Origin of the sequence: Janibacter sp. LM (genome assembly GCF_039631275.1) — a bacterium.
GTDB classification, from domain to species: Bacteria; Actinomycetota; Actinomycetes; order Actinomycetales; family Dermatophilaceae; genus Janibacter; species Janibacter terrae.
The window spans coordinates 54,098-109,907 of record NZ_JBDIVG010000010.1 but is presented as its reverse complement, the minus strand read 5'-3'; the positions used below and the strand labels follow the sequence as shown (position 1 = coordinate 109,907).

Annotated in this window: 54 protein-coding genes, 1 pseudogene and 1 riboswitch (1 of these 56 only partly in view); of the genes and pseudogenes, 23 read left to right on the top strand and 32 right to left on the bottom strand. The window is 70.7% G+C overall.

Annotated elements, in window-relative coordinates; genetic code table 11:
* Positions 1-1,237, bottom strand: partial view of a translational GTPase TypA gene (typA, locus tag ABC138_RS06775; RefSeq protein ID WP_068325797.1) — the 5' portion only. 659 nt of this gene lie to the left of the window's left edge; only the first 1,237 of its 1,896 coding nucleotides appear in the window; it begins with the start codon at positions 1,235-1,237; its stop codon lies off the left edge, out of view.
* A gap of 267 nt (positions 1,238-1,504) precedes the next feature.
* On the opposite strand from typA, the gene ABC138_RS06770 reads away from it, so the two are divergent.
* The 5 genes from ABC138_RS06770 (at position 1,505) to ABC138_RS06750 (ending at position 7,452) form a co-directional block, all read left to right on the top strand.
* Positions 1,505-3,175, top strand: a complete 1,671-nt coding sequence (locus tag ABC138_RS06770) for an ABC transporter substrate-binding protein (RefSeq protein WP_345913094.1) — start codon at positions 1,505-1,507, stop codon at positions 3,173-3,175.
* An 89-nt stretch (positions 3,176-3,264) separates the two neighbouring features.
* Positions 3,265-4,269 carry an ABC transporter permease gene (locus ABC138_RS06765; RefSeq protein WP_345913093.1) on the top strand — a complete coding sequence of 335 codons (1,005 nt, stop codon included), beginning with the start codon at positions 3,265-3,267 and terminating at the stop codon, positions 4,267-4,269.
* Complete coding sequence (locus ABC138_RS06760; protein ID WP_068325801.1) at positions 4,266-5,228, top strand: ABC transporter permease; 963 nt, start codon at positions 4,266-4,268, stop codon at positions 5,226-5,228. Before ABC138_RS06765 ends, ABC138_RS06760 begins: the two co-directional genes overlap by 4 nt.
* Positions 5,229-5,233: 5 nt before the next feature.
* Positions 5,234-6,283 carry an ABC transporter ATP-binding protein gene (locus ABC138_RS06755; RefSeq protein WP_338538597.1) on the top strand — a complete coding sequence of 350 codons (1,050 nt, stop codon included), beginning with the start codon at positions 5,234-5,236 and terminating at the stop codon, positions 6,281-6,283.
* On the top strand, positions 6,280-7,452 hold the full coding sequence (locus ABC138_RS06750; RefSeq protein ID WP_068325807.1) for an oligopeptide/dipeptide ABC transporter ATP-binding protein: 1,173 nt from the start codon (positions 6,280-6,282) through the stop codon (positions 7,450-7,452). The genes ABC138_RS06755 and ABC138_RS06750 overlap by 4 nt, the downstream gene beginning before the upstream one ends.
* An 84-nt stretch (positions 7,453-7,536) precedes the next feature.
* Here ABC138_RS06750 and ABC138_RS06745 read toward each other — a convergent pair whose 3' ends face one another.
* The 6 genes from ABC138_RS06745 to malQ all read right to left on the bottom strand — a co-directional run bounded on the left by ABC138_RS06745 (position 7,537) and on the right by malQ (position 15,741).
* The gene (locus tag ABC138_RS06745) at positions 7,537-8,679 is read right to left on the bottom strand and encodes a dipeptide ABC transporter ATP-binding protein (protein WP_338538598.1); all 1,143 of its coding nucleotides are present in this window, start codon (positions 8,677-8,679) and stop codon (positions 7,537-7,539) included.
* Entirely contained in the window at positions 8,672-9,673 is a 1,002-nt protein-coding gene (locus ABC138_RS06740) for an ABC transporter ATP-binding protein (RefSeq protein ID WP_068329025.1), read from the bottom strand. Before ABC138_RS06740 ends, ABC138_RS06745 begins: the two co-directional genes overlap by 8 nt.
* 19 nt (positions 9,674-9,692) lie before the next feature.
* Positions 9,693-10,697, bottom strand: a complete 1,005-nt coding sequence (locus tag ABC138_RS06735) for an ABC transporter permease (protein WP_338538599.1) — start codon at positions 10,695-10,697, stop codon at positions 9,693-9,695.
* Positions 10,690-11,619, bottom strand: a complete 930-nt coding sequence (locus tag ABC138_RS06730; protein ID WP_068325836.1) for an ABC transporter permease — start codon at positions 11,617-11,619, stop codon at positions 10,690-10,692. The genes ABC138_RS06735 and ABC138_RS06730 overlap by 8 nt, the downstream gene beginning before the upstream one ends.
* A 173-nt stretch (positions 11,620-11,792) precedes the next feature.
* Positions 11,793-13,424 (bottom strand): ABC transporter substrate-binding protein, encoded by a 1,632-nt coding sequence (locus ABC138_RS06725; RefSeq protein WP_245634728.1) that lies wholly within the window; start codon positions 13,422-13,424, stop codon positions 11,793-11,795.
* A gap of 226 nt (positions 13,425-13,650) precedes the next feature.
* A complete protein-coding gene (gene malQ / locus ABC138_RS06720; RefSeq protein WP_345913092.1) occupies positions 13,651-15,741 on the bottom strand; it encodes a 4-alpha-glucanotransferase in 2,091 nt (696 codons plus the stop codon).
* A 60-nt stretch (positions 15,742-15,801) separates the two neighbouring features.
* Here malQ and ABC138_RS06715 point away from each other — a divergent pair, with 60 nt between their 5' ends.
* On the top strand, positions 15,802-16,719 hold the full coding sequence (locus ABC138_RS06715) for a pirin family protein (RefSeq protein WP_338538601.1): 918 nt from the start codon (positions 15,802-15,804) through the stop codon (positions 16,717-16,719).
* A gap of 1 nt (position 16,720) precedes the next feature.
* Positions 16,721-17,419 carry an alpha/beta hydrolase gene (locus tag ABC138_RS06710; protein ID WP_338538602.1) on the top strand — a complete coding sequence of 233 codons (699 nt, stop codon included), beginning with the start codon at positions 16,721-16,723 and terminating at the stop codon, positions 17,417-17,419.
* Between the two features lie 30 nt (positions 17,420-17,449).
* On the opposite strand, the gene ABC138_RS06705 is transcribed toward ABC138_RS06710, so the two are convergent.
* On the bottom strand, positions 17,450-18,361 hold the full coding sequence (locus ABC138_RS06705) for a universal stress protein (protein ID WP_068422973.1): 912 nt from the start codon (positions 18,359-18,361) through the stop codon (positions 17,450-17,452).
* Between the two features lie 40 nt (positions 18,362-18,401).
* A complete protein-coding gene (locus ABC138_RS06700; RefSeq protein WP_068325843.1) occupies positions 18,402-18,857 on the bottom strand; it encodes a deaminase in 456 nt (151 codons plus the stop codon).
* A gap of 73 nt (positions 18,858-18,930) precedes the next feature.
* Between ABC138_RS06700 and ABC138_RS06695 the strand changes: the two genes are divergently transcribed.
* Positions 18,931-20,160 carry an MFS transporter gene (locus ABC138_RS06695; RefSeq protein ID WP_345913091.1) on the top strand — a complete coding sequence of 410 codons (1,230 nt, stop codon included), beginning with the start codon at positions 18,931-18,933 and terminating at the stop codon, positions 20,158-20,160.
* 1 nt (position 20,161) lies between these two features.
* Here the strand turns inward: ABC138_RS06695 and ABC138_RS06690 are convergent, their stop codons facing one another.
* From ABC138_RS06690 to thiC, 4 genes are all read right to left on the bottom strand, one after another.
* Complete coding sequence (locus tag ABC138_RS06690) at positions 20,162-20,809, bottom strand: thiamine phosphate synthase (protein ID WP_338538603.1); 648 nt, start codon at positions 20,807-20,809, stop codon at positions 20,162-20,164.
* Positions 20,800-21,603, bottom strand: coding sequence for a hydroxyethylthiazole kinase (gene thiM, locus ABC138_RS06685; RefSeq protein ID WP_345913090.1), 804 nt, complete (start codon positions 21,601-21,603; stop codon positions 20,800-20,802). The genes ABC138_RS06690 and thiM overlap by 10 nt, the downstream gene beginning before the upstream one ends.
* Entirely contained in the window at positions 21,600-22,955 is a 1,356-nt protein-coding gene (locus tag ABC138_RS06680; protein ID WP_082807611.1) for an MFS transporter, read from the bottom strand. Before ABC138_RS06680 ends, thiM begins: the two co-directional genes overlap by 4 nt.
* Entirely contained in the window at positions 22,952-24,703 is a 1,752-nt protein-coding gene (thiC, locus tag ABC138_RS06675; protein ID WP_345913089.1) for a phosphomethylpyrimidine synthase ThiC, read from the bottom strand. The genes ABC138_RS06680 and thiC overlap by 4 nt, the downstream gene beginning before the upstream one ends.
* Positions 24,698-24,807: riboswitch (TPP riboswitch) on the bottom strand. It overlaps the preceding gene by 6 nt.
* Before the next feature lie 30 nt (positions 24,808-24,837).
* Here thiC and thiD point away from each other — a divergent pair.
* Positions 24,838-25,680, top strand: a complete 843-nt coding sequence (gene thiD, locus ABC138_RS06670) for a bifunctional hydroxymethylpyrimidine kinase/phosphomethylpyrimidine kinase (RefSeq protein ID WP_345913088.1) — start codon at positions 24,838-24,840, stop codon at positions 25,678-25,680.
* Positions 25,681-25,701: 21 nt separating this feature from the next.
* On the opposite strand, the gene ABC138_RS06665 is transcribed toward thiD, so the two are convergent.
* Genes ABC138_RS06665 through ABC138_RS06655 form a run of 3 tightly spaced genes read right to left on the bottom strand, consistent with a single transcriptional unit; the run spans position 25,702 to position 27,849 of the window.
* A complete protein-coding gene (locus tag ABC138_RS06665) occupies positions 25,702-26,727 on the bottom strand; it encodes a tellurite resistance/C4-dicarboxylate transporter family protein (RefSeq protein ID WP_345913087.1) in 1,026 nt (341 codons plus the stop codon).
* Position 26,728: 1 nt separating this feature from the next.
* Complete coding sequence (locus tag ABC138_RS06660) at positions 26,729-27,256, bottom strand: DinB family protein (RefSeq protein ID WP_068423239.1); 528 nt, start codon at positions 27,254-27,256, stop codon at positions 26,729-26,731.
* 26 nt (positions 27,257-27,282) lie between these two features.
* Positions 27,283-27,849, bottom strand: a complete 567-nt coding sequence (locus ABC138_RS06655) for a hypothetical protein (RefSeq protein ID WP_345913086.1) — start codon at positions 27,847-27,849, stop codon at positions 27,283-27,285.
* Between the two features lie 34 nt (positions 27,850-27,883).
* Between ABC138_RS06655 and ABC138_RS06650 the strand changes: the two are divergent.
* Positions 27,884-28,111 (top strand): annotated as a pseudogene (locus ABC138_RS06650) (helix-turn-helix transcriptional regulator); the annotation flags it as partial.
* Positions 28,112-28,230: 119 nt separating this feature from the next.
* Positions 28,231-28,659: a hypothetical protein gene (locus tag ABC138_RS06645; RefSeq protein WP_345913085.1), complete on the top strand. Its 429-nt coding sequence runs from the start codon at positions 28,231-28,233 to the stop codon at positions 28,657-28,659.
* A gap of 27 nt (positions 28,660-28,686) precedes the next feature.
* On the opposite strand, the gene ABC138_RS06640 is transcribed toward ABC138_RS06645, so the two are convergent.
* Genes ABC138_RS06640 through ABC138_RS06625 form a run of 4 tightly spaced genes read right to left on the bottom strand, consistent with a single transcriptional unit; the run spans position 28,687 to position 31,093 of the window.
* Positions 28,687-29,259: a methyltransferase domain-containing protein gene (locus tag ABC138_RS06640; protein WP_345913084.1), complete on the bottom strand. Its 573-nt coding sequence runs from the start codon at positions 29,257-29,259 to the stop codon at positions 28,687-28,689.
* Positions 29,260-29,291: 32 nt separating this feature from the next.
* Positions 29,292-29,735, bottom strand: coding sequence for an SRPBCC family protein (locus ABC138_RS06635; protein WP_068325874.1), 444 nt, complete (start codon positions 29,733-29,735; stop codon positions 29,292-29,294).
* A gap of 23 nt (positions 29,736-29,758) precedes the next feature.
* Entirely contained in the window at positions 29,759-30,682 is a 924-nt protein-coding gene (locus ABC138_RS06630; RefSeq protein ID WP_068422998.1) for an NADP-dependent oxidoreductase, read from the bottom strand.
* A 45-nt stretch (positions 30,683-30,727) separates the two neighbouring features.
* A complete protein-coding gene (locus ABC138_RS06625) occupies positions 30,728-31,093 on the bottom strand; it encodes a zinc ribbon domain-containing protein YjdM (protein WP_345913083.1) in 366 nt (121 codons plus the stop codon).
* A gap of 24 nt (positions 31,094-31,117) precedes the next feature.
* Between ABC138_RS06625 and ABC138_RS06620 the strand changes: the two genes are divergently transcribed.
* Positions 31,118-31,552: a VOC family protein gene (locus tag ABC138_RS06620; RefSeq protein ID WP_345913082.1), complete on the top strand. Its 435-nt coding sequence runs from the start codon at positions 31,118-31,120 to the stop codon at positions 31,550-31,552.
* A 20-nt stretch (positions 31,553-31,572) separates the two neighbouring features.
* Here ABC138_RS06620 and ABC138_RS06615 read toward each other — a convergent pair whose 3' ends face one another.
* Complete coding sequence (locus ABC138_RS06615; RefSeq protein ID WP_068423008.1) at positions 31,573-32,247, bottom strand: hypothetical protein; 675 nt, start codon at positions 32,245-32,247, stop codon at positions 31,573-31,575.
* Between the two features lie 83 nt (positions 32,248-32,330).
* Between ABC138_RS06615 and ABC138_RS06610 the strand changes: the two genes are divergently transcribed.
* Positions 32,331-32,540 (top strand): dodecin, encoded by a 210-nt coding sequence (locus tag ABC138_RS06610; RefSeq protein ID WP_068329033.1) that lies wholly within the window; start codon positions 32,331-32,333, stop codon positions 32,538-32,540.
* On the top strand, positions 32,537-33,841 hold the full coding sequence (locus ABC138_RS06605) for an amidase (RefSeq protein WP_068423013.1): 1,305 nt from the start codon (positions 32,537-32,539) through the stop codon (positions 33,839-33,841). Before ABC138_RS06610 ends, ABC138_RS06605 begins: the two co-directional genes overlap by 4 nt.
* A gap of 185 nt (positions 33,842-34,026) precedes the next feature.
* Here ABC138_RS06605 and ABC138_RS06600 read toward each other — a convergent pair whose 3' ends face one another.
* From ABC138_RS06600 to ABC138_RS06590, 3 genes are all read right to left on the bottom strand, one after another.
* Entirely contained in the window at positions 34,027-34,806 is a 780-nt protein-coding gene (locus tag ABC138_RS06600) for a hypothetical protein (RefSeq protein WP_068423018.1), read from the bottom strand.
* A 52-nt stretch (positions 34,807-34,858) separates the two neighbouring features.
* Positions 34,859-35,119: a hypothetical protein gene (locus ABC138_RS06595; protein ID WP_068423023.1), complete on the bottom strand. Its 261-nt coding sequence runs from the start codon at positions 35,117-35,119 to the stop codon at positions 34,859-34,861.
* A 110-nt stretch (positions 35,120-35,229) separates the two neighbouring features.
* Positions 35,230-35,562: a DUF3024 domain-containing protein gene (locus ABC138_RS06590; RefSeq protein WP_068423025.1), complete on the bottom strand. Its 333-nt coding sequence runs from the start codon at positions 35,560-35,562 to the stop codon at positions 35,230-35,232.
* 35 nt (positions 35,563-35,597) lie between these two features.
* Between ABC138_RS06590 and ABC138_RS06585 the strand changes: the two genes are divergently transcribed.
* The 4 genes from ABC138_RS06585 (at position 35,598) to ABC138_RS06570 (ending at position 40,142) form a co-directional block, all read left to right on the top strand.
* Entirely contained in the window at positions 35,598-36,200 is a 603-nt protein-coding gene (locus ABC138_RS06585; RefSeq protein ID WP_245634729.1) for a hypothetical protein, read from the top strand.
* 325 nt (positions 36,201-36,525) lie between these two features.
* Positions 36,526-38,151, top strand: coding sequence for an AAA family ATPase (locus ABC138_RS06580; protein ID WP_245634730.1), 1,626 nt, complete (start codon positions 36,526-36,528; stop codon positions 38,149-38,151).
* Between the two features lie 507 nt (positions 38,152-38,658).
* Positions 38,659-38,889 (top strand): helix-turn-helix domain-containing protein, encoded by a 231-nt coding sequence (locus ABC138_RS06575; RefSeq protein ID WP_068423027.1) that lies wholly within the window; start codon positions 38,659-38,661, stop codon positions 38,887-38,889.
* Positions 38,890-38,948: 59 nt separating this feature from the next.
* Positions 38,949-40,142 carry a site-specific integrase gene (locus ABC138_RS06570; protein ID WP_245634731.1) on the top strand — a complete coding sequence of 398 codons (1,194 nt, stop codon included), beginning with the start codon at positions 38,949-38,951 and terminating at the stop codon, positions 40,140-40,142.
* A 122-nt stretch (positions 40,143-40,264) separates the two neighbouring features.
* Here the strand turns inward: ABC138_RS06570 and ABC138_RS06565 are convergent, their stop codons facing one another.
* Complete coding sequence (locus ABC138_RS06565; protein ID WP_068423031.1) at positions 40,265-42,196, bottom strand: DUF4209 domain-containing protein; 1,932 nt, start codon at positions 42,194-42,196, stop codon at positions 40,265-40,267.
* Here ABC138_RS06565 and ABC138_RS06560 point away from each other — a divergent pair, their 5' ends adjacent.
* Complete coding sequence (locus tag ABC138_RS06560; RefSeq protein WP_345913081.1) at positions 42,197-46,255, top strand: helix-turn-helix domain-containing protein; 4,059 nt, start codon at positions 42,197-42,199, stop codon at positions 46,253-46,255.
* A 276-nt stretch (positions 46,256-46,531) separates the two neighbouring features.
* Here ABC138_RS06560 and ychF read toward each other — a convergent pair whose 3' ends face one another.
* Genes ychF through ABC138_RS06535 form a run of 5 tightly spaced genes read right to left on the bottom strand, consistent with a single transcriptional unit; the run spans position 46,532 to position 48,957 of the window.
* The gene (gene ychF, locus ABC138_RS06555; RefSeq protein ID WP_068325886.1) at positions 46,532-47,617 is read right to left on the bottom strand and encodes a redox-regulated ATPase YchF; all 1,086 of its coding nucleotides are present in this window, start codon (positions 47,615-47,617) and stop codon (positions 46,532-46,534) included.
* A 12-nt stretch (positions 47,618-47,629) separates the two neighbouring features.
* The gene (locus ABC138_RS06550; RefSeq protein ID WP_068425382.1) at positions 47,630-47,920 is read right to left on the bottom strand and encodes a hypothetical protein; all 291 of its coding nucleotides are present in this window, start codon (positions 47,918-47,920) and stop codon (positions 47,630-47,632) included.
* Positions 47,917-48,477, bottom strand: a complete 561-nt coding sequence (locus tag ABC138_RS06545) for an NUDIX hydrolase (protein WP_068425385.1) — start codon at positions 48,475-48,477, stop codon at positions 47,917-47,919. Before ABC138_RS06545 ends, ABC138_RS06550 begins: the two co-directional genes overlap by 4 nt.
* A gap of 19 nt (positions 48,478-48,496) precedes the next feature.
* Positions 48,497-48,574 carry a DUF664 domain-containing protein gene (locus tag ABC138_RS06540; protein ID WP_338539277.1) on the bottom strand — a complete coding sequence of 26 codons (78 nt, stop codon included), beginning with the start codon at positions 48,572-48,574 and terminating at the stop codon, positions 48,497-48,499.
* Positions 48,571-48,957: a DUF664 domain-containing protein gene (locus ABC138_RS06535; protein WP_345913080.1), complete on the bottom strand. Its 387-nt coding sequence runs from the start codon at positions 48,955-48,957 to the stop codon at positions 48,571-48,573. Before ABC138_RS06535 ends, ABC138_RS06540 begins: the two co-directional genes overlap by 4 nt.
* 196 nt (positions 48,958-49,153) lie before the next feature.
* Between ABC138_RS06535 and ABC138_RS06530 the strand changes: the two genes are divergently transcribed.
* Genes ABC138_RS06530 through ABC138_RS06520 form a run of 3 tightly spaced genes read left to right on the top strand, consistent with a single transcriptional unit; the run spans position 49,154 to position 52,508 of the window.
* A complete protein-coding gene (locus tag ABC138_RS06530) occupies positions 49,154-50,692 on the top strand; it encodes a DUF222 domain-containing protein (RefSeq protein WP_345913079.1) in 1,539 nt (512 codons plus the stop codon).
* Positions 50,693-50,727: 35 nt separating this feature from the next.
* Complete coding sequence (locus tag ABC138_RS06525) at positions 50,728-51,933, top strand: DNA recombination protein RmuC (RefSeq protein ID WP_345913078.1); 1,206 nt, start codon at positions 50,728-50,730, stop codon at positions 51,931-51,933.
* The gene (locus ABC138_RS06520) at positions 51,930-52,508 is read left to right on the top strand and encodes a DUF664 domain-containing protein (RefSeq protein ID WP_345913077.1); all 579 of its coding nucleotides are present in this window, start codon (positions 51,930-51,932) and stop codon (positions 52,506-52,508) included. Before ABC138_RS06525 ends, ABC138_RS06520 begins: the two co-directional genes overlap by 4 nt.
* Positions 52,509-52,532: 24 nt before the next feature.
* On the opposite strand, the gene ABC138_RS06515 is transcribed toward ABC138_RS06520, so the two are convergent.
* A complete protein-coding gene (locus ABC138_RS06515) occupies positions 52,533-53,756 on the bottom strand; it encodes an FAD-dependent oxidoreductase (protein ID WP_345913076.1) in 1,224 nt (407 codons plus the stop codon).
* Between the two features lie 138 nt (positions 53,757-53,894).
* Here ABC138_RS06515 and ABC138_RS06510 point away from each other — a divergent pair, with 138 nt between their 5' ends.
* Positions 53,895-54,143, top strand: coding sequence for a MaoC/PaaZ C-terminal domain-containing protein (locus ABC138_RS06510; RefSeq protein ID WP_218005585.1), 249 nt, complete (start codon positions 53,895-53,897; stop codon positions 54,141-54,143).
* Between the two features lie 277 nt (positions 54,144-54,420).
* Here the strand turns inward: ABC138_RS06510 and ABC138_RS06505 are convergent, their stop codons facing one another.
* The gene (locus tag ABC138_RS06505; RefSeq protein ID WP_345913074.1) at positions 54,421-55,779 is read right to left on the bottom strand and encodes an MFS transporter; all 1,359 of its coding nucleotides are present in this window, start codon (positions 55,777-55,779) and stop codon (positions 54,421-54,423) included.
* Positions 55,780-55,810: the final 31 nt, after the last annotated feature.

Here is a 55,810-nt window from a genome sequence, read left to right as displayed (position 1 = left end):
CGACCTGCGGCTTGCCGACGGTCAGCTCGAAGCCCTCGCGACGCATCTGCTCGACGAGGATGGCCAGCGCGAGCTCACCACGGCCCTGGACCTCCCAGGCGTCCGGGCGCTCGGTCGGCAGCACGCGGAGCGAGACATTGCCGACGAGCTCCTTGTCGAGGCGGTCCTTGACCATGCGGGCGGTGACCTTGGTGCCCTTGGTCGGGCCGCGGCCGACGAGCGGCGAGGTGTTGGTGCCGAGGGTCAGCGAGATCGCCGGCTCGTCGACGGTGATGACCGGCAGCGGGATCGGGTTGTCGGCATCGGCGATCGTGTCGCCGATCATGATCTCCGGGATGCCGGCGATGGCGATGATGTCGCCGGGGCGCGCGGACCCCTGGTCGAGCGGCTTGCGCTCGAGGCCCTCGGTGATGAGCAGCTCGGTGATCTTGACCTTCTCGGTCGTGCCGTCGTGGCGGCACCACGTGACCTGCTGGCCCTTGCGCAGCTCGCCGTTGTGGACGCGCAGGAGGGCGAGCCGACCCAGGAAGTTGCTCGAGTCGAGGTTGGTGACGTGCGCCTGGAGCGGGGCATCGTCGTCGTAGGACGGCGCCGGGATCGTCTCCATGATCGTCTTGAAGAGCGGCTCGAGGTCGTCGTTGTCCGGCAGGGTGCCGTCCTCGGGGCGGTTGAGGCTCGCGGCGCCGTTCTTGCCGGAGGTGTAGACGATCGGGAAGTCGATCTGCTCCTCGTCGGCGTCGAGGTCCATGAAGAGCTCGTAGGCCTCGTCGACGACCTCGGCGATGCGGCTGTCGGGACGGTCGACCTTGTTGATCGCGAGGATGACGGGCATCTTCGCCGCGAGCGCCTTGCGCAGGACGAACCGGGTCTGGGGCAGCGGGCCCTCGGAGGCGTCGACGAGCAGGACGACCCCGTCGACCATCGACAGGCCGCGCTCGACCTCGCCGCCGAAGTCGGCGTGACCGGGGGTGTCGATGATGTTGATCGTGACGCCGTCGGGGGCGTCGTGGGCGGCCGCGGAGGGGCCGTTGTAGTGGATCGCCGTGTTCTTGGCGAGGATGGTGATGCCCTTCTCACGCTCGAGGTCACCGCTGTCCATCGCCCGCTCGTCGACGTGGTCGTGCTCGCCGAAGGCACCCCCCTGCCAGAGCATCTTGTCGACGAGGGTGGTCTTGCCGTGGTCGACGTGGGCGACGATGGCGACATTGCGGATGTCGCTGCGGGAAGTCATGGGCATGTCCGCGATTCTCTCAGCCGACCTCCCCATGCCCCAAATGGAAGGGGGGTGACCTTCCCTTCGTCGGTGGCGCCGAGGGTTTTCCCGCTGTCACCGCACGAGCTGCACCCCCGTGGTCTCACTCCGATAAAGGTGAGGGCGCAGACCCACATCGGCCGCAGGATGGGGTTAGGTTCCGCTCTACCCGGTGTGTCGTGGGCCACGTCCCCGTGCCCGGGCCAACCCCCCGGGAACCCTGCCCGGGCCGGACACGGAGCGAGGAACACCATGTCGATGAGGAAAGCAGCCCCGCTGGCCGCTCTCGCCGCCACCGCACTCACCCTGAGCGCGTGCGCGCAGAGCGACCGCGACGAGTCGGGCGACGGCGGTGGCGGTGGCGGCAGCAGCGCGGACGGCACCTTCACCTTCGGCGCCGCCGGCGCGCCCGAGGTCTTCGACCCCTTCTACGCCAGCGACGGCGAGACCTTCCGCGTGACCCGCCAGATCTTCGAGGGCCTCGTCGAGGTCAAGGAGGGCGGCTCCGAGATCGGGCCCGGCCTCGCCACCGAGTGGGAGCCGTCCGCGGACGGCACGACCTGGACCTTCACCCTGCGCGACGGCGTGAAGTTCACCGACGGGGAGACCTTCGACGCCGAGGCCGTCTGCGCCAACTTCGAGCGCATGGCCGACCAGAACGCGACCGCCCAGGCCGGCCCGGCCGAGTACTGGGCCTACTCGATGGAGGGCTTCGGCAAGGAGTCCCTCTACCGCAGCTGCTCCGCCAAGGACGCGCAGACCGTGGAGCTGAAGATCGCCCGCGCGACCTCGAAGTTCCCCGCGATGCTCTCGCTGTCCGCCTTCGCCATGCAGTCGCCGAAGGCGCTGGAGGAGGGCAAGGCCAACGAGGTCAAGAAGCAGGGCGAGGGCTTCGCCTACCCGGCGAACTCGAAGAACCCGGTCGGCACCGGCCCGTACACCTTCGGGAAGTACGACGAGGCGAACAAGACCGTCACCCTCGAGCGCAACGACGACTACTGGGGCGAGAAGGCGAAGAACGCCAAGGTCGTCTTCAACATCATCCCCAACGAGAGCACCCGCCGGCAGGAGCTCGAGGCCGACAGCATCAACGGCTACGACCTGCCCAACCCGGTGGACTGGAAGGGTCTGGAGGACGACGGCAACAAGGTCGAGATCCGCGACCCCTTCAACATCCTCTACGTCGCCTTCAACCCGGAGAAGAACCCTGCGCTGAAGGACCTCAAGGTCCGCCAGGCGCTCGACATGGCCGTCAACCGCGAGCAGCTCGTCAAGTCGCAGCTGCCCGAGGGCGCCTCCGCCGCGTCCCAGTTCATCCCCGACACCGTCGAGGGCTACAACAAGGACGTCGCGGTCACCGAGTACGACCCCGAGGGCGCCAAGAAGCTGCTCAAGGAGGCCGGCGAGGAGAACCTCGAGCTGACCTTCGCCTACCCGAGCGAGGTCACCCGCCCGTACATGCCCAACCCGCAGAAGATCCACGAGGCCATCCGCAAGGACTTCGAGGCGGTGGGCGTGAAGGTCAAGGTCGTCACCAAGCCGTGGAACGGCGGCTACCTCGACGGCGTCGACAACGGCCAGTTCGACGCGTGGCTGCTCGGGTGGACCGGTGACTACAACACCGCGGACAACTTCATCGGCACCTTCTTCGGCAACCTCAAGTCCAACGACTTCCACACCTCGGCGACGGACTTCGGTGCCGACCTGAGCAAGGAGCTCAAGGCCGCCGACACCACGGTGGACGAGGGTGAGCGGGCCTCGATGTACGAGGACCTCAACAAGAAGATCCACGACGAGTACGTCCCCGGCCTGCCGATCTCGCACTCCCCGCCGGCCATCGTCGTCAACGAGGACGTCGAGGGTCTGGTCGCCAGCCCGCTGACCGCCGAGCGCTTCTCCTCGGTCTCCGTCGGCGGCAAGTGACGCCCAACCGCAGGTGACCTCGTGACGGGGCCGCCTCGACCACCCGGTCGAGGCGGCCCCCGTCCGCGATCCACGTCAGGAGCGCATCCGTGCTGAGATTCATCATCCGCCGGCTCATGCAGCTGGTGCTCGTCGTCTTCGTCCTCTCGCTGCTGCTCTTCCTGTGGCTGCGGGCCCTGCCCGGCGGCATCGTCTCCGCGATGCTCGGCGAGCGGGCCACCCCGGAGAGCCGCGCCCGCCTCACCCACGAGCTCGGGCTCGACGAACCCATCTGGGTCCAGTACTGGACCTTCCTCAAGCGGGCGGTCACCGGGGACTTCGGCGTCTCCAACGGCGTCCAGCCGGGCAAGCCCGCGATGGAGCTGCTCCTCGACCGCTTCCCCGCGACGATCGAGCTGAGCGTGCTGGCCCTCGTGATCGCGATCGGCCTGGCCCTCCCCCTCGGCTACCTCGCCGCCAAGCGGCACGGCAGCATGCTCGACAACCTCAGCGTCGTCGGGTCGCTCGTCGGCGTCGCGGTCCCCGTCTTCTTCCTCGCCTTCCTGCTGCGCTACCTCTTCGCGCAGGAGCTGCACTGGCTCCCGGTCTCCGGCCGGCAGGAGGTCGACGCCACACGCGTCACGGGCTTCTTCGTCCTCGACGGCTTGCTCACCCGGGAGTGGGACGCCGCATGGGACGCGCTCAAGCACCTGCTGCTGCCGGCGATCGCCCTGGCCTCCATCCCCTTCGCCATGATCTTCCGGATCACCCGGGCCAGCGTGCTCGAGGTCCTCGACGAGGACTACGTGCGCACCGCCGAGTCCAAGGGCCTCACCCAGCGGGTCGTGCGCGGCCGCCACGTCATGCGCAACGCGCTGCTGCCGGTCATCACGGCCATCGGTCTGCAGATGGGCGGGCTGCTCGCCGGCGCCGTCCTCACCGAGTCGGTCTTCAACCTCGCCGGCATCGGTGACGCCCTGCGACAGGCCTTCAGCCTGCGCGACTACCCGGTCCTGCAGGTGCTCATCCTCGCGGCCGCGTGCACGTACGTGCTCGTCAACCTGCTCGTGGACATCCTCTACGCCGTCGTCGACCCCCGAGTGAGGACCCGATGAACTCCCGTCGCAAGCAACGCATCGACGCGCTCGCCGCGAGCAGCGGCACGACGACCGTCGCCGAGGCCGGGCACATCAAGGACACCGGCGGGGTCGGCCTGGTCGCCTCGGCGTGGCGACGGCTGCGCCGCAACCCGATCTTCCTCCTCGGCCTGGCCATCACGATCGCCTTCATCGTCCTGGCGGTCATCGCGCCGTGGATCGCACCGCACGACCCGGCCGACAACCCGCTCATCGACAAGGTCAGCCCGCAGTCCAACCCCATCCCCGGCCCGGAACCCGGCTACCCCCTGGGCGCCGACAGCTCCGGCCGCGACTTCCTCTCCCGGCTCATCGTGGGCAGCCGCCAGACGCTGATCGTCGGGGTCGCCGCGACCATCGGCGGGCTCGGCGGCGGGCTCGTCCTCGGCACCCTCTCGGGGGCCTTCGGCGGGGCGGTCGACGCCGTCATCATGCGCGTCGTCGACGTCATGCTCTCCATCCCGAGCCTGCTGCTCGCCTTCTCCATCGCGGCCATCGCCGCGCGGCCGAGCCAGTGGACGGTCATCATCGCCATCGCGGTCGTGCAGGTGCCGATCTTCGCCCGGCTCCTGCGGGGCTCGATGCTCGCGCAACGCAGCAAGGACCACGTCCTCGCGGCCCGCGCCCTCGGCGTCAGGCGTTCGGCGATCGTGCTGCGGCACATGCTGCCCAACTCGCTCGGGCCGGTCATCGTGCAGACGACGCTCGTGCTCGCGACCGCCATCATCGATGCCGCCGCGCTGTCCTACCTGGGCCTCGGGCTGCCCGACGACCGTGTCCCCGAGTGGGGGCAGATGCTCGGCACCTCCGAGACCTACTTCCAGGACCACCCGCACCTCGCCGTCTACCCCGCGCTGTGCATCATCGTCGTCGCGCTCGGGTTCACCCTCATGGGTGAGTCGCTGCGCGAGGCCCTCGACCCCAAGAGCCGGAGGTGAGCGGCATGGCGACCGCCTCGACCCACCGGGCCGCCGACGCGGCCTCTCCCCTGCTGTCCGTGCGCGACCTGTCGGTGACCTTCACCCGGCAGGGGGCCGAACCCTTCGTCGCCGTCGACGGCGTGAGCTTCGACGTCCAACCCGGCCAGACCATCGGCCTCGTCGGCGAGTCCGGCTGCGGCAAGTCCGTGACCTCGCTCGCGATCATGGGCCTGCTGCCCACCCGCGGCAACAAGGTCACCGGCACCGTCGAGCTCGAGGGGACCGACCTGCTGGGCCTGTCCGACAAGGAGATGCGCGCGCGCCGGGGTCGTGACGTCGGCATGATCTTCCAGGACCCGCAGTCCTCCCTCAACCCCGTCGTCCCCATCGGTCGGCAGGTCACCGAGGTCCTCGAGCGGCACAAGGGCATGTCCCGCAAGGAGGCGACGCCGCACGCCCGCGACATGCTCGCCAAGGTCGGCATCCCCGACCCGGACCGCCGGCTGCGGGACTACCCGCACCAGCTCTCCGGCGGGATGCGGCAGCGGGCGCTCATCGCCATGGCGCTGTCCTGCGAGCCGCGGCTGCTCATCGCCGACGAGCCGACGACCGCGCTCGACGTGACGATCCAGGCGCAGATCCTCGCGCTGCTGCGCGAGCTCGTCGAGGACACCGGCACGGCCCTGATCATGATCACGCACGACCTCGGGGTCGTGGCGGGGCTCTGCGACGAGATCAACGTCCTCTACGGCGGTCGGATCGTCGAGCGCGCGGAGCGCCACGCGCTCTTCGGCGAGCCCCGACACCCCTACACCGGTGGGCTGCTCGCCAGCGTGCCGAGCCTGGACGGCGAGCGCGGAGCACGGCTCGAGCCGGTCCCGGGGTCGGTGGCCGACAACCTGCCGTGGACGAGCGCCTGCGCCTTCGCCCCGCGCTGCTCGAGCGCGACCGACCACTGCCGGGAGGCGACGCCGGCGCTCGCCCTGAGCGGGTCCCGCGCCCTGCGCTGCTTCAACCCCCTCGCCGGCGAGCCCTCGCCCGCCGAGGGCGCGACGACCGAGGAGGTCCGATGACGACCACGACCGAGCCGCAGACCCCGTCCGGCACCGCGGCCCACGACGTCCTCGTCGACGTGCGCGGGCTCAAGGTGCACTACCCGATCACCAAGGGCGTCGTCTTCGACAAGGTGGTCGGCCACGTCTACGCGGTCGACGGCGTCGACCTGCAGATCCGCCGTGGCGAGACCTACGGCCTCGTCGGCGAGTCCGGCTGCGGCAAGTCCACGCTCGGCCGGGCGATCCTGCACCTCGAGCCGACGACCGACGGCACCGTGACCTTCGACGGCGAGCCGATCAGCACGCTCACGGGCGAGGACCTGCGCCGCCGGCGCAAGGACCTGCAGATGGTCTTCCAGGACCCGATGGGCAGCCTCGACCCGCGGCAGAGCGTCGAGGCGCTGCTCGTCGAGGGCATGAAGGCCCACGGCATCGTCAGCAACGCCAAGGAGGCGCAGCCGCGGCTGCGCCAGCTCCTCGCCGACGTCGGCCTGCCCCCCGCGGCGCTCAAGAAGTACCCCCACGAGTTCTCGGGGGGCCAGCGCCAGCGCATCGGCATCGCCCGGGCGCTGAGCGTCAACCCCGAGCTCATCGTCGCCGACGAGCCGGTCTCGGCCCTGGACGTGTCCGTGCAGGCGCAGGTCATCAACCTCATGTCGGACCTGCAGGACGAGTACGAGCTGACCTACCTCGTCATCGCCCACGACCTCGCCGTCGTGCGCCACATCTCCGACCGGGTCGGCGTCATGTACCTCGGCGGGATCGTCGAGGAGGCCCCGGCCGACGGCCTGTACGCCGCTCCCCTGCACCCCTACACGCGGGCGCTGCTGTCGGCCGTCCCCGTCCCGGACCCGGTCGTCGAGGACACGCGGGAGCAGATCCTCCTCACGGGCGACCTCCCCTCGCCGGCCAACCCGCCCACCGGCTGCCGCTTCCACACCCGCTGCCCCTGGCGGCAGGAGACGATGTGCGACACCGACCGGCCTCAGCTGCGCGTGGTCGAGATCCGCGGAGCCCTCGGGGACGACGCCGGCCCGGAGCACAAGGTCGCCTGCCACTGGGCCGAGCAGATCGCCTCCGGCGAGCTGCAGCCGCACGCGGTGACCGGCTCGGTGGACGAGACCGGGGCGCGCCTGGCCGCGGAGGCCGAGGCCGAGCGCATCACCGGGGACATCCCCTTCGCCTGACCGTCACCGCCCCGCACCACGACGAAGGGGGCGCCCCACCGGTGATCCGGCGGGGCGCCCCCTTCGCGCGTCCTGCGGTCGGCCTCAGGCGCCGGCCGTCGAGGTGTCCGGCGAGGCAGTGCCGGTGGCACCACCGGCCTGGCCGGCGACCACCGCGTCGGACTGGTCCACGAGGCCCTGCCCGGCGAAGAGACCACCGCCCTGCTGGTCGCTGACGTCCTCGGTCCGGACGATGACCCGCGGCTCGGCGAAGTGACAGCGCGAGAGGTGCTCTCCGTCACCGTCGCTGCGCAGCTCCAGCAGCGGGGTCTCCGTCGTGCAGATGTCCTGCGCCTTCCAGCAGCGGGTGTGGAAGTGGCAGGCCGAGGGCGGGTTGGCGGGTGACGGGACATCGCCCGAGAGGACGATCTGGTCACGCTGCCCACGCAGCGTCGGGTCCGGCACCGGCACCGCGGACAGCAGCGCCTGCGTGTACGGGTGCGTCGGCCGCGAGTAGATGTCGTCCTCGTCGCCGATCTCGACGATGCGGCCGAGGTACATGACCCCGACCCGGTCGGAGATGTGGCGCACGACGGACAGGTCGTGGGCGATGAAGATGTAGGACAGCCCGAGCTCGTCCTGCAGCTTTTCCATCAGGTTGATGACCTGGGCCTGCACCGACACGTCGAGGGCGGAGACCGGCTCGTCGCAGATGAGCACCTTGGGGTTGAGCGCGATGCCGCGCGCGATCCCGATACGCTGCCGCTGGCCACCGGAGAACTGGTGCGGGTAGCGGTTGATGTGCTCGGGGTTGAGGCCCACGAGCTCGAGGAGCTCCTGGACCCGCTGCTTGCGCTTGCCCTTGGGCACGACGTCCGTGTGGATCTCCAGGGGCTCGGCCACGATCTCACCGACGGTGCGTCGCGGGTTGAGCGAGGTGTAAGGGTCCTGGAAGACGATCTGGATGTCGCGACGCAGCTTGCGCATGTCACTGCCCGACTGGGAGTACATGTCGGTGCCGTCGAAGGTGACGGTGCCCTCCGTCGGCTCCTCGAGCCGCATCAGCAGGCGACCCAGGGTGGACTTGCCGCACCCGGACTCACCGACGATGCCGAGCGTCTCGCCCTTGTAGAGCTCGAAGTCGACACCGTCGACGGCCTTGACGTGGCCGACGGTCGTGCGGAGCACACCACCCTTGATCGGGTAGTGCTTCTTCAGGCCCTGGGCCTTGAGGATCACATCAGGCATCGAGCACCTCCTGGCTGAAGTGGCAGGCCGACTGGCGCATCGGACCGACGTCGAGCAGCTCGGGGCGCTCGGTGCGGCAGATGTCCTGCGCCATGACGCAGCGCGGGTGGAAGGCGCAGCCGGGCGGGATGCGGGTGAGGTTCGGCGGCAGACCGCCGATGGCCGAGAGCTTCTGGCCCTTCTGGTCCAGACGCGGGATCGACTCGAGCAGCCCCTTGGTGTACGGGTGCGCGGGCTTCGCGTAGATGTCGTTCACCTCGGCGCGCTCGACGATCCGCCCCGCGTACATGACGGCGATCCGGTCGGCGACGTCGGCGACGACGCCGAGGTCGTGCGTGATGAGGATCAGACCCATCCTGAACTCCTCCTGCAGCTCCTGCAGGAGGGCCATGATCTGGGCCTGGACCGTCACGTCGAGTGCCGTCGTCGGCTCGTCCGCGATGAGGATCTTGGGGTTGAGGGCGATGGCCATCGCGATCATGATGCGCTGGCGCATGCCGCCGGAGAACTGGTGCGGGTAGGCCTTGACGCGGTCCTTGGCGCCGGGGATGTTGACCCGCTCCATGAGGCGGACCGCGTTGGCGTAGGCGTCCGAGCGGTTCATCTTCTGGTGGACGCGGAACATCTCGCCGATCTGCCACCCGACGGGGAAGACGGGGTTGAGGGAGCTCAGCGCGTCCTGGAAGACCATCGAGATCTCCGGGCCGCGCATCTTGCGCCGCTCCTCCTCGGGCATCGTCAGGATGTCGCGACCCTTGTAGAGGATCCGTCCGCCGGGGATCTTGGCGGGCGGCATGTCGAGGATGCCCATGATCGCCTGGGCGGTCACCGACTTGCCCGACCCCGACTCGCCGAGGATCGCGAGGGTCTCGCCCTCGTCGAGGCTGAAGTTCACGCCGTTGATCGCCTTGGCCACGCCCTCATGGGTGTGGAACTCGACGTACAGGTCGTCCACCTCGAGGAGGTGCTCGCCCGCTGGTGTCGTCGTGCTCATGTACTCGTTCACCTGACTCTCAGCGGCTCTTGGGGTCGAAGGCGTCACGCACGGCGTCGCCGAGCATGATGAACGCCAGGACCGCCAGGCTGAGGAAGAGGGCGGGGAAGAAGAGGATGTGCGGCGAGGCCCGCACCGTCTGCAGCGAGTCGCTGATCATGACGCCCCACGAGACGGTCGGCGGACGCAGACCGATACCGAGGAAGGACAGCGTCGCCTCGGCCGCGATGTAGGCACCGAGGTTGATCGTCGAGACGACGATCGCCGGTGCCATCGCGTTCGGCAGGACGTGCCGGCGGATGATCCGCATCGGCGAGGCGCCGAGGGCCCGGGCCGCCTGGACGTAGTCGTTGGGCTTGACCTGGATGACCGAGGAGCGCATGAGGCGCATGAGGCTCGGCCAGCCGAAGATCACGAAGACGAGCACGACCTGGATGATCACGCCGAGGTAGCCCTGGATCGGGATGCCCAGCAGCTTCTCGGTGTCCTGCAGCGAGGACAGGAAGATGATGCCCGAGAGCAGCAGCGGGATGGCGAAGAAGATGTCGCCGATGCGGCTGATCAGGGTGTCGACGGTGCCACCGACGTAGCCGGCCACCAGCCCGAGGAAGGAGCCGAGGAGCAGCACGCCGAGCGTCGCGAGGACACCGACGAGGATCGAGGCCCGGGCGCCGTAGACGGTACGCGTGTAGATGTCGGCGCCCTGGATGTCGGTGCCGAACCAGTGGTCTGCGCTCGGACCCTGACGGGCGATGCTCAGGTCGTTGAACTTCAGGTCGTAGGGCGTGAAGATCGACGGGAACGCGGCCATCAGCATGAGGACGACGATCAGCACGCTGGAGATCCAGAAGAGCGGGTTGCGCTTCAAGGACTGGAACGCGTCCGAGGTGAGCGAGCGCGCCTGACCGGTGTCCTGCGTCGTGTCCGCGGCGAGGGCCCCGCCGCGGGTCGTCGTGGCGCCGACCTCGTCCTCGCCGGGTCCGGGCTGGGTGGCGACGTCGCGCGTCGCGTGGTCGTCAGTCATTGCTGATCCTCGGGTCGAGGGCGCCGTAGAGCAGGTCGACGAGCAGGTTCACGAGGAGGTACACGATGACCAGCGCCGTGACCGCACCGACGACGGCGACGCCGTCCCGGTGGCGGATGCCCTCGAAGATGTACCCACCGACACCCTGGATGCTGAAGATGCCCTCGGTGACGATCGCGCCACCGAGCAGGGCACCGAAGTCATAGCCCATGAAGGTGATGACGGGGATCATCGAGTTGCGCAGCGTGTGCACACCGATGATCCGGCGCGGGGTCAGCCCCTTGGCCTTGGCCGTGCGCACGTAGTCGGACTTCACGTTCTCGGCGATGTTGGTCCGCATGAGGCGTGCGATGTACGCCAGCGACGTCGAGCCGAGCACGATCGCCGGCAGGATGAGCGCCGTGAACTCCGGGTTCTTGCCGCGGGCGAGCGGCGGCAGGAGCTCGAGGTTGAGGCCGATCGTGTACTGCAGGACGGTACCGATGACGAAGACCGGCACCGAGATGACGAAGAGGGTGCTGACGAGGACGAGGTTGTCGATGAACCCGCCCTTGCGCAGGCCGGCGAGGACACCGGCGGCGATGCCGAGCACACCCTCGAAGGCGAGGGCCATGACACCGAGCTTGGCCGTGACCTGGAAGCGCTCGGCGAGCTCCTCGGAGACGGGGCGGCCGAACTGGTTCTCACCGAGGTCACCCTGGGCGACGTCCTTGGCGTACTCGTAGTACTGGATCGGCAACGGCTCGTTCAGGTGGTACTTCTCGTTGAACGCGGCGATGTAGGCCGGCGGGCAGGGCCGCTCACCACACTTGCCAGCCGTGGGGTCACCCGGCATGGCGAAGACCATGGCATAGATCAGGAACGTGGAGAAGATGATCACCGGGATCATCTGGAGCAATCGACGGACGATGTACTTGCCCACGGCACCTCCTTCGGATCTGGGACGCACCTCGACCCGGGGTGCCGGGGGAGGCTAACTCATGTGCATGTGACCGACGCTACGCCGTGCGGACGCCGGTCGGCACGACTACCGGCCGGCCATCTCGAGTGGGGATGGCCGGCCGGCGGTCGTGCGTCGTCAACCCTGGGTCAGGGTCAGCTCTTGACCTTCATCGCGGCCAGGTCGGGGTTGCCGAACGGGGTCGCCTGGACGTCGGAGACGTTCTCGGACCAACCGATGATGGTCTTGCCGTACCACGTCGGGATGGTCGTGAACTCCTTGGCGATCATGCCCTCGGCCTCCTGGTACAGCTTGTTGGCCTCCTCGGGCGTCTCGGCGGCACCGGCCTCACGCATCTTCTTCTGGAAGTCGTCGTTGGCGTAGCCGTAGTAGTTCGAGCTCGCACCCTTGCCGTAGATCGGCGAGAGGTAGTTCTCGATGGACGGGTAGTCCATGACCCAGCCCATGCGGAACATGCCCTTGAGCTCGTCGTTGCCGAGCTTGGTCAGCATGGTCGCGAAGTCGACCGTGGGGGTCGCGACGCAGTCGATGCCGAGGGTCTTGTTGATCGAGTTGCACACGGCCTCGGTCCAGCCCTTGTGGCTGGCGTCACCGTTGTACGTCAGGGTCAGCTTGCCCTCGTAGCCGCCACCCTCCTTGAGCAGCTGCTTGGCCTTCTCCGGGTTGAACTCGCAGAACTCGCCGCAGGTGCCCTCCTTGTAGCCGTCGACGACCGGGGAGACCCAGCCGGTGGCGGGGGTGAAGGCGTCGTTGAAGATCTGCTTGACGATCGTCTTGCGGTCGATCGCCATGGAGAGGGCCTGACGGACCTTGACGTCCTTCAGCTTCGGGTCGACGTGGTAGTTCATGCCGATGAACTGGAGGGTGGAGTTCTCCTTCTCCAGGTAACGACCCTCACCGAGGTCGTCCTTGAACTTGTTGTCGACGAGGGCGCTCGCGGGGATCTCGCGGACGACGTCGAGGTCACCGGACTGCAGGGCCACGTACGCGGCGTCGGAGTCCTGGTAGTTCTGGAAGATGATCTTGTCGGCGTTGCCCCCGAAGTCACCGGAGTAATCGGCGAACTTGCTCAGGGTGATCGCCTGGTTCTTCTCCCAGGAGTCGAGCTTGTACGGCCCGGCCGCGATCGGCTTGTCGCCGAACTTCTCCGGGTCCTCGAAGAAGGAGTCGGGCTGCGGCGCGAAGGCGGTGTAGCCCAGGCGCAGCGGGAGGTTGGAGACCTTCTCCGTGGTCTTGATCGTGAAGGTGTGGTCGTCGACGACCTTGAGGCCCGTGAGCTCCTTGGCCTTCGGCGCACCCTTGCCGGCGCACGGCTTCTTCTCGTCGTCACCGGTGCACTGCAGGTCCGCGAAGCCCTCGATGGGCTCGTAGAAGTAGCTGCCCTGCTGACCGTTCTCGCCGTTGGCGGTGTAGTTCCACGCGTCGACGAAGTTCTTGGCCAGGACCTCGCTCCCGTCGTGGAACTTGTAGCCCTTCTTCAGCTTGACCGTGAAGGTCTGGTTGTCGTCGGTCTCGATGGACTCGGCGATGTCGTTCTCGGGCTCGGCCGTCTCCGGGTTGTAGTGGACCAGCTTCGCGGTCAGGACGTCGAGGACGTCACCGCCACAGGTCTCAGCGGTGTTACCCGCGACGAGCGGGTTCTCCGGGTTGCAGCCGGACGCGGTGATGGTGCCGCCCTCGCCACCGCCCGAAGTGCTTTCGTCGTCGCTGCCGCCGCCACAGGCGGTCGCGAGGAGCGCGACCGCGGAGATGCTGGCAACAGCCATCGCGCGAGACTTGACTCGCATGGATGTCCTCCTACGTCATGCCGCCGGGAAGGCGGGTTCATACGGCGTTCCCGACGGTCCGGGTCCACCCCTGGGCGCAGCGCTGTCGCGACTGCTCCGCACATCAAAAACCACGCGGCGGGCCCAGACCACGAACCGGTGTGGGGTGAGACACAACTGTGACTCTTCGGTGACCGCTCCGGCACCCCGCGCGGGAGATGCAGGGTTATCCCTCGACGAGGTCGTCGAGCAGCACCGGCCGGCGGTCCGGCCCGGCCAGCGGCAGGCGCCAGTTGGGGTACTCCTCGTCGGTCCCGGGCTGGTTGATCGCACGCACGTCGCCGACGAGGTCGGTGAGCGCCACCCCACGCATCCGCGAAGGGGTCTGGCCGATCCACGCGTGCAGCGCCGCCACGACCGCAGCGACCGGGGCGTCGACGTCCTCGATCAGGCCCCGCTCCCGCAGGGCCTCGCGCACGGCGCGGACACTCCCTTCCTCCGCCGCGCGCTCCTCCTCCACGGGCCGGGTCAGCAGGCCCAGCCGCTCGCGGATCGCCACGTGCTCCAGCGCGAGGTAGCCCGCGCTCGGCGGGAGGTCGTGCGTCGTGACGGTGGCCAGGCACAGCTCCCGGTAGTCCTCGGGCGGCAGCGGGCGGCCGTCCTCGCCCCACTCGAACCACGCGACGCTCGTGCCGAGCACGCCGCGCTCGAGCAGGTGCTCGCGCACCCACGGCTCGACGACCCCGAGGTCCTCACCGACGACGAGGCACCCGGCCCGGTGGGCCTCGAGCGCCAGGATGCCGACGAGGGCCTCGTGGTCGTAGCGCACGTAGGCGCCCTCGCCCGGCGCGTGGCCCTCCGGCACCCACCACAGGCGGAACAGGCCGATGATGTGGTCGATGCGCAACCCACCGGCGTCGGACAGCACCGCGTGCAGCATGTCGCGGAAGGGGGCGTAGCCGAGCTCGGCGAGCCGGTCCGGGCGCCACGGCGGCTGGGACCAGTTCTGCCCCAGCTGGTTGAACTGGTCCGGCGGGGCTCCGACGTCGATGCCGCGCGCGAGCGCGTCGCCGAGCGCCCAGGCGTCGGCCCCCTCGGGGTGGATGCCGACCGCGAGGTCGGCGACCACGCCGATCCCCATCCCGGCTGCCCGCAGCCGCGCCTGCGCGGCCGTGAGCTGCCCGCGCACGACCCACTGCAGCCACACGTGGAAGGAGATCTCCGCGCGGTGCGCGTCCCGGTGGGCCGCCACGGCGTCCGATGCCGGGTCGTGCAGCTCCTGCGGCCACTGCGTCTCCCACAGCGTCCCGTGCTCGGTCGCGAGGCTGCACCACGTCGCGAAGTCGACGAGCGCCTGACCCTCGCTGGCGTGCAGCGCCGCGACCCCGGACGCGTGGTCCTCGGCGAGGTACCGGTAGGCGATCCGCAGGGCGGCCTGCTTGAGGGCCCAGGCTGCGTCGCGGTCGATCGTGTCCGCGGCGTTGAGAGCCGCCGCCTCGGCCACGAGCGCGTCGTACTCCGTGCGTGCCGTGGTCGGCAGCGCATCGAGGCCGGGTACCTGCCGCAGGTCGGTGTAGACGGGGTTGAGGAACCGGCGCGAGGTCGGCAGGTAGGGCGAGGGCTCCATCGGCGCGACCGGCTCGGCCGCGTGCAGCGGGTTGACGAGCACGAAGTGCGCGTCGTGCGCGCGAGCGGCCCACTCCCCCAAGGTCGCCAGGTCGCCGAGGTCCCCGATGCCCTGGCTGCCGGAGCCACGCACCTGGTACAGCTGCGTCATGAGCCCGGTCCGGGGCTCCTCCGCGAGCACGGGGGGCAGCTCCAGCCGCTGCGGGACGGTGACGAGCACCGCCCGGTCGCTCCCCGGGTGCAGCAGCGCGTCGGTCCGGGCCACGAGCTCGTGCCAGCCGAGCGGCAGGTCCGCCGGCACCGCGAACGCGGCCTCGCCCACGAGCGCGCCGTCGACCTCGGCCGGCTCCACGACGTGCTCGAGCTGATCGAGGTCGCGGCGGGCCCCCCCTTCGAGCACGACGTGGACGGCCACCTCGCTCCCGTGCGGCACGTGCACGAGGAGGCGAAGGGGGTCCCCCTCACGCTGCACGACGGTCGGGGGCAGCGTCCGGCGCCACGGCGCGGTCCGGGCCCGCTCGAGGCCCGCGGCGACCTCGGCCTCGCTGCCGACGTCCTCGCCCATGGCCTGGAGCACCGCCCGCAGGGTGTCCTCGGGAACATCGCGGTGCTCGCCGCGCCAGTCCCACCACTGGGTGTCGACCCCCCGCGCGGCGGCCAGGTGGACGATCAAGGAGGTCGCATCCGTCACGGCCCCACCTTCCAGCAGTCGACCGGGCCGTGTCCAACGGGCGCGGGGTAGCGTGATCAGGTGGACGACGTACAGATCCTGCAGCCCCGTGAGGTGCCCCTCGGTGGACCGCGCGCCATGCCGGTGCGGCGGACGCTGCCGTCGCGGCAGCGCTCGCTCGTGGGCGGATGGTGCTTCCTCGACCACTACGGTCCCGACGACGTCGCGAGCACCGGCGGCATGGTCGTGCCGCGGCACCCGCACACCGCGCTCGCCACGGTCTCGTGGCTCTTCACCGGCGAGATCGAGCACCGTGACTCCACCGGCGCGCACGCGATCGTCCGGCCCGGCGAGCTCAACCTCATGACCGCCGGCCGTGGGGTGAGCCACTCCGAGTTCTCCACCGAGGGCACGACCACCCTCCACGGCGTGCAGCTGTGGTTCGCCCTGCCCGCCGCCTCGGTCGACCGCGAGCCGACCTTCGAGCACCACGTGCCCGAGCCCGTCTACGTGCCCGGCGGCATCGCCCGGGTCTTCCTCGGCGAGCTCTTCGGCGAGCGCTCCCCGGTCGTCACCGACGGGGCGCTCACGGGCGCGGAGATCCTCCTCGACGCCGACGCCGAGACCGTCATCGAGGTCCCGGCCGACCACGAGCACGCGATCCTGCTCGACGACGGCGACATCACCGTCGAGGGCACCGCGCTGGAGCAGTCCGAGCTCGGCTACGTCGCGCCCGGCCGCACGAGGATCACGCTGCGCTCGGCGACGGGCGCCCGGTTGGTGCTCGTCGGCGGCGAGCCCCTCGGCGAGCAGATCGTCATGTGGTGGAACTTCGTCGGTCGCTCCCACGAGGACGTCGTCGCCGCACGCGACGCGTGGATGGCCGAGATCGCGGCGGGACCTCAGGTCGAGGGCCGCTTCGGTCCCTTCGCCCCGGACCAGCCCGCCCCGCTGCCCGCCCCGGCGCTGCCGGGCGGCCGACTCCGGGCGCGTGGCTGACATGGGCGTCTGGGCCACCCCCACCGTGCGCACCGTCTTCGTCCACGGCCGCGGCCGCACCGGCGCCGCCGCCTGGCCCCTCGTGGCCGCGGAGCACGACCCGACCCACGTCTTCCTCGAGCGCACCTGCCAGGCGGACCAGCCCGAGCGCGACGCCGACCGTGCCCTGGCTGCCCTCGAGGGTCGCGGGCACCTCGTGGGGCACTCCTACGGCGCGGTGACCGCGATGCTCGCCGCGCAGCGCCGACCCGACTGCCTGCGCAGCCTGGTCCTCATCGAGCCGGCCTGCTACGACGTGGCCCGCGGCGGCCGACGGGTGGAGCGGCACATCAGCGCGATGGCCCCGGTCTTCGCCGTCGCCGACGACCCGAGCGTCGACGGGCGCGAGTTCATCACCCGGTTCGCCGAGGGCATGGGGGCGCCGGCGCCCACCCTCGACGACGAGACCTGCGCCGACGTCGCGGCCCGCATCCGCGCGACCCCGGCGCCCTGGCAGGTGTCGCTGCGCACGGACACCCCGGCGCTCGTGCCGACGCTCGTGGTCACCGGAGGCGTCGACCCGATGTACGCGGAGGTCGCCGCCGCGCTCGAGGCGAAGGGGGCGACCCACCGCGTCGTCCCGGGCTGCGGCCACCGGCCGCAGGACTCCCCGGAGGGCCTGGCCGCGATGCACGAGTTCTGGGACGCGCACGGGGCCTGACGCCCGTCGCCGGGCCCCGCGCGCGGTGGCTCAGTGCCGGTGCAGGACCGCCACGGGGCAGGTCGCGAGCGCCAGGACGCGCTGCGAGACCGAGCCCAGGAGCATCCCGCGGAACCCGCCACGACCCCGCGAGCCGACGAGCAGCATGTCCGCGCCCTCGGACACCTCGACGAGGGTGTCGGCGGCCCGGCCGTGGTGGACCTCCACGGTGACGTCGATCTCGGGGTGCGCCGCACGGTCCTCGGCGATGGTGCGCTCGGCCATCGCGCGGTAACGAGCATCCACCGCCTCCCACGCCGGGGTGCCGGGCTCGGTGACGACGACGCCGTGCTCGACCTCGACGTTCCACGTCGTGACCGTCGTGACCTGCTTGCCGCGCACCTGGGCGGCGTCGAGCGCGTGCCGGAAGGCCAGGCGGCTGTGGTCGCTGCCGTCGACGCCGACGACGACGCGCCCGTCCCCCTTCGTCGAGCTGCCCTCGGGCACCAGCACGACCGGGCACGGGGCGTGGGCGACGACGCTCAACGAGGTCGTGCCGAGGACGATGCGCTGGGCGCGGTTCTTGCGGGCCGAGCCGACGACGAGGACGCGGGCGCCGCTGGCGGCGTTGAGCAGGGCACCGGCCGGGGCACCCGTGGGCAGCGCTGTCGTGACCGACAGGTCGGGGTGCTCGGCGACGACCTGGGCGCGGGCCTGCGCGACGACCCGCTCGGACTCCTCCTCGACCCGCTCGACGATCTCGGGGCTGGTGAGCAGCTCGCCGTACGCGGAGAGCGGCGTGCCGAGGTCGACGGCGTGGACGAGGTGGAGGGGCGCGTCGATGGCCGTGGCCTCGGCGGCGGCCCAGGCGAGGACTGCGGCGTCCCGGTGGCTGCCGTCGAGCGCCGCCACCACGGCGGCGGCTGGGGTCGGGGTGTCGTGGGGGCTCGCGTCGTTGCTCATGCCCCATTGTCCCCATGCCGCGTCGCCGCGGGAAGGGGGGTCACCCCCAGTCGGTGAGTCCCTGCCGGTCGTGCGAGCCCTCGGGCCACACGGCCCGGACGATGCCGGCCGCGGCGAGGGCCTTGCGGCAGCCCGGGCAGGGCGGGTCGGTGATGTACGCCGTCGCCCCCTTGGTGTCCCGGGTGGCGAAGAGCAGCGCGTTGACCTCCGCGTGGATCGCGATGCAGAACCCTGGCGTGCCCGGGCGGTCGTAGTCCCCCAGGCCGGGCACGGCGTCGTAGTCGAGCCGCCCCCTCGGGCACGCCCCCTCGAGGCAGTCCGCCTCGCCGGGGGCCGCGCCGTTGTACCCGGTCGCGATGATCCGGTGGTCGATCGTCAGCACGGCACCGACCCGCCGCCGCGTGCACTTGGCGCGCGCCGCGACCGCGCCGGCGATGCCGAGGAAGTACTCGTCCCAGCTCGGTACGGTCCGCTCGGGCGTCGTCAGGTCGGGCATGAGGGTGATCCTAGGCAGGGCGCGGGGTGGGACCGATGCGGCGACCGGGCACCACCGGTGGTAGACCACGGTGGTGAGCAGCCACGAGACCCCGGTGACGGGGAAGATCCACCGGACTCCCCCCTTCGGCCCCGTCCTGGTCGTCGCCGCGGTGGCGCTCGTCTCCGTCAACCTCCGCCCGGGCGCGACCTCCCTCGGACCCCTGCTGCAGGAGGTGCGGGCCACGCTCGGCCTCGGGTCGACGCTCGCCGGCGTGCTCACGGCCCTGCCCGGGTTCGCCTTCGCGGTCGCCGGGGGCGCGGCCGTCGGGCTCGCCCGTCGCGTCGGTGTCTCGGCCGGCATCACCCTCGGGGTCCTCGCGGTCGTCATCACGCTCGTCACCCGCGTGCTCACCGACTCCGCCGCGGTCTTCCTCGTCCTCACCGCGATCGGCCTCGCGGGCATGGGCCTGGGCAATGTCCTCGTGCCCGCGTGGATCAAGAGGCACTCGAGGGACGGCGGGGTGCGGCTGATGACGGTCTACGGCATGGGCCTGACCGTCGGCGGCACGCTCGGTCCGCTGCTCGCGGCCCCGGTCGCGACCGTCGCGCCCGGCGAGTGGCGCGGCGCCCTCGGCATGTGGGGGCTCGTCGCGCTCACCGCGCTGGTGCCGTGGGTCGTCATCAGCCTCAGGGACCGGGTGCACCGCCGCTCGGCCGGCGAGAACCCCACGTCGCGGATCCGCCACTCCCCGACCGCGATCGCGTTGACGGTCCTCTTCGGCGTGCAGTCCACCAACGCGTACGTGCAGTTCGGCTGGCTGCCGCAGATCTACCGCGACGCAGGGCTCTCGGCCGGGTCCGCGGGCGCGTACACCTCGATCGTCGCGGGGCTCGGCATCGTCGGCGGCCTGATGATGCCGACGGTCATCGCGCGCAGCCGGGACCTGTCGGCCTGGATGGTCGGCTTCGGTGTGCTCGCGGTGGCCGGGTACCTCGGTCTGCTCGTCGCACCGGCCGCGGCGCCGTGGCTGTGGGCGACGCTGCTCGGCCTGTCCGGCTTCGCCTTCCCCACGGCCATCTCGCTCATCACGGCGCGCACCCGTGACCCGCACGTCACGGCCCAGCTGTCCGGCTTCGTCCAGCCCATCGGGTACCTCGTGGCGGGGGTGGGGCCCTTCGTCGTCGGTGTCCTCCACGAGGCGACCGGAGGGTGGACGGCGGCGCTCCTGCTCCTCATGGCCACGGGCGTCGGCATCACCCTCTCCGGTCTGCGCGTCGCGCGTCCGGTCTTCGTCGACGACGAGGTGGCGGAGGGGACCTGACTCAGCCCCACGCGGCGAGCACCGCTGCTGCGGCGGCGCCCGGGTCGGCGGCACCCATGACCTCGCGCACGACGGCGACCCCGGCGACACCGGTCGCCGACAGCGCCGGGACGTCGGCGAGCGTGACGTCGCCGATCGCGATGACCGGCAGGCGCGTCGCCGCCACGCGCAGGGGGTAGCCCGCCAGCCCCACCGGCGGGCGACCGACGTCCTTGGTCGGCGTGGGGCGGAAGGGCCCGCTGCCGAGGTAGTCGGGTCGCGCGGCGCCCCTGCGGGACTCCGCCTCGCGGACGTGCTCGAGGGTGCCCGCCGTGAGCCCGACGAGCGCATCGCTCCCGAGGAGTGCCCGGGCCGCGGCGACGGGCAGGTCGGCCTGCCCGAGGTGGACCCCGTGCACGGGTGCACCGTGGCGGCGGGCGGCGTGGGCGACGTCGGCGCGGTCGTCGACGAGGACGCGGGTGGCCGGCGCCACCGCGGCGACCGCCCCGGCCACGTCGATGACGAGGTCGAGCAGCTCACCGGCGAGCAGGTGCTTGGCCCGCACCTGGATGACACCGGCTCCTGCGGCGGCAGCCGCCGCTGCGGCGGCCACCGTGGCCGGCCCGTCGCCCGAGGTCACGAGGTACGCGCGCCAGTCGATCAGCCCCATGCCAGCCGCACCTCCCCCGCGACCTCGTCCGCGCCCACCTCGTCGAGCGCGTCGAGGAGGCCGACGCGAAAGCTCCCGGGCCGCAGGTGTGCCACCCGCTCCGACGCCACGGTGAGCAGGGCGGTGGCGGCCACCGCTGCGACGAAGGGGGTCGCCACCGCCAGGTGTGCCGCCGTCAGCGCCCCCAGGAGGCAACCCGTCCCGGTGACCCGGGTGAGCAGCGGTGTCCCCGAGGAGATCCGGGCGGAGCGCCGGCCATCGGTCACGAGGTCCACCTCACCGGAGACGGCGACGACGCACGCGTGGTCGAGGGCGAGCGCCCGGGTCGCGCGGGCGGCCGCTTCGGGGCAGGCGGTGCTGTCGGCGCCGCGGCCCCCCGTCGTCCCGCCGGCGAGCACGAGGACCTCGGAGGCGTTGCCGCGGACCACCGACGGTCGCAGGGCGAGCAGCTCGCGGGCGAGGGGCGTGCGCACGGGCGCGATGCCGATCGCCGTCGGGTCCAGGACCCACGGCACGCCGCGCTCGGCCGCGGTCCGCGCCGTCGGGAGGAATCCGACCATGCCGTCCGTGCTCAGCGACCCGAGGTTGACCAGGAGGGCATCCGCGACGGTGACGAGGGTCGGAGCCTCCGCGGCGCTCTCGGTGAGCATGGGCCGCGCGCCGGCCGCGAGGAGCCCGTCGGCGACGAGGGCCCGGGTCACGGATCCGGTCGCGCCGTGCACGAGGGGCGCTCGCTCGCGCAGCGCCCGGACCGCGGCGGCGACCCGGGGCCGCAGGTCGTCCACGTCGCTCATCTGCCGGCCCCCACCGCGGCCCGCGCGTCGACGCGCTCACCCGCGACGACCCGGGCGAGGTCGCGGTCGAGGTCCGCGGGCGCGAGCCGTGGGCCGAGCGCACCGCACCCGGCGACGAGCAGGCCCGCGACGACGAGGACGGCGGCCACCGAGCCGTCGTGGCCGAGGACCCGCTCGAGCTGCGGGATCCACCACGGCCACAGCGCCGGTCCCACGATCGACAGCGAGTACGCCGTGCCGTAGCCGGTCGAGCGCACGTGGGCGGGGAACCGTTCGCACAGGTACGCGCCCACCGGTCCGTAACCGCAGACCGTGACGACCTGCAGGAGCGCGATGCCGACGACGAAGGGGAGGACGCCCGCGGTCATCGTGGCGACCCACAGGGCGGGCGCGAGCAGGGCGGCCGTCAGTCCCCAGCCGACGAGGAACCGGCGGCGGCCGACGAGCGTCGAGAGGTGGCCGGTCGTCGACATGACGAGGGCCTGGGTGACTGCGGCGACGCCCATGACGACGGCGACGGCACCGCCGGCGAGACCGGCGTCCGCGTCGAGCCGACCGGTGACCAGGATGACGACCATGTTGGTCATGAGCCACAGCCCGCTCATCAGCCCGAACATCTGCCAGAAGGCGCCCGCATACGCACCGCCGAGGACGGCGCGCAGCCCCAGGGAGGTGCGGGCCCTCCCTTCGCCCGCGAGCTCGCGCTCCCGCACGACGCCCGGCGCGTCGGCGACGCGCGCCGAGTAGTAGGCGAGGAGCGCCAGGCTCGCCAGGCCCCCGGCGACGAAGGAGAGGCGCCAGCCCCACCCGGCGTACGCGGCAGGACCGAGGAGCGCGATCAGTCCGGCGGTCGCGAAGGCGATCGTCGACTGCGCCCACGGAGCCATCGACATGATGAGGCCGGAGACGAGGCCACGGCGGCGCGGGGGCGACCACTCCATGGCGAGCGGGATGGCCGAGGTGTACTCCCCCGCGATGAAGACGCCCCCGACAAAGCGCAGCAGCACGACGAGCGCGATCGCGGCGGTCCCGACGCTCTCGTGCGAGGGGACCGCCGCGATGGCGAGGGTGCACGCGGCGGTGCCCGCGATGGCGACCTGGGTCGTGCGGGTGCGGCCCACCCGGTCGGCGACGCGACCGAAGACCATCGACCCGATCGGACGACCGAGCAGGGTGGCGACGACGACGACTGCCCCGGTGGTGACGCCGGCGTCCGGGCCGGCGAGGGTCGTGAGTGCGGGGGCGAGGGCGAGCACCGGGAGGAAGATGTGGACCTGGTCGACGTAGTTGCCGACGACGCCGGCACGCACGGCGGCCCGCCCGGCCGGCGGCAGGCCCGGGACGAGGCTCATCGGCCGGGCTCGCCGACGACGTAGACGCTGGCGCCGAGCTCGACGAACTGGCGGGACTTCGCCGCCATGCCCGCCTCGACGACGGCACGCTGCTCCGCGGCCGAGCCGTAGGCGTCACGGATGTCCTGACTGATCCGCATGGAGCAGAACTTCGGGCCGCACATCGAGCAGAAGTGCGCGGTCTTCGCCGGCTCCGCCGGCAGGGTCTCGTCGTGGTACGCCATCGCGGTCTCGGGGTCGAGGGAGAGCGCGAACTGGTCGTGCCAGCGGAACTCGAAGCGGGCCTTGCTCAGCGCGTCGTCGCGCACCCGGGCCCCGGGGTGCCCCTTGGCCAGGTCCGCCGCGTGCGCCGCGATCTTGTAGGTGATGACGCCGGTCTTCACGTCGTCGCGGTCGGGCAGACCGAGGTGCTCCTTGGGGGTGACGTAGCAGAGCATCGCGGTGCCGTGGCGGGCGATCTCCGCGGCGCCGATGGCCGAGGTGATGTGGTCGTAGCCGGGCGCGATGTCGGTGACCAGCGGGCCGAGCGTGTAGAAGGGCGCGCCGTGGCACCACTCCTGCTCGAGCTCGACGTTCTCCCGCACGAGGTGCATCGGGACGTGCCCGGGCCCCTCGACCATGACCTGCACGTCGTACTCCCAGGCCCGCTTGGTCAGCTCGCCGAGGGTGCGCAGCTCGGCCAGCTGGGCCTCGTCGTTGGCGTCCGCGATGGACCCGGGACGCAGCCCGTCACCGAGGGAGAAGGCGACGTCGTAGCGGGCGAAGATCTCGCACAGCTCGTCGAAGTGGGTGTAGAGGAAGGACTCCTCGTGGTGCGCCAGGCACCATCCGGCCATGATCGAGCCGCCGCGCGAGACGATGCCCGTGACGCGCTCGGCGGTCAGCGGGACGAAGGGCAGTCGCACCCCGGCGTGGATCGTCATGTAGTCCACGCCCTGCTCGCACTGCTCGAGGACGGTGTCCTTGAAGACGGACCAGGAGAGGTCCTCCGCTCGGCCGTCGACCTTCTCCAGCGCTTGGTAGATCGGCACGGTCCCGATCGGCACCGGGCTGTTGCGGATCAGCCACTCGCGGGTGGTGTGGATGTCGTCGCCGGTCGACAGGTCCATCACCGTGTCGGCGCCCCAGCGGGTGGCCCAGGTGAGCTTGTCGACCTCCTCGGCGATGGAGGAGGTGACCGCGGAGTTGCCGATGTTGGCGTTGATCTTCGTCAGGAAGGCCCGCCCGATGATCATCGGCTCGGACTCGGGGTGGTTGACGTTGTTGGGGATGATCGCCCGGCCGGCAGCGACCTCGTCGCGGACCAGCTCGGGGCTGCAGCCCTCGCGCAGCGCGACGAAGCGCATCTCCGCGGTGATCTCGCCGCGCCGGGCGTAGTGCATCTGGGTCACCGTGCGGCCCTGCGTGGAGCGAAGGGGGGTCCGCTCCCCTCCCCGCCAGGCCAGGGAGGTCTCGCCGCGGCGCACGGCCGAGCGGCCGTCGTCGGCCAGGTCGCGCGGGCGACCCTCATAGACCTCGACGTCACCGCGGGCCCGGATCCACTCGGTGCGCAGGTCGGGCAGACCGACCTGCGGGTCCGAGCCCGGCCCACGGGTCCGGTAGACGTGCACGTCCTCGTGGGGGGTGCCGTCCGGAGCCGGCGCCAAGGAGATCGCGGTGATCGGCACGCGGATGCTCTCGTCGTGCGGGTCGACGACCTCGACCCGACGGTGCTGGGGGTGGACTTCGGACTCAAGGGGTGTGCGCATGCAGCGCCTCCTCTTCCTTCGCCGGCATGATCCGGACAGGTTCAGACGGTCCGGACGGCGGTAGTCCGATCTCAGCTCGTGCCCGAGCTCCCGTGGGGGTGCCACCACACTAACCACATCGCTACTGTGCTCGCATGAGCGCCCCCCTCCCTCGGCCGCCGATCGCCTTGTCCATCGCCGGATCCGACCCGTCGGGAGGCGCCGGCATCCAAGCGGACCTGAAGACCTTCAGCGCACTGGGCGCCTACGGCACCTGCGTGATCACCGCCCTGACCGCCCAGTCGACTCGTGGGGTCACGCTCGTCCACGACGTACCGGTCGACGTCGTCCGGGCCCAGGTCGAGACCCTCGTGGCCGACGTCCGCATCGACGTCGTCAAGGTCGGGATGCTCGCCTCGCGGGCGCTCGTCGAGACCGTGCACGAGCTCCTCTCCCACGGTGCCCTGCGCGACGTGCCCGTCGTGCTCGACCCGGTCATGGTGTCCACCTCCGGGTCACGTCTGCTCGCCGAGGGCGCCGTCGCCGCGGTGCGCGAGCTGCTCCCCCGGGCCGACGTCATCACGCCCAACGTCCCGGAGGCCGCGGTCCTGCTCGACGAGCCGGTCGCTGGGTCACCGGACGAGCTCGCGGACCAGGCCCGGCGCCTGCGCGAGCTCGGCGCACGCAGGGTGCTGGCCAAGGGCGGGCACCTCGCCGGCGACGCGTCCGTCGACATCTGGCTCGACGGCTCGGACCCGTTGCTGCTCAAGGCTCCTCGCATCACGACGGGGGCGACGCACGGTACCGGCTGCACGCTGAGCTCGGCGATCGCCGCCCTTCGCCCCCGGCACCCCGAGTGGCTGCCGGCGGTCATCGAGGCCAAGGCCTGGCTCACCGAGGCACTGCGCCACGGTGAGGCGCTCGACATCGGCCAGGGGCCGGGGCCGGTGCACCACTTCCACGAGCACGAGCGCTGGCGGGCGCCGGTCGGCGGGTGAGCCGCGTCCCCGGGGCCGGTCCTACCGCTCGCGGCGCCCGGCCCGCACCCAGCTGACGGCCATGGCCCCTGCCGCGAGCAGCCACGCCGTGACGGCGACCCACAGCCACGCCGCGCCGATGGCCTCGACGAGCGGCAGGGCGTCGGCCCGCCCGAGGTACATCCCGGCGACCGCGTACATGCCGAGCGGGAAGACGATGCTCCACCACGTGGACTCGTACCGCAGGGGGATGCGGTGCACGAGGTGGCGCCAGACGCCGACCGCGAAGAGCACGGGGATCAGCCACGTCGCCCAGGCCCAGCACAGGACGACGAGACCGGCGATGAGCCCCGAGGTCGCGTCCACCATCGGCGTCGACTCCATCTCGACGATCTTGGCGCCCGCGACGACGGTGATCGCGACGGCACCCATCGAGACCCAGTACGGCGGGTTGAGGTCCTGCGGGCTGAGCGGGTACAGCACGAGCCGCAGCGCGACGAAGACGGCACAGGCGGCGTAGAGGACGACCCCGACCGACCACGCGAGGACCGCCAGGACGGCGAGCGCCTGCCTCCCGGAGGTGACGACGGGCTCGAGCCCGGCGGCGGCCGCGGCGACCGACTGGCTGCCGACGACCCAGATGAACCAGGTGCCGTTGGCCTCCGTGAGCACGGGCCGCTCCGCCCTGGAGAGGACGGCGGCCCACGGCACGCCGTAGCCGAGGAGGACCCAGACGATCGTGGCAGCGACGAGGAGGGCGGCGCTCACGCCGGGCGCGATCTCGAGGAGTCGGACGGCGAGCACGCACGTCCCGGCCACGACCGTGAAGTAGCCGAACGCGAGCCGCGGGTCGTGCAGGTCGGCGAGCGCCCGGTCGCGGTGGCCCACGAGGCGGACGAGGAGCGCGAGCACCAGGGCGACCCACGCCGTCGCGGCGACGACGAGCAGGACGGTCGAGGGGAGGGCCCGCCCCTGCTGGTCCATCCCGACCGAGACGATACCGGTCGCCATGACGAAGGCGAAGGCTCCGGGTGGCAGACCCGCGACGGCCGAGCGCACGTGGTCCATGTCAGGCGTCGACGTCGTGCAGGTGGTGCTCGACGTCGTGCAGGAGGTAGCGGGCGAGCTGGGTGACGGTGAAGGGCCGGCCGTCTCCGCGCAGACCCGTCCGCTCCCAGTCGTCGCCGCGCACCCGGGCCAGGACGGCCACGGTGCGCTGCGTCTCGTCGGCGATCTCGCGCTCGACCTGCGCCGGGTCTGCGGCCCAGAACCGACGACGGACCGCCTCGGCCTCCCCGTCGTAGTCGGCGAAGGGAGCGCCCTGCGTCGCGAGCATCGCCTCGACCCGCTCACGCAGGACCCGGACGAGGTCACGGGAGTGGCCCGCGTACTCGACGGTCGACCAGACGCCGGGGGCCGGTCGCTCGCCGGCGTCCGGGCGCTGCAGCGCCGTCGCCCAGCGACGGGCAGCGGTCTGCAGACGCTCGCCGGTCAGCACGGGGTCGTGGGGGGCGTACCCGCACTCCCGGCACCCGTCGTCCACGACGAAGGTCCAGTCGCGGGCGTCGGGCGTGGCGGGAGGAGGCGTGGCGTCCATGCCCGCCATGGTGCCACTCGGGCTCTTTACTGAATGCTTAACCCACCACACTGGTGGGCGTGGCGAACGATCCCACCACCGAAGCCCTCGCGACGGTGGTCGAGCTCGTGACCCGGGTGGGGAGGGCCTCGCAGGAGCCGGACCAACGACTCGAGGTCATCGTCGACCTGTTGTCCGAGCGTCTGCACTCCGACGTGGGCCTCATGGTCCACGGCGCGCCCGACGGTTTCGCCGTGCGGGCGGTGGGTCGTGCCGCCACGCCGGACGCGCGACGTCGGATGGGCGAGGAGATGCGCATCACCGGCGCCCCCGACCCGCTGCTCGACCCCTTCCGCCGCGGCGCCATCGAGCCGACCACCGCGGCTCGCGCCCACGGCGGCCAAGAGGCCTGGCAGGCGAGTGCCAAGTGCATCGGCAGCATCGAGATCTGGGGCATCAACCAGGTCGCAGCCCTGCCGGTGAGGGGTGGCGTGGAGTTCGTGGCCTTCCTCATCGGGCGGTACGGGGAGGACTACGACGACGACGACCTGGACCTGCTGCGGTCGGTCCAACCGGTCGTCGCCGGTCTGGCACAGCTCCTCGAGCCCGAGCACCTGATCGTCCCGAGTCTGCGGGGCCCGGCTCACGGCCCGCGAGGAGGAGGTGCTGCGACTGCTCGCCGACGGGCACAAGGCCAGCTCCATCGCGCGCCGCATCGGGTGCTCAGAGCGGACGGTGCACCGACATCTGTCCAACGTGTACGGCAAGCTCGACGTGGGCGACCGGCTGACCGCGGTGACCCGGGCCCAGCAGCTCGGTCTGCTTGCGGAGGTTCCGGTCTTCGAGCTCGAGCCCTCCGACGACGGGACGCGTTGACCGGCCGCCCACCCCCGCGCCATGGGTAGATGTACCCATGGCGAGGCCCGGCGGCTCAGCGGTGTGCTTGGACCCGTGACCACCGGACGGGCCGGTGGCCCGGGGAGAGGAACCATCCGATGTCACGCACCATCCTGCGCAGAGCCCTGGCCGTCACGGCCGGCGCGGCCGCACTCACCTTCGGCGTCGCCAGCACGGCCAGCGCCCACCACTGCTACAAGGTCGACTGGAACGAGAAGGCCTACGCCCAGCAGTCAACGAACGGCTCGCCGTGGACGCCGCTGACCGACCTCGGGGTGATGATCATCGCCGAGGACATCGGCCTCCCGGAGTGCTCCGGCTACGCCAACATCGCCGTCCAGCACTGGATGAGCGAGACCGGCACCACCACGGAGCCGCTCATCCACAGCAAGGCGACCGCCGGGGGCGGCGCCGCCCACCAGGGCAAGACCGTCAAGCCCTTCGCCTACCTCGGGGACGCCGACTTCGCGATCCTCGAGGAGGGCCTCGGGATGGCGATCGAGCAGTGCATGGCCGACCAGGCCTGATCGCGTCTGGTGGTCGGGCGGCCGGGATCAGTCCTCGACGAGGGGGACGAACCGGTAGCGACCGTGACGGGTCACGGTCGCGCCGCCCGGCCCCCGCACCACGCGCAGCATCTCGCCCGCGACGGGGATGACCATCACCCCTCCGGGGCCCAGCTGCTCGACCAGCGCGTCGGGCAGCACGTCGGGCTCGGCGGAGACGAGCACACGGTCGAAGGGGGCCCGGTCCGGGGCCCCCAGGACGCCGGCCTCGGCCTGCTCGACGCGCACCCAGGCTCGGGGGTCGAGGGCGAGCGCGTCCCGGGCTGCTGCCACCAGCTGCGGGATGCGCTCGACGCCCAGGACGCTGCCGGAGGGGCCGACGAGCTCGCCGAGGATCGCAGCCGTCCAGCCCGAGCCGCTGCCCACGTCCAGGACGTTCTGGCCCGGGCGCACGTCGAGCAGGCGCAGCATCGCCAGGACGGTGCGGGGCTGGGAGTTGGTCTGCTGGTGCCCGATGGCCACGGGGGCGTCGAGGTGGGCCGAGCGTCGACGTGCCGGGGGGAGGAACCGCTCACGCGGACAGGCGCGCATCGCGGCCTCGACCCGGTCCGGACGCTGCATCCTGTGACCTCCTGACGCCGACCCGGAGACCGTCAGGCGAAGAGCGCGGCGAGCCGGTCGAGGGAGACCTGCAGCCGCTCGCTCGTCGTGCGACGGGCGCGGGCGAGGCGCCGCTCGTCGGTCAGCTCGCTCCAGTCGTAGGTGTGGGTGACCTCGGTGCGGCCGTCGTCGGTCGGGGTGAGCTCCCAGCGCCACAGGTGGCCGGGAGGCACGCTGCCCGGCTCGGCGGGTCGCCAGGCGATCCGCCGCCCCTCCTCGAACTCGACGACGTGGTTGTCCCGCCGCATGCCGTCCTTGGTGAGGACCATGACGAAGACGTCACCGACGGCCCGGACGCGCTGCCCCGACGGCGCCTCGGCGAGGTTGTCGTTGCCGTCCCACGCGGGTTGGCGGGCCGGGTCGGCGATCTGCTCGAAGACCGCCTCCGGGGGCGCGTCGACGACGGCGGTGGCACTGACGACCTTGGTCTCGTCCATGGCACCCACCCTAGGGTGCGACGTCAGTCGGTGACCGCGATGACGATCTTGCCGTTGGCGGAGCCGCTGCGGCTCAGGGCGAAGGCGTCGGCCACCTGCTCGAGGGCGAAGGAGCGGTCGATCTCGACCGTGAGCCGCCCGGCGGCGACCTCCTCCAGCAGCCGTGCCAAACGCTCGCCGTCGGGGCGCACCCACACCCACCGACCGCCGTGCTCCTCGACGGTGGGGTCGGCGACCGAGGCGAGGCGCCCCCCTTCGCGCAGCACGTCGAGGGAGACGTCGAGGACGCCGCCCACGAGGTCGGCCACGGCGTCGACCCCGTCCGGCGCCGCCTGCGTGAGGCGCTCACGCAGCCCCTCCCCGTAGGCCACCGGCGTCACCCCGATCGCCGTCAGGCGGTCGTGGTTGGCAGGCGACGCGGTGCCCAGCACGGTCGCGCCGGCGGCCACGGCCAGCTGCGAGGCCAGGTACCCGACGCCTCCGGACGCGGCGTGGACCAGGAGGGTGTCCCCCTTCGTCACGGCGAGCGTCTCGAGGACGCGCAGCGCGGTGAGCCCGGTGAGCGGCAGGGCGGCGGCGACGTCGTCGCCCACCTCGTCCGGGACGGCCGCGACGTCGTCGGCCATGACCGTCACGTACTCGGCGAAGGTCCCGGCGGAGACGATCTGCTTGCGCGCGTAGGAAGCCACCCGGTCGCCCTCGGCGAGCTCCGGGGTGTCCGGGCCCACCGCGTCGACGACGCCGGCCACGTCCCACCCGGGGATGACGGGGAAGCTTGCGTCCATGAGGGCGTCGAGCCCGCCGGACATGACCTTCCAGTCCACCGGGTTGACCGCGGCGCGGGTCACGCGGATGCGGACCTCACCGGGCCCGACCTTGGGGACAGGCAGGTCCGCCATCCGCAGCTCGTCGTCGTCGCCGTACCGGTCATAGGTCATCGCTCGCATGGTGGGGTCAACCGCCCGATGGGGCGTGCGCATTCCGCGCGGGGCTCAGTCCGCCTTCTTCACGACGCTGGACTTGAGGAGGATCTCGCCGAAGGGAGCCACCTTGGCCTCGAGGTCGTGCCCGTCACCGCGGTCGGGGATGATCCGGATGCTGCGGACCTTCGTCCCGATCTTGAGCACGCCGCCGCCGGATCCCTTGACCTTCAGGCCCCGGACCACGGTGACCCTGTCGCCGTCGACGAGGACGTTGCCGACGGCGTCCTTGGTCACCGGCTCAGCCGCGTCCGGGCCCGGCACCGGCGCATTGTCGGGCGACCACTCGTGGCCGCACATCGGGCAGGTGAGGAGAGCGCCGGACGCGTAGGTGAACTCGCTCGCGCACTCGGGGCACGCCGGCAGCTGGTCGCTCATGGGTCCGGACTCTAGCCTGAGGTCATGGCCCTGAGGATGGACAACATCGGCATCGTCGTCGAGGACCTCGCCGCGACGGTGGAGTTCTTCCGTGAGCTCGGTCTCGAGCTGGAGGGCGAAGGGGAGGTCGCCGGCGAGTGGGCCGGTCGCGTCACCGGTCTGGGCGACCAACGCGTCGAGATCGCGATGATGCGCACACCGGACGGCCATGGTCGCCTCGAGCTCAGCCGCTTCGTCGAGCCGGCCGTCATCGCCGATCACCGCACCGCGCCGGTCAACGCGCTGGGCTACCTGCGGGTGATGTTCGCGGTGGACGACCTCGACGCGACGTTGGAGCGGTTGCGGGCCAAGGGCGCCGAGCTCGTGGGAGAGGTCGAGCGGTACGAGGACACCTACCGGCTCTGCTACATCCGTGGTCCCGAGGGCATCCTCATCGGCCTGGCCGAGGAGCTCGGCTGACCCGTCCGGGCCCGGCTCCCTCAGGCCAGGAGGTTCCCGCTCAGGTGGACCTCCACGTCGTGGGCGTGCGCGAGGTCGACGAGCCGCGGAGCGATGTCGGCGAAGGACTGCGGTGACAGCGGGAGCGTGAGGTCGCGCAGGGCGCTGCGACCGTCGACGAGCTCGAGCTCGATGGACCGCCGCCCGTCACGCATGCCGAGCCCGGTGCCGGCCGTGCGGTCGAGGCCGCCCTGGACCGCGGCTCGCAGGCGGTACCCGGAGTCGAGCCGGGCGAGCGCGTTGGTGCGGCGAGCTCCCGGCAGATGGCTCCCGAGGGTGAGCGAGGAGATCTCGTCCCAGTCGATGTGGGGCTGGCCGACGCTGACCATCCCGTCGAGGACGACGAGCCCGTCCAGACCGCGGTCGTCGACGACGACCAGGGCGTCGGCCTGCCGGGACTGCCGCAGGACCTTGGTGAGCACCTCGACGGCACTGACCACCGTCGCGAGGGCCAGCAGGAAGAAGAAGATCCCGAACCCGCAGCCGACGATCTTGCCGGCGAGGTCCAGCTGCTCGAGGGAGCCGATGACCATCCAGACCCCGAGGGCGCCCAGGGCGATCATCAGGAGCGTGGCGAGGCCGAAGCCCACGAGCTGCCGGCTGGCGCGACCCGGGTCGTACCGCAGGCTCAGCCGCTCACCGCTCCACGTGCTCACGGGTCGAGCGTAGGGCCGCGACCTGCACTAGCGTGACGGGACTGATCCTCGGCAACGGCGCCGGGGCCGACCTGGAGGCAGTCATGGCGAACCGGACGTACAACATCAGCGAGATCGTCGGCACCTCGCCCGACGGGGTGGACGCGGCCGTGAGGAACGCGATCTCCGAGGCATCGCAGACGCTGCGCAACCTCGACTGGTTCGAGGTGCAGTCCGTCCGCGGTCACGTGCAGGGCGACCAGGTCGCCGACTGGCAGGTGACGATCAAGCTGGGCTTCCGGCACGAAGGGTGAGCGGGGGCTGCCACGGGGCCGAGGCGACCGTCGCGGAGGTCCTGGAGCGCGGGCAGACGGACCCGGCGGCGGCGCACGTCTTCACGCGCACGTATGCCGCGGATGCCCTGGCCGCGGCTCGCGCGGCGGACGCCGCCGCCCCGGGGCCCGAGCGGCCCCTGGCCGGCCTGCCGGTCACGATCAAGGACCTCTTCGACGTCGCTGGCGAGACCACGCTGTCCGGCACGTCCGTGCGCCGGGGGCTGCCCGCCGCCGAGGCCGATGCCGTCGTCGTGGCGCGCCTGCGCCGGTCCGGCGCAGCGATCACCGGACGGACCAACATGGTCGAGTACGCCTTCGGCGGGGTGGGCCTGAACCCGCACCTGGGCACCCCGCGCAACCCCGCGGACCCCGACGTGGCGCGCGTCCCGGGCGGCTCGTCGTCCGGGGCCGCGGTGTCGGTTGGGCTGGGGCTGGCGGTCGCTGCCGTGGGCTCGGACACCGCCGGGTCGGTGCGGATCCCCGCAGCCCTGTGCGGACTGGTGGGGTTCAAGCCCACCCAGCGGCGGGTGCCCCTGACCGGGGCGGTCGAGCTGTCCCGCTCGCTGGACTCGGTCGGGCCGATCGCCCACTCGGTCGCCGACTGCCTCACCCTGGACGCGGTCCTGGCCGACGACCCGCTCGACGTGGCCGCGCGTCCGTTGTCGGGCATGCGGCTCGCGGCTGCCACGACGCTCGTCCTCGACGACCTCGAGCCGGCGGTCGCCACGGCCTACGAGCGGGCCCTGCGGATCCTCGCCGATGCGGGGGCGAGTGTGGAAGAGGTGCCGCTGCCGCAGCTCGGCCGGATCGCGGAGCTCAACCAACCGGCCGGCCTGTCACCGATCGAGTGCTACGCCGCGCACGGCGAGCTGGTCCGCTCCCGTCACGACGAGGTCGACCCCCGCGTCTGGCAGCGGATGGCGCCGGGGCACGGGATCAGCGCGGCCGACTACCTCGCCATCCAGGACCGCCGCGCGCGGTGGATCGCCGAGACCGAGAGGGCGCTCGCTCCCTTCGACGCCGTGCTGTGCCCGACGGTGCCGATCGTGGCGCCGGCGATCGCCGAGCTGGAGGCCTCCGACGAGGCCTACTTCGCCGCGAACCGGCTGCTCCTGCGCAACCCCTTCGCCGTCAGCTGGCTCGACGGCTGCGCCTTCTCGCTGCCCTGCCACGCGGCCGGAGAGCTGCCGGTCGGCCTCATGGTCGCGGGGCCCCGCGGCACCGATGCCCGCGTCGCGGAGGTGGCGCTGGCGGCCGAGGCGGTGCTGGCCGCGCGCTGAGCGGGTGCGGGTCAGACGTTGAAGCGGAACGATCAGGCGGGGTTTCGGTGCTCGTTGGCCATCGCCGACTGATGCTGGTAAATGCCGTCTGACCTGCGGAAACGCGATCTCGGGACCGTTGGACGTTGTCGGCGATGATCGGTCTCCGCCGGACTTCTTGCGGACTATTTGCGGACCGCTGGCCCTCAGCCATCGCCGTCCAGGTCGAGGATCTCGTTGGCGACCTCGGACGGGAAAAGCGTCGACCAGATGATCTCGCCCGAGCCAGGGTCCATCTCGGCCAGGGGCGACGGTTCGGGCTGCCAGTCTTCTGGTGCAACTCCAGGGACGCAGTCGAGGAGCAGCGCGAACATCTGCGGGTCCGGCACTCCCTCGGCAATGATCGCGAGGTAGGCCTCGTGCCCGTTCTCTGCCCGGACGAGGGCCTTGATCCGATGGTTTCGGAACTCGGCGACGGCGAGATGGCCACTCTTCAGCGACATCGCGACGAGCCGGATGACCATGCTCTTCATCTCGCGCCGCCACGCAACCGCTTGCTCTGCAGCGAGGCGCTTCCAGTCCCAATCGGCCGGGAGCAGGTGATCCGAGGAGACCGTCTTCCCCGTCGTGCACTCTCGCTGGAGCGTGGCGTAGAAGTCGCGCTGGGCGCTGTCCGCTTGGCGCCGGCCAGCGGCGCCGATCCACCAGGCCCCTCGGCTCAGGCGCACCCAGTCCGGGAGATCAGTGCCGCGGAGCTCGGTCACGGCAGCGCGATGGTCGCTGGTCTTGACCTTGAACCAGACGCGGTCGGTGAGCGCGACGACGCGCTCCGCGCCGCCGGCGTCCCGCTGTTCAGGGACAGCCTGAGCGCTCGCGATGACCGGCTGATCGATCTCTTCCAAGCGAACCCCGAGGTCTGGCAGTTCAACCCCAAGATCACCGAGGCAGCGCTTCGTTGGGCGCACGCCGACCGGTTCCGAGACCATGTGGTGAATCTAGCGGCCAGGTCCGACGGTCCAGCGGAAGGCGATGCGTCGGTTACTTCGGCATGCCACCGAGGTCGTCGAGCTCTTCGCCGCTGAGGCCGGTCATGAGCGACACAGCAGCGGCGTCGGTGCCGTTGAGCTGGCCGAGCGCGACCTTGATCCCGGCATTGATCTCATCGCGGTGGGCGTCGATGTACTCGCGCACGGCAGAGTCAACGATGTCCTTCTTCGAACGGGACATGAAGTGAGCTGCGTGCGACACGAGCTCGTCAGTGGCGGCGTCGACCTTGATCGGCGCAGTAGCGGTAGCCATAGCGCTGCCCTCCTTCTCGGGTACCAAAGTACCAGCGCCTACCGCGCCGGGCAATATTGAGCCCATTTGCAGGGGCTGGCGGATAGCTGGCCTCCGCCGGCACCAACTGGCTACCCCCAGAAGATCGGGTCGCCGCTGGTCTCGATGTGGTCGAGGAGCGCCTGGACGTTCTTGGTCGGACGCTTGCGCTTGTACTCGTGGAACTTCAGGTTGCGATCGCGCCAGTAGATCGCCCATTGGCCAGTCGACTTCGTGTAGCGCAACCGCGCGATCGGGAACCGGGTGTGCTCGCCGACGCCGTCCCACGGTGGCCTGACCTCGACGATGTCGACGTGTCGGTCGGAGACGTCGGCCTCGACCTTCAGCTCATCCCGCAGGTGCTCGGGCACGCGCTCCCGCGCCCACAGCCGGATGCGGTGAAGGTCAGTCTCTGGAAGTGCCATGACACCAGTCCATAGCGCATAACCTACGAGGCATCATGAACCTCGGGGACGACGCCAACCGCCTTGCCGCGGAGGCGCGTGCCCGCGTGTTGATCGACCGACAGCTCACCGACGCGGGCTGGTCTGCGCAGGACAGCAGGTCGCTCAACCTGTTCGCGGCCCAAGGCGTCGCGCGCCGCGAGGCAACGATGGCGACGGGGCACGGTCGAGCCGACTACCTGCTCTACGTCGACCAGAGGGTCGTCGGTGTGATCGAGGCCAAGCCTGAGGGCACTCCCCTGTCGGGTGTCGAGTGGCAGTCCGCGATGTACGCCGAAGGTCTGCCAGCCGATGTCAGGTTGGCGGCCCAGACCAAGGACGGCCGGCTCCCGTTCGTCTTCGAGGCCAGTGGCACCGAGACCCACCTCACCAACGGCTTCGACCCCGAGCCGCGGGCTCGCCGGATATTCAACTTCCCCAAGGCGGCCACCCTCGCCAAGACCCTGCGAGGGAAGGACGAGGAACACCCCACATGGCGAGGCAAGGTCACCGCCATGCCACCGCTGGACACCGCTCCCCTGCGGCGGGCACGCAGCGGTCGCCACCGACCCGGCGTTCCGGGCGGTCCTCGCCGCACGCGGTTACACCCTGAACGCTGAGACCGGGGAGATCGAGCAGCTCGCGCCGTACGTCGGTGCCTTCAGCGCCCGGACCAGTCAGATCCACCGCAACATCGACCGGTACGAAGCCCACTGGCGGCGCGAGCATCCCGGCGAGGAGCCGGGGCCGCGGCTGCGTGAGGCATGGGACCGGCGAGCGTGGGCCGAGGCCCGGCCGGACAAGGTCGTCCCCACCGACGGCGCTGACCTGGTCGCGCGGTGGAACTCCGAGCTACGCGCCCTGGGCTACCGCGACCCTGCTGCCCCCGCCGTGCTGGAGGCAACGCGGGTCGGCTGGATCGACCGGGACAGGGCTGCGGAATGGGTGATCTCCCAGCTCGGGGCCAAGCGGTCGGCGTGGAACGCCGCCGACCTCCGGGGCAAGGTCGAGGTCCTGCTGGCCCAGACCAATCTGGTCGCGGAGCCCGCCGCGCGGATCGAGCTCGCCGAGGACGTGACCGCCCGCGCCGCCGCTCGCTGTGTTCGGCTGCTCGCCTCACCCGACGTGCCTGGGCACGTCCGGTCGCTGACCTCGCAGCACGTGGAGATGGTGGAGGCGGACCTCGTCCACCGCCTCGCCCGCCGCGCCAAGCAGCCCGCCAGCCGGGTCCGGCTGCAAGGACGAGGGTTAGTGCGGATCGACCCCACCCAGGCCGCCGTCGTCGGCGCTCTGGCGGGTGACGGCCAGCTGGTGGTCGTCGAGGGCGCGGCCGGTGCAGGCAAGACCACAGCGTTGAGGTCGGCGCAGGCTCTGCTGGCACGGCAGGGGCATCGGCTGCTGGTGGTGACGCCGACGTTGAAGGCGGCTCAGGTCGCCGCCGCGGAGACCGGCGCCGACGGACACTCGGCCGCTTGGCTGATCCACCAGCACGGCTGGCGCTGGGACGCTGACGGGCACTGGGCACGCCGACCCGACGTCACACCCGACCCGGCCGCCCGACTGCGACCAGGGGACCTGCTGCTGGTCGACGAGGCGGGGATGCTGGACCAGGACGCCGCTCGCGGGCTCCTGACGATCGCCGACGAGGCCGGCGCGCGGGTCGCCCTCGTCGGCGACCGCCACCAGCTCCCAGCGGTCGGACGCGGCGGCGTCATGGACCACGCCCTCGCGTGGGCCCACCCCACCGCCGTCGTGTCGTTGGAGAAGGTGCACCGGTTCACCGACCCCGGCTACGCCGCACTCTCCCTGCGTATGCGCACCGGCGACGACGCGGCCGCCGTCTTCGAGGATCTGCGCCGCCGAGGTTCGATGGTGATCCATCCCAGCGAGGCCGAACGTACCGCCGCCCTCGCCGAGGCGGGCGCGGGCGGCGACCTCGTCCTCGCCGACACCCGCGAGCACGTGGCCAGCCTCAACGCCGCGATCCGCGACCAGCGACGCGCCAACACCACCCCAGGGGACTCGACCGTTGCGATCGTGACGGCCAGGGGCGAACGGATCGGGCTCGGGGACCGCGTCGCCACCCGCCGCAACGACCCCGACGTCGGGGTCGCGAACCGCCAGACCTGGGTCGTGGCCGGCACTTGCGAGGACGGCAGCCTGATCCTTCACGGCCACGGGCGCGATCGGGAGGTCCCAGCGGAATACGCCACCCGATTCGTCGAGCTCGCCTACGCCACCACCGTCCACGGAGCCCAGGGCGAGACCGTCGAGGCCGCCCACGTCGCCCTCGGCGAGACCACCGGCGCCGCGGCGGCGTACGTCGCCATGACCCGCGGCTGCCACAGCAACACCGCCCACCTCGTCGCCGAGTCCCTCGAGGACGCACGGAAGCAGTGGGTCGACGTCTTCAGCCGCGACCGCGCGGACCTCGACCCCACGCACGCCCGACAACTCGCCATCGACGCGATCGACCGGTACGGCGCGGCCACCGTGCGGCCTCCAATGCCACGACTCCCGGTCCCGGAGTACCGGCCGCCCATCTCACGGCCCTCCGGAATCGGCCTCTGAGAAGCGGGTGTAGCCAACGACTTAGGGAACGCCGTTGACCTGCACGAACGCAGCGTTCCCCCTCGCGTTCCCCTCCGTTGTTACCGCATTCCGGTAACGCCCCTCGCCCACGCTGATCGGCGTGAATCAACACCTTCACAAGTCCGCGGGGAAACGACTTAGGGATACCTGTTGACCTGCGGAAACACAGGTCCCCTGGCAGGTATCCCCCTCAGGTTCCCCCGATTCCGGGGAACCTGCCGCCCCATGCTGATCAACACGTACAGGTCGTTCGCGACGACAACCAGCGAGGAGCACCCGATGAGTCCTTGAACTTTCGGACGGGCGCCGCCTGACCTGCGAAAACGCCACCTCACGGGGGCGCCCGTCCCGAGGACGGGCGGGGCCAGGACGGGCGCGAATTGGTGCCCCCAGCGCGCACCGTAGGGCGCGTACCTCGACGACAGACACCCACCCATCACGAACGGCGACGAACGACGCCGGGAACCCAGCCACAAGGAGGCCGCCATGACCACACAACCCAACGCCCCACGACCCCGGCAGAACCCCGGCGACGACATGCTCACCCTCCAGGAGGCCTGCCGCTACCTCCGCGTGCCCGAGGGGACGCTGCGCTACTGGCGCCACCTCGGCGCCGGACCCCGCAGCTTCAAGGTCGGCCGCCACGTCCGCTACTGGCGCGCCGACCTCATCCTCTGGCTCACCGAGCAGACCAACCGTCCCCAGAACCGCAGCTGACCCTGCCCCACCGTCGGATCTCAGAGAGACGATGGAGCGATCCTGGAAGGAGCATCACCATGGCGGGAAACATCGCCAAGCGAGCCAACGGCAGGTGGCGGGAGCGGTACCGCGACGACGCCGGTAACGAACGCGCGAGGCACTTCGACCGCAAGATCGACGCCCAGCAGTGGCTGGACCAGGTCACCTCCGCGGTGGTCACTGGCACGTACGCCGATCCCAAGGCCGGACGGATCACGTTCGCGGCGTTCTTCGGCGAGTGGTCGGCCCGCCAGGTCTGGGCCCCCGGCACCGTGCTCGCGATGTCGCTGGCGGCCAGATCGGTGCCCTTCGCGGGGAAGTCGATGAAGCAAGTCCGGCGCTCGGACGTCGAGACCTGGATCAAGCAGATGAACGCCGCCGGGCTCGCCCCCGGCACGATCAAGACGCGGTACGTCAACGTCAGGTCGGTGTTCCGCGCCGCCGTGAAGGACAGGGTGATCGGCTCCGACCCGACCGACGGAGTACGCCTCCCCCGCGGCCGACGCGCGGAAGTCGCCATGTCGATCCCCGCTCCGGAGGAGGTGGGGCAGCTCATGACCGTGGCTGACGAACGGTTCCAGCCGTTCATCGGCCTCTGCGCCTTCGCCGGCCTGCGACTGGGCGAGGCCGCCGGGGTCCAGCTCGGGGACGTCGACTTCCTCCGCAGGTCGCTCAAGGTGTCCCGCCAAGTACAGCGGGTCAACGGCGGAGCGATCGACGTGCGGCCGCCGAAGTACGGATCAGAGCGCGTCGTCTACCTCGCCGACAGTCTCATCAACGTGCTCGCCGAGCACGTCACCGCTCATGGCACCACCGGCAAGGAGCGGTGGCTCTTCGCCGGGGAGGGCGACGACCCACCGCACCAGAACACCGTCGGCTACTGGTGGCGCAAGACGCTGCGCAACGCCAGCCTGTCCGGCATCAAGCTCCACGACCTGCGGCACTTCTACGCCTCCGGTCTCATCGCGGCCGGCTGCGACGTCGTGACCGTCCAGCGCTCGCTCGGCCACGCGAAGGCGACGACGACCCTCAACACCTACGCCCACCTCTGGCCGACCGCCGAGGACCGCACACGTAAGGCCGCGGAGTCGATCATGGCCTCGTCGCTCGGCGGGACGGTCGTGACACTCGCTGACGCTTCCAGGCCGGGTGAGCAAGCGAGATCTCGGATTGCACCTGCATTTCGCCGAGCTTCCCCGAGCAAACAGGCGGTGCGCCACAGCGCAGATTGACCGCGCGTCCGCGGCAGCGAATCCAGTCGTCCTAGTTACTCGGCCGCTCCGGTCGCACCCCGGGTCCTGCTGGTGCCAACGTGGGTACGCCGGCAACAAGGGACTTCTTGGCATGAACCGACCTACTCTTCGTGGTGCTGGCCTTCCGCCAACGCCCCCGCCTCGATGTCGGCTGTAGTCTGCGCCGCCGGCTCGGTGTCCGCTCCGCCGGTTGCTATCGAGCCTTCGCCGGACTCTGCTGCCTGCGTCCGAGCGCGATCCATCATCTCGATGACCGGCCATGTCACCAGCCGCAGACAGAACCACCACATGTAGAGCGCCGAGTAGCTCCACGCCGAGTTGTCATCGAGAAGGCCGTGCGCGACGTCGTTGCGCAGGTTCGGACCACCTTGGACGACCAGCATCGCCTTCATCTCCATGACCATCCCTGTACCAAAGATTTCCTCGGTCTCGGTCATGTCGAGAAGCGCGTTCAAGCTCTTCTCACTCTCCACGCCGTGCTCATCGACGAACAGCGTGTGCACGTCGTTCCGCCTCAACATGACCCGCACGACCTGCTCCAACTGCGGGACCAGAACAGAGACCGCAGCGCCGTAGTTGCCGCCCAAGCCGAGCGCCAGCCCGTCGCCCCACAACGTCTCGTGCCCCTCGGGCACCGTCGGCGACTCCACGCACAGCGACACCATGTACTGCCGGCTGAACCGGTGCTCAGTAGTCAGGACCTCTTGCGCAGGCTGGATGATGCCCTTTCCGAGCAATTGGGAGTGAAAGAACACCGTGCGGACCATCTCGGCCCACACCGCGTCCTCATCGGCCTGACCAGAAGACCCCGGCCTCGATGCGATCTTCCGGAAGTCAGAGGAAAACGTAGAGGATCCGAAGATGTGGCTGATGGTGCCCTCCAGCATCTTCGCGGCGTTTTCGCGCGTAGGTGCTTCGTCTAGCGGCGGTGCGAGCGTCGCGAATGCAGCGAGCGCGTCGAACTTGTCCGCGTGACCCGAGACCTGCGACCGTGCGTAGGACACGGCGTCAGTCAGATCGACCGGGTCCGACTGGATACGCATCATCTGCTCCATCGACGACTCCCGGCTCTCACGCAGCCGAGTGCGGAGGTCGTCGATGAGCTCGTCGAGTGCGTTCTCGAGCCGGTAGGAGCGCGGGATGTTTCGGAGGACTGCGATGGCCTTCTCCAGGAAATGGCCCTCGACCAGCGCGCCCGCATTCGGGTCCGTCTGAATGCGGGAATCGGCTTCTGCGACGTATGTCCGCGCAACGCGCTCGGTCGCCGCGTTCGCCGCCGCCGCGTCCGAACCACCAAGCCATGCGAGCGCCTCACGCTCGAGGTGGCGTGACAGGCGTGGCGTTACCGACGACGCCTCTGCCGCGAGCGCGAACAGCGCTTCGCGCACCTCAGCGCGCCCGGCCGCGTCGACACGACCGTGCTGGCGCAAGGTTTCCGCGAACCCCACTGTTCTGAAGTTGTCCGTCACCTGGCCGGCCAAGACCTGAGCCTTCAGCGCGTCCGACATGTCCTGCACCCGGGCCTGGCCGTCCGGGCCGCGCCGCGCTGCAAGCGCGAAGGCCCGAACCCACGCGTCCTTCCCCACGCTGAACCACACATCGCCCGTCAGCGGCGCGGCCCGGTAGGCGTCGATGGCTCGGTCCAACATCGCGATGTCCGACCGGTCCCCGTAGACCCAGGCGACATCAGCGACCCGGGCCCGCAGATCATCACGTTCGACCAGCGGAGCGATACGCGCCAGCAACGCCACCTGGTCGGCGTCCAAGTCCGCCGGTACCACCGTCCGCTTGCCACCGAACTGCATCGCGGGCGTGAACGGCTCCAACCAGTCCTCAGCGTTCAACATCGCCGACGACACCATCGCCAACACCTGCAGCACTAGTTCGTGAAGCCCCGTGACAGCCGGATCGGCAGCCGCCCGCTCGAGATGCGTTGACAACAGCTCTGGCGGCTCATAGGGGTCGTCAAGCGACGCCGCTGCCAGCACGTCCTCCCACCACGACGGGTCGATCGCGTCGCTCACTGGATCCATGTGCGCTCCTCCGCCTCCGCTTCTCTGCACCAAGCCCGCAGTCCCGAGTACACAAAGTCTACATGCGGGTATGCTGTTGGTGTGAATGGTGCTGCTTCTGACTTCCTGAACGTGCGTGAGACAGCCAGGCGACTGGCCGTGCACGAGAACACCGTGCGGGCGTACGCCAAGCGGGGATTGCTCCCGGATGCGCGGGTGCCGGGGACGTCGTTTTACAGGTTCCGTGCGAACGACGTGGAGCGCCTCAAAGCGCAGCGTGGAGCGCCCGCCGTGAGTCTTGCTGCCGAACGACGAACCGCCAGTCCCGAATATGCGACTGCAAGCCAGCTCGCGCTGTGGCCCCAGACCAACGCTCGCGAAGCTCAGGATCGGCTTCCAGAGTTGGTGCGTAGGCTGTTGTTCGAGACCCCCGGAGCTGGCCAGATCTCAATTCGGACAGGCGATGGGGTTGCCCTGGCCGGCAAGGACGGGGTAGCGACCCTCGAGGGGCAGACGCGATTGCTGCCGGCCGGACAGATCTGGTTCGAGTTCGGCACCGACAAGGACTCCAAGCGCAAAGCCACCAAGGACTACGACGGACGAAAGGGCGAGGCATCGCGAGATGTCACCTTCGTCTTCGTGACAGTCCGTCGATGGCAAGGCAAGGACTCGTGGGCCGCCGAGCGACGAGCCGAGAATCTCTTCAAGGATGTCCTCGTCCTCGATGCGGATGACCTCGAAGCTTGGCTGCAGGTTGCGCCTGCCGCACACCTGTGGATCTCGGAAACTCTCGGGCTTCGACCCCGGGACGCGCTGACTCTCGAGACATGGTGGGACCGCTTCTCCGCCGCGACCGAACCGACTCTTCCGCTGAAGCTCTTCATCGCCGGGCGGGCTAAGGAGGCGCAGCGACTGCGCTCCCTGCTTGGTGACGAGCCGAGGATTACATCGATCCAGACCGAGTGGGTCGCCGACGCCTTGGGGTTTCTGCACGCGTGCCTTACGCCCGACGACGACAATTCGACTGAGCCCGGCGCCGTCACAATCGTCCGGTCGGCGGGCGTCTGGGATCGAATGGTGGCACTCCCAGGGCCCGGGGTCTTGGTGCCCGACTTTGACAATGCAGACGTAGCCCGCGCCCTCGCTAGCGGGAGGCATGTCGTCTCTATCGTCGATAGCGGCTCTGCCGTGCGCCGCAGCGTCGACATTCGCCTGCCGAGGGTTGGCCGAAACGAGGCGGCCGAGGCCTTCCGAGCAGGCGACGTCGAGTGGCGCCACGCCGATCGCCTCGCGGTACTTGCTCGTCGGAGCATGCCCGCATTGGCGCGGCGCCTTTCGCGCTCACCTCGCGTGCAGCAGCCCACGTGGTCTCGGCCACCGCTGGCCGACACGCTCGCCGCACTGATGCTGGCCAGTCGTTGGACCGATCTACCGGAGGACCTGAACGTCCTGAGCGAGCTGGCCACTATCCCCTTGGTCGACCTACGGCGCGCTATCGCCGACGCCAGTCGCGGATCCGATCCGGCGATCCGGAACGTGAGGAATGTCTTTGTATTCACCTCCTTGGAGGAGGCGTTCCTCGAGTTTGGCAACCGGGTGTCATCAGATCTGGCATCGCGGTGGGCAGAGATCGCAACCAGCGTTCTCCTGGACCCAAATCCCTATGAAGGCCTCAATTCACACGAGCGGATCGCCGCTCAAATGAAGGGACAGCGCCGAACCTATTCTCCTGCCCTGCGGCGCGGCATCGCCGACAGCCTCGCCCTGGCAGGAGCGATCGAATCAGTCCCCGGTGGCACCAATCACGCTTCTTCAGTGGCCGAACGGGTTGTGCGCGACGTTCTGCGTCAGGTCAGTGCCGGCTCCAAGGGTCACACTTGGGGAGCGATCGCCGACGTGCTTCCGCTTCTTGCCGAGGCCGCTCCAGACACCTTCCTTTCGGCGCTGGAGGATGACCTTGCAACCAGCGAGCCGACCGTCGGCCGCATGTTCCAGGTCATTGACGATCCGCTGGCACTGGGGCCGTCGGGTCAACAGCATCACCTGTTGTGGGCCTTGGAAGTGCTCTGCTGGTCGCCAGACCACCTCGTTCGCGCAACACAGATCCTGACCGAACTCTGCCGCTACGACTTGCCGAAGAACTCGGGCAACAATCCCCTCGCAAGCATGTCGACCGTCCTTTGCGGATGGACTCGGAACACTGGCGCAGATCTTGCGACCCGACTCCAAGCGCTCGATGCCTGCCGGATCGTGAGCGAGACGACAGGTTGGGCTTTACTCAAGGCGCTGTGGCCCGACAGCAACGCCTGGGTCTCGCCGCCCAATGAGCCGCGCTATCAACTCTGGAGGCCCCCCAGCGACCGGATGCCGAACAGCGAATGGTTCGCTTTCGCGACGAGTCTGGTCGACCGAGCACTCGCATGGGTCACGGCAGATCGCACCGCCCTGCCGTGGCTTGTGGAAGCGTTGTCCACGGTGGGCCCGGACGACGCGAATCGGATCATCGAGTTCCTCGAGGACGAAGCATCGCGCGGCGACTTGGATGAAGACGTTCGACTTGCCCTGTTCGAACAGGTCCGAGAGACATCAACGCGGCACGAGCGTTTCCAGGACGCGGACTGGGCGATGCCGGCGGAGCGACGCGCCCGCTTACACAAACTGGCCGAATTGCTCCAACCTGCTGATGACCTACGCCGGTTTGCATATCTCTTCAGTTGGCGCCCCGACCTGTCGGGTGCAGACCTGAGCGACTACGAGCACTACCGGACAGCGCTGGAAGCCAAACGGCGCGAAGCACTTGACGTTCTGTTTGCCCGCTCCGACGCATGGGAACAGCTCGGCGCAGTAGCGGCCCGTGCTGAGGCTCCGACGCAGGTCGGTTGGGCTCTGTCAACATGCGAGCCGATTGATGCTCTCGACACCATGATGGAATGGCTGGCATCGGATAGCACAGCGCTCCAGGAAGCCGCGGCAACGTGGGTCCGTAGCCGCCTCGCCGTCGATGGACCAGCGGATCTCAGGCGAGCACTCGAACGGGGCGACGTGCAGAGCGAGGCCCTGAAAAGGTTCGTGCTCAACGTCCCGACGGAGAGCCGGTTCTGGGAGATTCTCCGCGAGTTCCCAGATGCTGAAGAGCTCTTCTGGTCCGAGGCACCTTTCGAGGTGGTTCCCCATGAGGATCTCACTAGTGCTATCGAGTTGCTCCTTGAGCGAGCACGAGCTTGGTCGGCGATTGCGGTCGCGAGCCACGGCATCTTCAACCCGACAGCAGACCAGAAGAAGCATCTCCCGAGCGCAACGCTGGTCGTATCCGTCTTGCGCGCGGCGATCACTCAGGACCCGGGTCGGGCGGGGGTATCACAGATGACCGGCCACTACGTGGGGACATTGCTGGACTACCTAGCCGCAGCCGACGTGTCGGTTGCCGACCTGGCATCTCTGGAGTTCGGCTATTTCAGGCTCCTCGAGCACAACCGCGAGCCACGTGCCCTTAACCGTGCTCTCACCTCCGACCCTGCCTTGTTCGTTGATCTCGTTCAACGCACGTTCCGGGGTGCAAACGAGCCTCGCCGTCAGAGCAAGAGCGCGGATCCGCTAACCGAACACGCTTGGTGGGTCCTTCGCGGTTGGCGCGGCTTCCCGGGACGACAGGAGGACGGCACACTCGATCAAGCTGCGATGCAGGAGTGGGTCAAGCAGGCTCGTCTGCAACTATCCGACCTCGACCGAGCGGACATCGGTGACGAATTGATTGGCCAGACCTTTGCTCAGGCGCCGGTCGACGCCGATGGTATCTGGCCACCAGTTCCAGTTCGAGATCTCATCGAGTCGATCGGGAGTCGCAACCTGGAGAACGGCGCAATCACCGGCCGACTGAACAGCCGCGGTGTCACCTGGCGCGGAGTCTACGACGGCGGCAGCCAGGAGCGAACGCTGGCTGAGCAGTACAAGCAATGGAGTCTGGAGGTCCAGGTGCATTGGCCCCGAACGGCACGGATCCTGCGCGCCATTGCAGAGTCCTACGAACGGGACGCCGTCCGTGAGGACGAACGAGCCCAACTGGACCAAGATCTGGACTGACACCGCTGGCAGCCCTGGCGATGAGCGCCATGGCCGTCGCGATGTCATCGCCAATTTCAGGCAGCGCCCGCGTCTGAGGTCCGCTTCTGCCGTGAACGATCCCGGACCTGCGCCACACCGCCTCACGAGTCACCTCACGGGCGGGTCATTGGCAACACTCGGGGTCCGGAGGGGCCCTCCGAACTGCCGGATCGAGCCCGTCACACTAGATTTCTTGCGGACTCTGTGCGGACTGGGAGGGGTCACACTCCCTCTGACCTGCGGTTTTGCGTGGATTCACACGTTGAAGCGGAACTCCACGACGTCACCATCGACCATGACGTAGTCCTTGCCCTCCATGCGCACCTTGCCGGCGGCCTTGGCCTCGGCCATGGACCCGAGCCGGTCGAGGTCCTCGAAGGAGACGACCTCGGCCTTGATGAACCCGCGCTCGAAGTCGGTGTGGATGACACCGGCCGCCTTGGGGGCGGTGTCGCCGCGGTGGATCGTCCACGCGCGCGACTCCTTGGGGCCAGCGGTGAGGTAGGTCTGCAGGCCGAGCGTGTTGAAGCCCTTGCGCGCCAGCTGGTCCAGACCCGGCTCGTCGATGCCGACGCTCTCGAGGAGCTCACGCGCGTCCTCGTCGTCGAGCTCGGCGACCTCGGACTCGAGCTTGGCGTTGAGGAAGATCGCCTCGGCCGGCTCGACGAGCGCCTGCATCTGCGCCTGCAGCTCGGTGTCGGTCAGCTGGTCCTCGTCGACGTTGAAGACGTAGAGGAAGGGCTTGGTCGTGAGGAGACCGAGCTGGGAGGCGATCTTCATGTCGACCCCGGCGGCGGCCCCCTTCGCGAAGAGCGTGTCGCCCGCCTCGAGCACCTCGCGGGCGGCGAGCGCGGTGTCGAGGACGTCCTTGTCGGTCTTCTTGCCCTTGACCTCCTTCTCGATCCGCGGGATCGCGGACTCGAGGGTCTGGAGGTCGGCGAGGACGAGCTCGGTGTTGATCGTCTCCATGTCGGAGGCCGGGTCGATCTTGCCGTCCACGTGGGTCACGTCGTCGTCGACGAAGGCGCGCACCACCTGGCAGATCGCGTCCGACTCGCGGATGTTGGCGAGGAACTTGTTGCCGAGGCCCTCCCCTTCGCTCGCGCCACGGACGATGCCGGCGATGTCGACGAAGGAGACCGTCGCGGGGAGGATCTTCTCGCTCCCGTGGATCTCGGCGAGCCGCTTCAGGCGCGCGTCCGGCAGCGGGACGACGCCGACGTTCGGCTCGATGGTCGCGAAGGGGTAGTTCGCGGCGAGGACGTTGTTCTTCGTCAGGGCGTTGAACATCGTCGACTTGCCGACGTTGGGGAGACCGACGATTCCGATGGAGAGTGCCACGGGGACAGGAGTCTAACCGCGCGAAGGGGGATCCCCCGCCTCGCCCGTCCCCGCGGCCACCCAGCGGTGGAGCACGACCCGCAGGACGCACCAGATCGCGACGAAGAGGAGGAGCAGGCCGACCAGCCGCGGCCACGACCCGCCGGAGGTCGCGAGGACGGGCACGTAGATCAGGACGCAGACCACGGGGATCGCCGCGAGGAGCAGCACGAAGTCCTTGGCGGTCTCCCGCCCCCACATGGACCAGAACGGCATGCGCGTGGTCCGCCGCGGCAGCTGCACGTCCTCCAGCGGGTCGCTCACGCGTCCTCCGGCGGGATGGAGTTCTCGAGGTAGGCGGTGGCGTCGACGGCGCCCATGGCGACCTCCGCGACCATGGCCGCGGTGTACGGGGCCACCCGCTCGGCGACGGTCTGCGCGTCGGCCCAGTGGACCGCCTTGATCTCGCGTGCCTGGAGCCGGGCCCCGGCGAGGACCTCCTCCGGGACGTGGCCGAGGTCGAAGAGGCACAGCAGAGCGTCGTCCCAGCCGCGGTAGGGCGGCAGCCAGTTGACGGCGAGCAGTCCCCGGACGGTGACGTCGAGGCCGAGCTCCTCCCTGACCTCGCGCACGACGCAGTGGGCCGGCGACTCCCCCGGGTCGACGATGCCGCCGGGCAGGTCCCAGTCCTGCTTGTAGACCAGCTCGCACAGGGCGATGCGACCGCCGTCCGTGCGCAGGACCCCTTGGGCGATGAGGCGCTTCTTGGGCAGGCGGGCGTTGAGGACCGAGTTGAAGGCGAGGCGCCCGGCCTCGGTCCCGAGGTCGGGACGAGCCGTCGAGGCCTTGACCTGTTCCTCGGTGGGCTCGTCGCGCGTCATGGCCCCGAGGCTACCCGCGCTACTCCCCCAGACGGCCGTCGATGCGCTCACGCAGCAGGTCCGCGTGGCCGAGGTGCCGGGCGTACTCCTCGATCATGTGCCCGAGCAGGGAGCGCAGGTTCCACTGCCACCCGCTGTGGTCGACGAAGGCCCGACCGCCTCGCCCCACTCACCGTCCATGTTGCCCGGACCGCGGAAGAGGGTGGCGACGTCCTCCCCTTCGACGCACTGGCGGAACCACCCGCGCTCGACGCGCGCCATGTGGCGGACGAGCCCGAGGAGGGAGATCGTCGACGGCTCCACCGCGCGCTCGGCGAGCTGCTCTGGGCCCAGCCCGGCGCACTTGGCCTCGAGCGTCTCGCGCTGCCGCCGCAGGAAACCGGTGAGCATCGTGCGCTCGTCGCCCGCGAGGTCCTGGGGCGAGCGGGGGTCGCGTCCGCTCGCGTCGACGAGTCCTTCGGCGCGCTGGGTGTCGCTCATGGCTCCACGATCCTGCGGCGCCTGCCGGTGGTCAACGGGTCGGCACCGTTGTCGGTGGTCGACGAGAGGATCAGTCATGGGGTCGTCGACACGGACGAAGGGGGATGACGTGGCAGTCGTCGAGACAGATCCGATGGACGCGAGGGGCGCAAGGTCCGCAGGAGGTGGGGAGGGGCCACCGGGGGCGATCGCCGCGGTGATCTCAGGCGTGGCCCGGGCCCACGCGGGTGCCCGCACCGCGGCACCGGGCATGGACGACCGGGACCTCGAGGCGGCACTCCGGAGCGCCGAGGCGGCACGCCGCACCATCGATGCCCTCGAGCTCACGCTCGTGGCGGAGCTCAACCGGCGGGGCGAGGAGCGGGGCCCCGACGGGCTCTTCCGCGAGCTCCGGCTGCCGGCCGACCGGGTCGCCGACATGGCACCGGACGTCCTCGCCCTCGCGGTCGCGGTGGGGCCGACGGAGGCCGGGCGCCGCTGCGAGCTCGTTGCCCGCGCTGCGACCGACCTGGCCGGCATCGTTCCCCTGCTTGCCAGCGGCCAGGTGAGCCGCCGGGCGCTGGAGCAGGTGCACCGGCACACGCAGGACACGAGCGCGGAGACGACGCAGGCGATCGTCGAGCACCTCCTCGGGGCCCGACGAGGCCAGCCCGGCTCCGTCCGGATCTGCGGGATGGAGCCGCACGAGATCGCCAAGACCTGCCGACGGCTGATCAGCCGGCTCGACCCCGACCTCATGCAGGCACGGGCCGAGGCCAACCGGCGGGACCGGCTCGACGTGCGCACCGACCCGGGGCCGGTCGGCACGACGTGCCTGACGGCGACCCTGCCCACTGAGGTGGGGGCCGCGATCAAGGCTGCGGTCGACGCCGCCGGGCGGGTCCGGCGGGAGAGCGACCCGACACTGACCGCCGGGAGCGCGCGAGCCCTCGGTCTCGCGGACCTGGTCCTGCGCGGGGTCGAGGTGGAGGCACAGGTACGCCTGGGGATCCCCGTCATCGCCTCCGCCGTGTCCCGCCTGACCTTCGCTCCGCCGCAGGGGTGCTGCGGAGGCACGACGGAGAGGGTGCGCCTCGTCACCGGGTCGGGCCCGGACGCGGTCGAGGTCCTCGCCGAGGAGTGGATAGCGGACGTCACCACCCAGGTCCGGCTCGACGACTCGGACCAGTCTCCGTGGATCTCCGGCACGACCATCCCGGGTGTCGGGTTCGTCCCGCCGGACGTCGTCGCCGCCATCGTCGGGCGCCTGGACACCCGGGTGGGCAGAGCGCTCCTGGACGCCCGCACCGGCACCCTCCTCGAGACGTCCACCGACCGGTACGTCGTCCCCAGGGCCCAGCGCGAGTTCGTCGCGACGCGTGACGGCACGTGCCGGATGTGGGGCTGCGGTCGCCCGGTGGAGTCCACGCGACTCGGCTGGCAGGCCGACGTGGACCACGCGCTCCCGTGGCCGCGGGGCGGGACCACGCCCGCCAACCTCTCGGCGCTGTGCCGGCACCACCACCGCGTCAAGCACGCTCCGCGCTGGACCCACCGGCTGCGGGCGGACGGGTCCACCGAGTGGGTCACCCCCGGCGGCACGACCGCCTTCACCTTCCCGGCGCACACCGTGGACACCGTGGACACCGTGGACACTGTGGACGCAGACGACCGGGCCAGGACCTCGTCCCCACCCACGGGGACCAACGAGGCAACCGGGCCGGCGACCCGGAGCGACGACCCGCCACCCTTCTGACCCGCGTTGTCGTCGGCCGCTGGTTGGCTGGGGCCATGGAGATCACGACGCTGCTGACCGGACTGGTGATCGGTGCGCTGGTGGGGGCCCTCGTCGCGCACCTGGCCGCACAGGCTCGGGTGGCGACTGCCCGCGCCGAGCGTGACGGGCTGCGCGAGCGGGTCGACGAGCTCACCTCGGCGCACGAGGACGACTCGCGCACGGCGGCCGCGCTGGCACCGATGGAGGAGGTGCTGCGGCGCGTCTCGCGCAAGGTCGAGGAGCTCGAGCGCGACCGGGTCGACCAGTTCGCCTCCGTCCGTGAGGCGCTCGGCCGGGTCGAGCAGACGACGACGCGCGTCGGGCACGAGGCGTCCTCGCTCGCCTCCTCGCTGCGCGTGTCCTCCGTGCGGGGTGCGTGGGGCGAGGTGCAGCTGCGTCGGGTGCTCGAGGTCTCCGGGATGCTGGCGCGCAGCGACTTCGACGAGCAGGCGAAGGGGGTGACCTCCGCCGGTCGTGACGTGCGGCCCGACGTCGTGGTCCGCCTGCCCGGCGGCAAGCACCTCGTCGTCGACGCGAAGGCCCCCATGTCGCACTGGTTGCAGGCCCAGGCCGAGGACATCGACCCGGGTGAGCGCGAGCGTCTGCTCGAGGGGCACGCGGCCTCACTTCGCGCGCACGTCGACACGCTCTCGGGCAAGGGGTACTGGACCGCCTTCGACCCCTCGCCGGAGATGGTCGTGTGCTTCGTGCCGTCGGACGCGACGCTGGCCGCCGCGCTGGCCCGGGTGCCCGGGCTCCACGAGGAGGCGATGGCGAGCAAGGTCGTGCTCGTCTCACCCAGCACCCTGCTGGCGCTGCTGCGCACCGTCGCCTTCGCCTGGCAGCAGGACACCGTGACGAGCGAGGCCCGCGAGCTGCTGGCGGTCGGCCGGGAGCTCTACGCGCGGCTCGGCAACCTCGGCGAGCACGCGACCCGGATGGGTCGCTCGCTCCAGCGGTCGGTCGAGGACTACAACCGCCTCGTCGGCTCGCTCGAGAGCCGGGTCCTCGTGAGCGCCCGCCGCATGCAGGAGCTCGGGCTGGCGACGGACGCGATCGACGAGGTCCAGCCGGTGACCGTGGCCCCACGGCCGCTCACCGCCCCCGAGCTCCTCGACGCGGTGGCCGTCGAGGACGCACGCCCCGAGCTGGACGTCGACAGCACGCAGGGTCGGTGGGAGGGTGGCCGGACGAGCACCGCGCAGGAGGAGGCCTCATGACGCAGTCACCGCAGGCGCACCCGGACATCCCGCAGTGGGAGCCGCCGGTCGCCGGCACCGACGCCGAGCAGGTCGTCGCCGCCCTCGACCGGCAGCGCGCCACCTTCCGGTGGAAGGCCGACGGCCTCGACGAGACGGGGCTGGCCCACCGGGTCGGCGTCTCCGAGCTCTCGCTCGGCGGCCTGCTCAACCACCTGGCCTTCATCGAGGACCTCGCCTCGACGCACTCGCTGGACGGCACCGAGATCCCCGAGCACTGGGGTGACCCGAGGGAGCCGGACCGGTGGTCGGAGATCTTCGCGCCGAGCGAGCCGGCCGAGGAGCTGTACGCCCGCTATGACGACGCGGTGGCCCGGGCGCGCACCCGCATCGCCCAAGCGGTCACGGCCGGTGGGCTCGACCAGAGGGTCGAGGTCGAGGACCCCGACCGCGGCAGCGCCAACCTGCGCCGCCTCCTGCTCGACCTGCTCGAGGAGTACGGCCGGCACACGGGCCACGCCGACCTGATCCGCGAGTCCGTGGACGGGCGCACGGGCGAGGACCCGCCGGACGACTGGACCTGGCCCCCGGCCTGACGACGGCCGACCCGGACCGTGCGCTCACCCGCCGAGCGCCGCCCCGAGTCCCGGCTCGGCACCGACCGTCTCCCACACGTCCATCGTCCCGAGCAGCGAGGGCGTGGCGAGCGCGACCCCACTCAGCAGGTAGCTGCGGGTCTTCGCGGGGTCCGCTGCAACACTGCGGAACCCGTTGAGCCGCTCCTCGGTGGGCTCGAAGACCAGGCGCTTGCTGTCGCTCGAGATCGGCGTCGTGTAGTCCCAGAAGACGCGCTGGCGCTCCTGCGCGTACCGGTCGAGGAGCTCGACGTCGCCGCCGTCGATCACGGCCCCGAGCGCCTCCGTCAGCGTGAAGGCGTCGAACATGCCGCCGACGAGGCCGAAGCCGCGGGTCGGGTTGGTCACGTGGGCGGCGTCGCCCGCGAGCAGGACCCGTCCGACGCGGTAGGTCTCGGCCGAACGCTGGTGCATCCGGTAGTGCCTCCACAGGAGCATCTCGTGCTCGAAGTCCTCCGCCGGCAGCACGGCCCGGAAGTGCTCGACCATCCGCTGCTCGATCCCCTCCTCGGGCAGGTCGAGGGACTCGGAGAAGGTGTGGCGCCACAGGCCGTCGGTGGTGATCTTGTGGATCACCGCTCCGTGCTCGTGGTCGATGAGGTACCCCGAGACGAAGTGGTCCTCGTACCGACCGCGGCAGTTGGTCGCGACGAAGCGCTCACCCCAGGTCATGCCCGCGAAGTCGAGGCCGAGTCCCCTGCGCACCACGCTGCGGGCACCATCTGCGCCGATGAGCCAGCCGGCGCGCAGGCCGTGGGTCCCGTCGGCGGTCTCGACGTGCACCGTGACGCCGGTGTCGTCCTGCTCGAAGCCCGTGACGACGTGCCCCCAGCGGATCTGCGCGTCGGGCAGCCGCTCCAGGTGGCTCCGCACGACGCCGGCGAGGGCGTCCTGCCCGAGGATGAGGCTGTAGGGGTGACGCACGTCGTCCGCCAGCAGCCCGATGTCCATCGACAACCGCTCGCCGGTGCGGAGCACCTGAGCGCTCGAGTCGTGGTTCAGCCACCCGGTGGCCATGGCGTCGTCGAGGACGCCGAGGCGCTCGAGCCCGGCCAGCACCGCCCAGTGGTAGGTCATGCCCCGGGGTTCGTCCAGGATGTCCTCTGCCGCGTCGAGCATCGTCACGGACACCCCCTGCTGGGCCAGTCCCAGTGCGGTGATGAGCCCGACCGGGCCCGCACCGACGATGATGACGTCGTTGTCGCTCATGCTCATGCCTCCTGCGCGATGCCGCGCTGACGATGGGTTGCCGCATCCTCGCCCGCGCCGCCGATCGACCCGCACTGCTCTTTCCACGCCTCGGAACCGCTCGGAAGCACCCTCTTCGTCCCGGGCGATGATGGCCCCATGACCACTGCGACGGGATCACCGGCCGACTGGTACTTCGAGGACTTCGCCGCCGGGCAGGTCTTCCGCACCCAGGGCCGCACCATCACCGAGGCCGACCTCGTGGGTTTCGCCGGGTGGAGCTGGGACACCAACCCGGTGCACACCGACGCCGTGCACACGGCGGACGGACGCTTCGGCCGGCCCATCGCCCACGGCGTGCTCGGCCTGTCGGTCGCCATGGGCCTGGCCTCCCGCCTGGGCATCTAGTGGATCCGGTGGGTGGCCGTCTGCACGAAGCGGCTGGTGCTCTCGGCGGTGAGCTCGGCGCTCTGCTCGACGGTGAGTTGTGCGCTCATGGGGGATGCCTCCTGGGCAGTGGTGGAACTGGTGTGTGCGTGACGCTAGCCACGCGCGTGCGCGCGCCCCAGAGGAGGTTCCGGCGCCCGGAACCCACTGGGCCGCCGTGAGCCCACGCACGACGAAGGGGGTGGATCCCGGTCGAGCCGGGACACACCCCCTTCGTCGTGGTCGCGGACCTAGGCGGTCACGGCAGGCGCGGCGTCCGTGTTCTCCGTGCCCCCCTCGATCTCGCGGTGGTCGTGGTCGTAGAGCGACTCCTTGCTCGTCTCCCGCATGAGGACGACGGAGACGACGGCCACGGCCGCGAGGACGCGAGCATGATCGACAGACCGATGCTCCCGTAGCCCGCGAGGATCGGGGCCGCGAGGATCGGCGGGAGCGCACCGGCGACGACGCTGCCGATGTTGAAGGAGACGCCCGTGCCCGTGCTGCGGTACGCGGTACGGAAGGTCTCCGGGAGGAAGACCGTCGTCGACGCGTTGGACAGACCGACGACGAAGAGGGTGACGGTCAGCGCGGTGCCGATGATGACCGGCTTGCCCGTGTCGACCATCGGGAAGAGGACGAAGGCCCACACCACGGCGGCACCGTTGCCGGCGAGGAGGATGGCGCGGCGCCCGACCTTGTCCGACATCCGTGCGCCGATCACCTGGCCGAGGATGCAGCCGGCGATCGCGATGAACTGGATGGTCAGCATCGTGTTCTTGGGGATGCCGAGGACCTTGGTGCCGTAGTTCGTCAGGTAGACGGCCCCCATGTAGAAGAAGGACAGCCACATCAGCACCGACCCGGAGGCGAGGAAGACCTCCTTGCGCTGGTTGGCGAAGAGCTCACGGACCGGCGCCTTGGCCGCCTTGGCGTGCTCGGCCTGGGCCATCGCGTCCTTGAAGACCGGGGTGTCGGTCACCCCGAGCCGGACCCACATGCCGACCGCGACGAGGATCGCGCTCAGCAGGAAGGGGATGCGCCAGCCCCACGAGGCGAAGGCGGCCTCGGAGATGCTCAGGCCGATGACGAGGAAGGTCAGCGTCGCGAGGAGCAGGCCGAAGGTCGTGCCCAGCGTCTGCGCGAGGGAGTACAGACCACGCTTGCCGGGTGGGGCGTGCTCGACGACGAAGAGGGCGGCGCTGCTCCACTCACCGCCGACGGCCAGGCCCTGGAGGAAACGCAGGACGATGAGGAGGATGGGCGCGGCCAGGCCGATCGTGTTGCCCGAGGGCAGCAGGCCGATGAGCACGGTGGCCGCACCCATGAGGAGCATCGTCGTGATGAGCGTGGCCTTGCGACCGACGCGGTCGCCCATCTGGCCGAAGACCAGGCCGCCGACCGGGCGCGCCAGGAAGGCGACGCCGAAGGTCGCGAAGGACGCGGCCGTGCCGGCTGCCGTCCCGAGGGCTGGGAAGAAGAGCTTCGGGAAGACGAGCGCGGCGGCCGTCCCGTAGATGAAGAAGTCGAAGTACTCGATCGTCGTGCCCATGAAGCCGGCAGCGACGACGCGCTTGAGCCCCTGGGGCTCGGCCGTTGGAGCGGTGGTTGCGGACATGCAGGGTGCCTCTCGCCGGCATGGGGCCCCG

Excerpts from the sequence above, each read along its gene's own strand:
- ABC138_RS06770 (WP_345913094.1), top strand. The coding sequence starts at position 1,505 with ATGTCGATGAGGAAAGCAGCCCCGCTGGCCGCTCTCGCCGCCACCGCA.
- ABC138_RS06760 (WP_068325801.1), top strand. The coding sequence starts at position 4,266 with ATGAACTCCCGTCGCAAGCAACGCATCGACGCGCTCGCCGCGAGCAGC.
- ABC138_RS06755 (WP_338538597.1), top strand. The coding sequence starts at position 5,234 with ATGGCGACCGCCTCGACCCACCGGGCCGCCGACGCGGCCTCTCCCCTG.
- ABC138_RS06750 (WP_068325807.1), top strand. The coding sequence starts at position 6,280 with ATGACGACCACGACCGAGCCGCAGACCCCGTCCGGCACCGCGGCCCAC.
- ABC138_RS06745 (WP_338538598.1), bottom strand. The coding sequence starts at position 8,679 with ATGCCTGATGTGATCCTCAAGGCCCAGGGCCTGAAGAAGCACTACCCG.
- ABC138_RS06740 (WP_068329025.1), bottom strand. The coding sequence starts at position 9,673 with ATGAGCACGACGACACCAGCGGGCGAGCACCTCCTCGAGGTGGACGAC.
- ABC138_RS06735 (WP_338538599.1), bottom strand. The coding sequence starts at position 10,697 with ATGACTGACGACCACGCGACGCGCGACGTCGCCACCCAGCCCGGACCC.
- ABC138_RS06725 (WP_245634728.1), bottom strand. The coding sequence starts at position 13,424 with ATGGCTGTTGCCAGCATCTCCGCGGTCGCGCTCCTCGCGACCGCCTGT.
- ABC138_RS06710 (WP_338538602.1), top strand. The coding sequence starts at position 16,721 with ATGGGCGTCTGGGCCACCCCCACCGTGCGCACCGTCTTCGTCCACGGC.
- ABC138_RS06705 (WP_068422973.1), bottom strand. The coding sequence starts at position 18,361 with ATGAGCAACGACGCGAGCCCCCACGACACCCCGACCCCAGCCGCCGCC.
- ABC138_RS06700 (WP_068325843.1), bottom strand. The coding sequence starts at position 18,857 with ATGCCCGACCTGACGACGCCCGAGCGGACCGTACCGAGCTGGGACGAG.
- ABC138_RS06690 (WP_338538603.1), bottom strand. The coding sequence starts at position 20,809 with ATGGGGCTGATCGACTGGCGCGCGTACCTCGTGACCTCGGGCGACGGG.
- thiM (WP_345913090.1), bottom strand. The coding sequence starts at position 21,603 with ATGAGCGACGTGGACGACCTGCGGCCCCGGGTCGCCGCCGCGGTCCGG.
- ABC138_RS06680 (WP_082807611.1), bottom strand. The coding sequence starts at position 22,955 with ATGAGCCTCGTCCCGGGCCTGCCGCCGGCCGGGCGGGCCGCCGTGCGT.
- thiC (WP_345913089.1), bottom strand. The coding sequence starts at position 24,703 with ATGCGCACACCCCTTGAGTCCGAAGTCCACCCCCAGCACCGTCGGGTC.
- thiD (WP_345913088.1), top strand. The coding sequence starts at position 24,838 with ATGAGCGCCCCCCTCCCTCGGCCGCCGATCGCCTTGTCCATCGCCGGA.
- ABC138_RS06665 (WP_345913087.1), bottom strand. The coding sequence starts at position 26,727 with ATGGACCACGTGCGCTCGGCCGTCGCGGGTCTGCCACCCGGAGCCTTC.
- ABC138_RS06660 (WP_068423239.1), bottom strand. The coding sequence starts at position 27,256 with ATGGACGCCACGCCTCCTCCCGCCACGCCCGACGCCCGCGACTGGACC.
- ABC138_RS06645 (WP_345913085.1), top strand. The coding sequence starts at position 28,231 with ATGTCACGCACCATCCTGCGCAGAGCCCTGGCCGTCACGGCCGGCGCG.
- ABC138_RS06640 (WP_345913084.1), bottom strand. The coding sequence starts at position 29,259 with ATGCAGCGTCCGGACCGGGTCGAGGCCGCGATGCGCGCCTGTCCGCGT.
- ABC138_RS06635 (WP_068325874.1), bottom strand. The coding sequence starts at position 29,735 with ATGGACGAGACCAAGGTCGTCAGTGCCACCGCCGTCGTCGACGCGCCC.
- ABC138_RS06630 (WP_068422998.1), bottom strand. The coding sequence starts at position 30,682 with ATGCGAGCGATGACCTATGACCGGTACGGCGACGACGACGAGCTGCGG.
- ABC138_RS06625 (WP_345913083.1), bottom strand. The coding sequence starts at position 31,093 with ATGAGCGACCAGCTGCCGGCGTGCCCCGAGTGCGCGAGCGAGTTCACC.
- ABC138_RS06620 (WP_345913082.1), top strand. The coding sequence starts at position 31,118 with ATGGCCCTGAGGATGGACAACATCGGCATCGTCGTCGAGGACCTCGCC.
- ABC138_RS06610 (WP_068329033.1), top strand. The coding sequence starts at position 32,331 with ATGGCGAACCGGACGTACAACATCAGCGAGATCGTCGGCACCTCGCCC.
- ABC138_RS06600 (WP_068423018.1), bottom strand. The coding sequence starts at position 34,806 with ATGGTCTCGGAACCGGTCGGCGTGCGCCCAACGAAGCGCTGCCTCGGT.
- ABC138_RS06595 (WP_068423023.1), bottom strand. The coding sequence starts at position 35,119 with ATGGCTACCGCTACTGCGCCGATCAAGGTCGACGCCGCCACTGACGAG.
- ABC138_RS06590 (WP_068423025.1), bottom strand. The coding sequence starts at position 35,562 with ATGGCACTTCCAGAGACTGACCTTCACCGCATCCGGCTGTGGGCGCGG.
- ABC138_RS06585 (WP_245634729.1), top strand. The coding sequence starts at position 35,598 with ATGAACCTCGGGGACGACGCCAACCGCCTTGCCGCGGAGGCGCGTGCC.
- ABC138_RS06575 (WP_068423027.1), top strand. The coding sequence starts at position 38,659 with ATGACCACACAACCCAACGCCCCACGACCCCGGCAGAACCCCGGCGAC.
- ABC138_RS06570 (WP_245634731.1), top strand. The coding sequence starts at position 38,949 with ATGGCGGGAAACATCGCCAAGCGAGCCAACGGCAGGTGGCGGGAGCGG.
- ABC138_RS06565 (WP_068423031.1), bottom strand. The coding sequence starts at position 42,196 with ATGGATCCAGTGAGCGACGCGATCGACCCGTCGTGGTGGGAGGACGTG.
- ABC138_RS06545 (WP_068425385.1), bottom strand. The coding sequence starts at position 48,477 with ATGACGCGCGACGAGCCCACCGAGGAACAGGTCAAGGCCTCGACGGCT.
- ABC138_RS06540 (WP_338539277.1), bottom strand. The coding sequence starts at position 48,574 with ATGATCGAGGAGTACGCCCGGCACCTCGGCCACGCGGACCTGCTGCGT.
- ABC138_RS06535 (WP_345913080.1), bottom strand. The coding sequence starts at position 48,957 with ATGAGCGACACCCAGCGCGCCGAAGGACTCGTCGACGCGAGCGGACGC.
- ABC138_RS06525 (WP_345913078.1), top strand. The coding sequence starts at position 50,728 with ATGGAGATCACGACGCTGCTGACCGGACTGGTGATCGGTGCGCTGGTG.
- ABC138_RS06520 (WP_345913077.1), top strand. The coding sequence starts at position 51,930 with ATGACGCAGTCACCGCAGGCGCACCCGGACATCCCGCAGTGGGAGCCG.
- ABC138_RS06515 (WP_345913076.1), bottom strand. The coding sequence starts at position 53,756 with ATGAGCGACAACGACGTCATCATCGTCGGTGCGGGCCCGGTCGGGCTC.
- ABC138_RS06510 (WP_218005585.1), top strand. The coding sequence starts at position 53,895 with ATGACCACTGCGACGGGATCACCGGCCGACTGGTACTTCGAGGACTTC.
- ABC138_RS06505 (WP_345913074.1), bottom strand. The coding sequence starts at position 55,779 with ATGTCCGCAACCACCGCTCCAACGGCCGAGCCCCAGGGGCTCAAGCGC.